Genomic DNA, 56,712 nt, shown 5'->3' on the forward strand with positions numbered 1-56,712 from the left:
ATGTTCCCTGATAGCTCAGTCGGTAGAGCGACGGACTGTTAATCCGCAGGTCCCTGGTTCGAGTCCAGGTCGGGGAGCCAGCCAAATCAAAAACCCGCCTTCCGGCGGGTTTTTTGTTTAGCATGTGGCAGCGGCAATGGAGGAGACGGGATGATCAAGTCGGTAGTGGCGATTGCCAGTGGAGCGGTGCTGGGGGCCTTGCTGCGCTGGAGCTTTGCGGCGCAACTCAACCGTCTGTTCCCGGCCATTCCGCCGGGTACGGTGGTTGCCAACTGGCTGGGCGCGTATCTGGTGGGGCTGATCGCCGGGCTGTTCGTGGCCAATCCGCACTGGCTGCCGGAGTGGCGGCTGTTCATCTTCACCGGTTTTCTCGGCGCACTGACCACGTTTTCCACCTTCTCGCTGGAGGTGGTGTCCTTGCTGCAATTGCAGCGTTATGGCGCCGCACTGCTGGCGGTGTCGCTGCACCTGTTCGGCTCGCTGCTGCTGACCATTGCCGGCTTCGCCACCGCGCGCTGGCTAGGCTAGGGCGCTCTGCCATCGCAACCCTGTTGTCAGGGTGATCGGCCCTGACCCGCACCATGCTGGCGGCGATGGTACATAAAGAAAGCCCACCTCGGAAGGTGGGCTTTTTGTTTGCCGCTGGCGTGACTTACTTGGCGGCCAGCCAGTCCTTGGCACTGGCGATGGCCGCGCTCAGGTTTTCCGGCTGGGTGCCGCCGGCCTGGGCCATGTCCGGACGGCCGCCACCCTTGCCACCAACCTGCTGTGCCAGATGGTTGACCAGCTCGCCGGCCTTGAAGCGGCCGGTCAGGTCCTTGGTGACGCCGGCAATCAGCGCCACCTTGCCGTCGGACTTGCTGCCCAAGGCAATCACGGCAGAGCCGAGCTTGTCCTTCAGCTTGTCGAGCAGGTCGCGCAGCGCGGCGCTGTCGGCGCCGTCCAGCTCGGCGGCCAGCAGCTTGACGCCGTTCACCTCGATGGCCTGTTCCGCCAGGCTGTCACCGGCGGAGGCCGCCAGCTTGCCCTTGGCGGCGGCCAGCTCCTTCTCCAGTGCCTTCAGTTCGCTTTGCAGCGCGCCGATCTTGCTGAGCACCTCGTCGCTGGTCTGCGCCTTGAGGTTGGCCGCAGCGCTCTTCAGCAGGCTGTCCTGGGCCTGGACGTAGGCGACCGCGCCTTCGCCGGTCACCGCTTCGATACGGCGCACGCCGGCAGCGACGCCGCCTTCGGCCACGATCTTGAAGAAGCCGATATCACCGGTACGGTTGACGTGGGTGCCGCCGCACAGTTCGGCGGAGAAGTCGCCCATCTGCAGCACGCGCACTTCGTCACCGTATTTCTCGCCGAACAGCGCCATGGCGCCGGCACGGATGGCGTCGTCGTAGCCCATCAGGCTGGCCTTCACTTCGTGGTTGGCCGCCACCACGTGGTTGACCACGCGTTCGATTTCGGCGATTTCTTCGGCACTGAGTGGCTGGCCGTGGGCGAAGTCGAAACGGGTGCGTTCGGCGTTGACCAGCGAGCCTTTCTGCGCGACGTGGTTGCCCAGTACCTTGCGCAGCGCGGCGTGCAGCAGGTGCGTGGCCGAGTGGTTGCGCGCGGTAGCCAGGCGCTTGTGCAGGTCGATGGTGGCCTGCACGGTATCGCCGATATTGAGGCTGCCTTTGGCGAGGCGGCCGGTGTGGCCGAATACCGCCGACTTGATCTTCTGGGTGTCGTTGACGTCGAACAGGGCGCCCACGCCACCGGCGGCGGAGATCTCGCCGATGTCACCGACCTGGCCACCGCCCTCGGCGTAGAACGCGGTGTTGTCCAGCACCACGATGCCTTCATCGCCAGCGGCCAACGTTTGCACCGGCTCGGTACCCTTGTACAGCGCGATCACCTTGGCATCGACGCTGTGGTTGCTGTAGCCGTGGAAGCTGGTATCGGCGCCATCGTAGCTGACGCTGCCGGCGACCTTGAATGCGGATGCGGCGCGGGCACGGGTGCGCTGTTCTTCCATCGCGCGCTCGAAACCGGCCATGTCGACTTCGATATGGCGCTCGCGGCAGATGTCGGCGGTCAGGTCGACAGGGAAGCCGAAGGTGTCGTACAGCTTGAACACGGTGTCGCCGTCCATCGCGGTCTTGCCGCCTTGCAGCGCGGCATCGACCAGCGCCATGCCGGTTTCCAGCGTTTCGGCAAACTTGATTTCTTCCTGGCGCAGCGCGTCCTCGATCACTGCCTGTTTCTGGCGCAGCTCGGGGTAGGCGTCGCCCATCTCGGCCACCAGGTCGGCGACGATCTTGTGGAAGAACAGGCCTTTCTGGCCCAGCTTGTAGCCGTGGCGGATGGCGCGGCGTGCGATGCGGCGCAGCACGTAGCCGCGGCCGTCGCTGGACGGCAGGATGCCGTCGGCGATCATGAACGAGCAGGCACGGATGTGGTCGGCGATCACTTTCAGCGACGGCACGCTCTGGCTGTATTCGATGCCGGTTTCGCGCGCGGCGGCACGCACCAGGCATGCGAGGGCGTCGGTTTCGTAGTTGGATTTCACGTGCTGCAGCACGGTGGACAGGCGCTCCAGACCCATACCGGTATCCACCGACGGCTTTGGCAGCGGGTGCAGGGTGCCGCTCTCGTCACGGTTGAACTGCATGAACACGTTGTTCCAGATTTCCATGAAGCGGTCGCCGTCTTCGTCCGGGCTGCCCGGTGGGCCGCCGGCGACTTCTTCGCCGTGGTCATAGAAAATCTCGGTACAAGGGCCGCACGGGCCGGTGTCGCCCATGGTCCAGAAGTTGTCGGACGCGTACGGTGCACCCTTGTTGTCGCCGATGCGGATAATCTTGTCCGCCGGCAGGCCGACGGTTTTATGCCAGATGTCGTAGGCTTCGTCGTCGCTGGCGTAGACGGTCACCATCAGCTTGTCTTTCGGCAGTGCCAGCCATTGCTCGCCGGTGAGGAATTCCCAGGCGTAGGTGATGGCATCCTGCTTGAAGTAGTCGCCGAAGCTGAAGTTGCCCAGCATTTCGAAGAAGGTGTGGTGACGCGCGGTGTAGCCGACGTTTTCCAGGTCGTTGTGTTTGCCGCCGGCGCGCAGGCACTTCTGGCTGGTGGTGGCGCGGGTGTAGTCGCGCTTTTCGAAGCCGAGGAACAGGTCCTTGAACTGCACCATGCCGGCCACGGTGAACATCAGGGTCGGGTCGTTGCCGGGGATCAGGCTGCTGGAGGCAACCACCTGATGGTTTTTCGAGGCAAAGAAGTCGAGGAACTTCTGGCGGATTTCAGCTGTTTTCATGGTGATTGGTCAGTATCTTCAGTGAATTCGGGTTGCGGCCAACCTTGCGGTGGCGCGGTGCAAAAAGTGATGCCCGATTGTGGCAAGCGTGGCCGGTGCTGGCAAGTGCCGCTGCCGCTCATTCGTCGTCAATGTCACGGCTGGCGCCGCGCAGGATGCGCTGGATGATGTCCATGTCGAAGCCGCGGCTGGCGAGAAAGCGCATCTGCTTCAGCCGCTCCTGCTGGTCGGCCGGCGGCCGGCCGAACTTGCGCTGCCAGATGGCGCGCGCGGTGGCCAGATCGTCCTGCTGGGCCAGCGCGGTCTGGATGGTGTCGCGGTCGATGCCGCGTTCGCGCATTTCCTGCGCCAGGCGGCGGCTGCCGTACTTGTGGCCGCGGCTATTGGCAAACTGCTCGGCAAAGCGGCTGTCCGATTGCCAGTGGTTGGCCGCCAGCTGTTCCAGCAGCGCGTCGACCTCTTCTTCGCTGTCGGCAAACGGCGCGAGCCGCCGCTTCAGTTCCAGCCGCGAGTACTCGCGGCGGGACAGAAGATCGACGGCTCGCGCCTTCAGGCTTTTTTCAGTGCCGGCCATCAGGCATCAAAGGTGTCGTCGAGCAGCTCTTCTTCGTCTGCCGCGTCATCCTTGTTGGCGACTACCTGGACGCCGACGGTTTCGCGGATCTTGCGCTCGATTTCCTTGGCGATCTCCGGATTGTCCTTCAGCCACTGGCGGGTGTTGTCCTTGCCCTGGCCGATTTTCTGGCCGTTGTAGGCATACCAGGCGCCGGACTTGCTGATGAAGTCGTGCTCGACGCCCATGTCGATGATTTCGCCTTCGCGCGAGATGCCTTCGCCGTAGAAGATGTCGAACACCGCCTGCTTGAATGGTGGCGACACCTTGTTCTTCACTACCTTGACGCGGGTCTCGTTGCCGATGACCTCTTCGCCCTTCTTGATGCCGCCGATGCGGCGGATGTCCATGCGCACCGAGGCGTAGAACTTCAGCGCGTTACCGCCGGTGGTGGTTTCCGGGCTGCCGAACATCACGCCGATCTTCATGCGGATCTGGTTGATGAAGATCACCAGCGTGTTGGTGCGCTTGATGTTGCCGGTCAGCTTGCGCAGTGCCTGCGACATCAGGCGTGCCTGCAGGCCGACGTGGCTGTCGCCCATTTCGCCTTCGATTTCCGCCTTCGGCACCAGTGCCGCCACCGAGTCGACCACGATGATGTCGACGCCGCCGGAGCGCACCAGCATGTCGCAGATTTCCAGTGCCTGTTCGCCGGTATCCGGCTGCGAGATCAGCATCTCGTCGACCTTGACGCCCAGCTTTTGCGCGTAGGATGGGTCGAGCGCGTTTTCTGCGTCGATATAGGCGCAGGTGCCGCCCAGCTTCTGCGCCTCGGCGACCACTTGCAGACACAGCGTGGTCTTGCCGGACGATTCCGGACCGTAGATTTCCACCACGCGGCCACGCGGCAAGCCGCCAACGCCCAAGGCGAGGTCAAGGCCGAGCGAACCGGTGCTGATCACCTGCAGGTTTTCATGCACCTGGTTGTCGCTCATGCGCATGATCGAGCCTTTGCCGAACTGCTTTTCGATCTGGGCCAGTGCTGCGCTCAGGGCCTTGCTCTTGTCTTCGGAACGCTCCGCCATGCTTGCTCCATTCATTCAACGGTGTGGTGTAAGGGATTGGGTTTGATTATGTACGTTTTCATCCGGCGTGCCAAATAAAAGCGACAGGCAACGATGCGTGCGCGCCACAAGGGCAGGGACGCGCGGGATATCAAGCGCAGGATTATCGCACAAAACCCCCGGCGGCCAAGCTTGCTTCTGGCATAGCCGGCGGTGCAAGTAATGCTTTTGGCGGCAAGCCAAGCTGTGCCAGAATGGCTGCATGTTGAATGAACGTACGCAACGCCTGCTCAAGGTGCTGGTCGAGCGCTATATCGCCGACGGCCAGCCGGTCGCCTCGAAAACGTTGGCCGCAGTCTCCGGTCTGGAGCTGTCGCCGGCTTCCATCCGCAACATGCTGGCGGACCTGGAGGCGATGGGCCTGATTGCGTCGCCGCATACCTCGGCCGGACGGGTGCCGACGCAGCGCGGCTACCGCCTGTTCGTCGATCGCCTGATCACCATCCAGCCGCTGGCGGCGCCGATGGTGCAGGAGCTGCGCCACAACCTGCAGCCGGACAGCCCGCAGCGCGTGCTGCAGGCGGCGTCGCAGATGCTGTCGGAGCTGACCCAGTTTGCCGGCGTGGTGATGACGCCGCAGCGCCCGGACGGTGCCTTCCGCCAGATCGAGTTTTTGCGCCTGTCCGAGCGGCGGGTGCTGCTGATTCTGGTGACGCTGGAAGGCGATGTGCGCAACCACCTGTTCAACACCCCGCGCGATTACAGCGGCAGCGAGCTGATCGAGGCCGCCAATTTCCTCAACCAGCACTACGCCGGCCAGGCGCTGGCCGGAGTGGTCGACCGCATGGAGCAGGAGCTGACCTGCCTGCAGGGCGACATCTCCGGGCTGATGACGGAGGCGATCCGTTTCGGCCGCGAGAGCCTGAGCAGCGACGAGGTGATGGTGTCCGGCGAGGGCAAGCTGCTGTGCGCCAACGACTTCGGCGGCGACCTGCAGCGCCTGCGCGAGCTGTTCGATACCTTCCAGCGCAAGACCGAGCTGCTGCAGCTGCTGGAGCAGAGCCGGCAGGCGCCGGGCGTGAACCTGTTCATCGGCGACGAGTCTGGTGTGGTGACGCTGGACGACTGCAGCGTGGTGATCGCGCCGTACCGGATGGGCGGCCAGGTGGTCGGCACCCTCGGCGTGGTCGGTCCGACGCGCATGGCCTACGAGCGGGTGATCCCCATCGTCGACATCACCGCGCGGCTGGTCTCCAGCGCACTCAATTTCAACGACTAGAATTCAATCACCGGCCGCCTTGCGGCCAACCTTTTGACGGATCCGCCATGTCTTTTCTGCCCAAGATGCTGTTGTCCCTGCTGGTGCTGTGCGCCGCGCTGGCCCGTGCCGATGCCGCCTTTCTGGCGCGGCCGGACGTGCAGCGCTACATCGACGAACAGGTCGCCGCCGGTGCGCTGACGCGGCCGGAGCTGGAGGCAGTGTTCGCCAATGTCGAACTCAAGCCGAACATCATCAACATCATGGACCGGCCGTCCACCGCGCGGCCGTGGTACCAGTTCCGTCCCAACTTCTACAGCGAGCGGCTGATGGGCGAGGGCGTGGCGTTCTGGCAGGCCAACGAGGACGCGCTGCGCCGTGCCGAGCAGCAATACCATGTCGCGCCGGAAATGATCGTCGCCATCATCGGCATCGAGACCCGCTACGGCGGCAACACTGGCAGCTTCCGCCTCGCCGATGCGCTGTCCACGCTGGCCTTCGACTACCCGCGCCGCGCCGCGTTCTTCCGCGACGAGCTGACCGAGCTGCTGCTGCTGGCGCGCAGCGAGAACGTCAATGCCTTGTCACTGAAGGGCAGCTACGCCGGGGCGATGGGCCTGCCGCAGTTCATGCCGTCCAGCTTCCGCAAGTGGGCGGTGGATTTCGACGGTGACGGCCATCGCGACATCTGGAGCAACCGCGTTGACGCCATCGGCAGCGTCGGCAACTACTTCCAGCTGCACGGCTGGCTGGGCGGCGACGACGTGGTGGTGCCGGCCGAGGTGGCGCCGGGCGAGGCGCTGGACAAGCTGCTGGCCGACAAATTCAACCTGCACTACAGCGTGGCCGAGCTGCGCGCGATGGGCGTGTCGCCGCTGGCGCCGGTGCGTGACGACGCCAAGGCGGTGCTGTTCGCACTGGAAGTGGCGCCGGGCGAGACGCGCTACTGGCTGGGACTCAATAATTTCTACACCATCACCCGCTACAACAAGAGCACGCTGTACGCGATGGTGGCGCACGAGCTGGCGCAGGAAATCCGCAACCGCTACCTGGCGGCGCGTTTTGCCGCGACGCCTGCTCCCTGAATCGGGCGCAAACTGCTAGAATCGCCCGCCATGACCTATCAAGTTCTCGCCCGCAAATGGCGCCCCAAACGCTTCGCCGATCTGGTCGGCCAGGAGCACGTGGTGCGCGCGCTCAGCAATGCGCTGAAAGAATCGCGCCTGCACCACGCCTACCTGCTGACCGGTACCCGCGGTGTGGGCAAGACCACCATTGCCCGCATCCTGGCCAAGAGTCTGAACTGCGAAACCGGCACCACCGCCGAGCCGTGCGGCGTGTGCCAGGCCTGCACCCAGATTGACGCCGGCCGCTTTGTCGACCTGCTGGAGATCGACGCCGCGTCCAATACCGGCATCGACAACATCCGCGAAGTGCTGGAAAACGCGCAGTACACGCCGACCATGGGCCGCTTCAAGGTCTACATCATCGACGAAGTGCACATGCTGTCCAAGAGTGCCTTCAACGCGATGCTGAAGACGCTGGAAGAGCCGCCGGCGCACGTCAAGTTCATCCTCGCCACCACCGACCCGCAAAAAGTGCCGGTCACGGTGCTGTCGCGCTGCCTGCAGTTCAGCCTGCGCAACATGACGCCGCAGCAGGTGGCTGGCCATCTGGCGCACGTGCTGGATACCGAAGGCGTGAGCTTTGAGGCACCGGCGCTGGCGCTGCTCGGTCGTGCCGCCGCCGGTTCGATGCGCGATGCGCTGTCGCTGCTGGACCAGGCCATCGCCTACGGTGTCGGCGACGTGCGCGAAGACGGCGTGCGCGCGATGCTGGGCGCGGTCGACCAGCGCTACCTGTTTGCCCTGCTGGAGGCGCTGGCCGATGCCGATGGCGCGCGCCTGATGCAGGAAGTGGAAGCACTGGTGGCTCGCGGTATCGGTTTCGACAGCGCGCTGGCGGAGCTGGCGATGCTGCTGCACCAGCTGGCGCTGGCGCAGACGGTGCCGGACGCCATCGCCGCCGACGAGCCGGAGCGTGACGCGCTGTTTGCCCTTGCGCAGCGCCTGGGCGCCGAGGACGTACAGCTTTACTACCAGATCGCGCTGCATGGCCGTCGCGATCTGGCGCTGGCACCGGACGAACACGCCGGCTTCAGCATGACCATGCTGCGCATGCTGGCCTTCCATCCGGCACAGGGCGGTGCCGAGGTGGCGCCGCGTGCCGCCACACAGAACCGCCCGGCGCCGGGCGCGCCACAGCCTGCGGCCAACCTGGCGCCGGCAGCGGCGGCGCCATCGCCGGCGCGCGCGCTGCTGGCCAATATCGGCGGCAAGTCGGCGGTGACGCCGCCTGCCGCCGCCGAGCCGCTGCCGGCGGCAGAATCGGAGCCCGAGCCCGCCCCCGCGGCGGCGCTTGCCGTCGCGCCGCCAGCGGCTGACACCGCACCACCACCGCCGGCCGATCTGGCGCCGTGGCATGAGGCACCGGTGGCGCCGTCTGCGGCAGCGACCGCGCCGATGCTGGCGGAGGCCGACGAGGTTGACGCGACCGATACGGTCGACGACGAGATGGTCGAGCTGCCGGCAGTCGGCGACGCCGACGGCGAACTGGCCGAGTACGCGCTGCTGCAGGCGGAGGCCGACGCCACGCCGGCGGAGCCGGCGGTCATCGCCTTTGATGGCGACTGGTCGGCGCTGATCGGCCAGCTGGGCGCCAAAATGGGCGCCGCGCGCATGCTGGCGCAGAACGCCGCGCTGAAACTGTGGGACGGCGAGGTGTTCCACCTCGCGGTGCCGGAGGCGTTCCGCAATATGGCGGGGCGCGATTTTCAGGACAAACTGCGCACGGTGCTGGGTGAGCACTTGGGCCGTGCGGTACAGATCAGCGTGTCGATCGAGACGCTGGATGTGGAAACCCCGGCGATGCGGGATGCCCGCTTCAAGCGCGAGCAGCTGGCCGAGGCCAGGCTGATCATGCAAAACGATAAGGTGGTACAGCAACTCGTGCAGGAAATGGGCGCGACCTTGCTGGCCGAGACGATACAACCCGTTCAGGAGTAAGACGATGTTTGGTAAAGCCGGAATCGCGGGTCTGATGAAACAGGCCCAGCAAATGCAGGAAAACATGAAAAAGGCGCAGGAAGAACTGGCCAAGGTCGAGATCGAGGGCCAGTCCGGCGCCGGTCTGGTCAAGGTGGTGATGACCTGCAACCACGACGTGAAGCGCGTCAGCATCGACGACAGCCTGCTGGACGATGCCAAGGAAGACAAGGAAATGCTGGAAGACCTGATCGCCGCCGCCTTCAACGACGCCAGCCGCAAGGCCGACGCGCTGTCGCAGGAGCGCATGTCCGGCTTTACCGCCGGCATGAACCTGCCGGCCGGGATGAAGCTGCCGTTCTGAGTCATGCCCCGACAAAGGTTGGCCGCAAGCCGTGCGTGCTTGCGGCCAACCTTTTTTGTGATCAACAGGTTCTGTCATGAAAAATCCACCGTCCCTCGATCAACTGATCGCCGCGCTGAAGGTATTGCCCGGCGTCGGCCCCAAGTCGGCACAGCGCATGGCCTTTCATCTGCTGCAACGCGACAAGGCCGGCGCCGACAAGCTGGCGCGGGCACTGGATCGGGCGCTGCTCAATCTGCGCCACTGTGAGCGCTGCCACACCTTCAGCGAGACGCCGCTGTGCAATGTCTGCGCCGACGACAAGCGCCGCCAGGAGGTGCTGTGCGTGGTGGAGATGCCGGCCGACCTGCTGATGCTGGAGCAGACCCGCTGCTACGACGGTCTCTACTTCGTGCTGATGGGGCGGCTGTCGCCGATGGACGGAGTCGGTCCCAAGGACATCGACCTGGAGCGGCTGATCGCGCGCGCCTGTGACGGCGTGGTGGCCGAGGTGATCGTGGCCACCAACTTTACCGCCGAAGGCGAGGTCACCGCGCACCTGATCGCGGAAATGCTGAAGGCGCAGGGGCTGAAGGTGACGCGCATCGCGCGCGGCATGCCGGTCGGCGGCGAGCTGGAGTATGTCGATCCGGGCACGCTGGCGCAGGCGATGTACGAGCGGCGCACGCTGAGCTGAGCGCTTGCCAACCATGAAAAAGCCGCCCGATCCGGGCGGCTTTTTTGCGGCCAACCTTGGACCTGGCCGAGCAGCTGTGTAGCCCGGATAAGCGTAGCGCATCAGGGGAAGGTTTGAGTGAGTGAAAAAGCCGCACCTTGTGGTGCGGCTTTTTGTTGGCTTGCGTGGCCCCGGATGCGCCTGTGGCTTATTCGGGCTACGAGGTGGTGATGTCGTCAACCCAGCAGCTTGTGCAGGGTCTTCTCGTACACCTGCGACAGCGGCTCGATGTCGTCGACGCTGACGCACTCGTTCAGCTTGTGGATGCTGGCGTTGATGGGGCCGAATTCCACCAGCTCGCGTGCGATGCGCTTGATGAAGCGGCCGTCGGAGGTGCCGCCGGTGGTGTTCAGCTCCGGCTCCACCCCGGCAACCTCGTGGATCGCGCTGCTGATGGCGTCGGTCAGCGCGCCCGGCGCGGTCAGGAACGGGTTGCCGGACAGCAGCCAGTGCAACTCGTAGGCCAGACCGTGCTGGTCCAGGATCTGGTGCACGCGGTCCTTCAGCGTCTCCGCGGTGTGTTCGGTGGAGAAGCGGAAGTTGAACTTGATGTCGCAGCTGCCGGGGATGATGTTGGTGGCACCGGTGCCAGCATGGATGTTGGAAATCTGCCAGCTGGTCGGCGGGAAGTACTCGTTGCCGTGATCCCATACCTCGGCGGCCAGTGCCGCCAGCGCCGGTGCCGCCAGGTGCACCGGGTTCTTGGCCAGGTGCGGGTAGGCGATATGGCCCTGGATGCCGTGCACGATCAGGTGGCCGGACAGCGAGCCGCGGCGGCCGTTCTTGATGGTGTCGCCGAATTGCTGCGACGAGGTCGGCTCGCCGACGATGCAGTAGTCGATCACGTCGCCGCGTGCTTCCAGCGCATCGACCACGCGCACGGTGCCGTCGGTGGCGATGCCTTCCTCGTCGGAGGTGATCAGGAAGGCGAGGGTGCCCTTGTGTTGCGGGTTGCCCGTGACAAAGCGTTCGCTGGCGGTGATGAAGGCGGCCAGTGACGCCTTCATGTCGGCGGCGCCGCGTCCGAACAGGTGGCCGTTGCGGATCACCGGCTGGAACGGGTGGCTTTCCCACTGGTCGACCGGGCCGGTGGGCACCACGTCGGTGTGGCCGGCAAAGCACAGCAGCGGGGCGCCGTGGCCGCGATGGGCCCAGAAGTTGCTGACGTCACCGAACGGCATGCGCTCGATGGTGAAGCCGAGGTCTTCCAGGCGCGCGATCATCAGTTCCTGGCAGCCTTCGTCACGCGGGGTGATCGAGTCCAGGGCGATCAGGGTCCGGGTCAGTTCCAGGGTTGCGCTCATTTGCCGAATGCCTCCTGGTAGTCGGCTTCCTTGAAGCCGAGGTGCAGCTTGCCGTTGTGCTCCAGCACCGGGCGCTTGATCAGCGACGGCTTGCAGATCAGCAGGTCGATGGCGCTGGCCGGAATGGTCGCCAGTGCCTTTTCGGCCTCACTGAGCGCGCGCCAGGTGGTGCCCTTGCGGTTGATCACCTGCTCAAGGCCGAGGCTGTCTATCCATTGCGCCAGCTTGTCGGCGGCGATGCCCTGCTTCTTGAAGTCGTGAAAGGCGTAGTCAATGCCCTGCGCGCTGAGCCATTGGCGGGCTTTTTTGACGGTGTCGCAGTTGGGAATGCCGTAAAGGGTAATCATGGTGGGTGTAATCGTCGGCTGTGGTTCAGTGGGATAGGGTAAAGCCGGCAAAGCTTTCGCCGTCTTCCGGCTTGCTGTCTTCCGGCTTGCTGTTGTCGTGGTTGATCAGCCAGTACAGGTTGGTCGGCGAGTCGGCGTTGTGCAGCGCCTCTTCCAGCGAGATCAGGCCGTCCCTGTACAGGCGGAACAGCGACTGTTCGAAAGTCTGCGCGCCCTCGGTCATGCTGGCCTCGATGGCCTCCTTGATCTTGTCGATCTCGCCGTTGCGGATCAGGTCGGCAATGTGCGAGGTGTTGATCAGCACCTCCAGTGCCGGGCGGCGCTTGCCGTCGCTGGCGGGGATCAGCCGTTGCGAGATCACCGCCTTCAGCGCGGCCGACAGATCCATCAGCAGCGCGCTGCGGTTTTCCAGCGGGAAGAAGCTGATGATGCGGTTCAGCGCGTGGTAGCTGTTGTTGCCGTGCAGGGTGGAGATGCACAGGTGGCCGGATTGCGCGTAGTTGATGGCGTGGGTCAGTGTTTCGGCGTCGCGGATCTCGCCGATCATCAGCACGTCGGGCGCCTCGCGCATCGCACTTTTCAGCGCGTTCTGGTAGCTGTGGGTGTCGACGCCGATTTCGCGCTGGTTCACCAGCGAGCGCTTGTGTTCGAAGATGAATTCGATCGGGTCTTCCACGGTCAGGATGTGGCCGGTCTGCGTCTGGTTGCGCTGTTCGATCATCGCCGCCACCGTCGAGCTCTTGCCGGAACCGGTGGCGCCGACGACAAAGATCAGGCCGCGCTTGAGCGAGGTCAGCTCCTTCAGTGTTTCCGGCAGGTTGAGCTGGCCCAGCGACGGAATCTTCGGCGCGATGTAACGGATGACGATGCCGATGCTGCCGCGCTGGCGGAAGATGTTGACGCGGTAGTTACCCAGCTCGTCCACCGCGGTGCCGAAGTTCATCTCCAGCTCGCGTTCGAATTCGTCGATCTGCTCCGGGCTCATCAGGCTGTGGGCGAGGCGCTGCACGTTGTCCGCGCTCAGCGGCTTGTCGTTGACCGGCAGGGTGTGGCCGTCGATCTTGATCTGCGGCGGGGCGCCGCAGCTGAAAAACAGGTCGCTGGCCTTCTTGTCGGCCATCAGTTTCAGGAACGGGAGCATGAGCATGGTTGCGGGTTGCCTTGTGGTCGCCTCGGGTGGCGCTAGTCTAGCCCGAATGGTAGCCGGCTGTAGAGGGCCCTGCCATGAAAAAACCCGCCTGGCGGCGGGTTTGTCGGTGACGGGTGCGAGGGCGTCAGGCGCGCAGCGCGCGGCGCAGGATCTTGCCGACGTTGGTTTTCGGCAGCTCGTTGCGGAACTCGACCGCCTTGGGCACCTTGTAGCCGGTCAGGTTGGTCTTGCAGTGCTCGATGATGTCCTTCTCGTTGAGGCTCATGTCCTTGCGTACCACGAAGACCTTGACCACCTCGCCGGACTTGTCGTCGGGGACGCCGACGCAGGCCACTTCCAGTACCCCCGGGTGCATCGCCACCACGTCCTCGATCTCGTTCGGGTACACGTTGAAGCCGGATACCAGGATCATGTCCTTCTTGCGGTCGACCAGCTTCACGAAGCCGTCGTCGGTGATCACGGCGACATCGCCGGTGGCGAGGAAGCCCTGGCTGTCGATGACCTTGGCGGTCTCGTCCGGTCGGTTCCAGTAGCCTTTCATCACCTGCGGGCCGCGAATGCACAGCTCGCCGGCCTCGCCGCACGCCACCGGCTTGCCGTCGTTGTCACGCAGCTCGATCTCGGTGGACGGGACAGGTACGCCAATGGTGCCGTTGTATTCCTTCAGGTCCAGCGGGTTGATGCAGGCGGCAGGGCTGGTTTCGGTCAGGCCGTAGGCTTCGATCAGCGGCGTGCCGGTGACCTGTTTCCACTTTTCCGCCACCGCCTTCTGCACCGCCATGCCGCCGCCCAGCGCCAGGCGCCAGGTGGAAAAGTCGACGGTCTTGAAGTCCGGATGGTTGAGCAGTGCGTTGAACAGGGTGTTGACCCCGGTCATCGCGGTGACTTTGTACTTCTTCAGCTCCTTGATGAAGCCGGGGATGTCGCGCGGGTTGGTGATCAGCACGTTGAGGGCGCCCAGCTCGGTAAACACCATCAGGTTCGCGGTCAGCGAGAAGATGTGGTATAGCGGCAAGGCGGTGATGATGATTTCCTGGCCTTCGCGTACCACCGGTTTCACCCATTCGCCGGCCTGCAGCATGTTGGCGACGATGTTCTTGTGCAGCAGCATCGCACCCTTGGCGACGCCGGTAGTGCCACCGGTGTACTGCAGGAAGGCGATGTCGTCATGGCCGAGGGCGACCTTGCGCAGCGGCTGCTTGCTGCCCAGTGCCAGCGTGTCGTTGAAACGGGTGTGGCCCGGCAAGTGCCACGGCGGCACCATTTTCTTGATCTTGCGCACCACGAAATTGACGATCAGCGACTTGGGGAAGCCGAGCATGTCGCCGATGGCGGCAATCACCACGTTTTTCACCGGCGTGCGCGCAATCACGTCTTCCAGTACGCCGGCAAAGTTCTCCAGGATAACGATGGTGTCGACGCCGGCATCCTTGAGCTGGTGTTCCAGCTCGCGCGGGGTGTACAGCGGGTTGACGTTGACCACGGTGCAGCCGGCGCGCAGGATGCCGAACACCGCCACCGGATACTGCAGCAGGTTGGGCATCATGATGGCGACGCGGGCGCCCTTGGTTAGCTGCAGGGTATTTTGCAGATAGGAGGCAAAATTGGCCGACAGGGTGTCCAGCTCGCCGTAGCTCAAGATTTTGTCCATGCACGCCATGGCCGGGCGGTCGCGGAATTTGTTGACGCTGCGCTCAAAAACCTCGACGACCGACTGGAATTCGTTGATGTCGATCTCGTGGGCAACACCGGCTTGGTAGTTTTTTAGCCAGATTTTTTCCATAACGTGTGGCTTCTCCATCGTGCTGTTTATGCGATGCCGCAGCCGAGCCCCTCGGTGCGGTGTGTTGTATCTATCTTTATTTAGCATTATTCAAAGCTGCATTCCAAACGCTCGTTCGGAATCATTGCAAATGTACAGGATGTCACTGCAAGTGCAAAGCGCGGGCTCCGGCGTGCACTTGGTGCATTGGTTTTCATCTGTCGTGAAATCAGGTATAATCGCGCCATTTTAAGGGATGGGCGGTTCGCCCATTTTTCATTTCTGGAATCGAATGCCCATGGATGTACGTTTGCTGCTTGAGAATACGCTGCCCGGTCTGGGGTATGAACTGGTTGATTTTGAATTGACCCCCGGTGGTGGTTTTCGCGTATTCATCGACAAGCCGGGCGGCATTACGGTCGAGGATTGTGTCAGCACCAGTAATCACCTGACACGTCTGTTCATGGTTGAAAACATCGACTATGACCGACTGGAAGTGTCCTCGCCGGGTCTTGATCGCCCCTTGAAAAAGGAGGCGGATTATGTGCGCTTCCAGGGGAGCCTGGCCAAGGTAAGAACCCGTTTGCCGGTCGAGCAGCAGAAGCGTTTCATGGGCCGTATCGCGGGCATCCAGGACAGCGTCTTGCAGCTTCAGCTCGAAGATGGTCGCATTGTGGCCATTCCCCTGTCCAATATCGACAAAGCCAGGCTGGAGCCTGAGTTCTGATCGGGCAGGATGTTGGCCGCATATATAAGGTAAAGAAAAAATTCGGAGGGTTGGATGAGTCGTGAAATCTTGTTGCTGGTGGATGCACTGGCAAGTGAAAAGAACGTCAGCCGTGAAGTGGTATTCGGTGCGCTGGAACTGGCCCTGGCCTCGGCGACCAAGAAGAAGTTCAATGAAGATGAGCTGGATATTCGTGTCGAGATCGATCGCCATACCGGTCAGTACCATACTTTCCGTCGCTGGACCGTGGTCGATGCCGAAGCGCTGGAATTCGAAGATCGCGAACTGAGCCTGGAAGAAGCGCGCGAGCGTGATCCTGCCATCGAGCTGCATGGCGTGATCGAAGAACCGATGGAAGCGGTCGAGTTCGGCCGTATCGGTGCCCAGGCCGCCAAGCAGGTCATCCTGCAGAAAATCCGTGATGCCGAGCGCGAGCAGCTGCTGAACGAATTCCTGCAGCGCCGCGAGAGCATCGTGGTCGGTACCATCAAGCGTATCGAGCGCGGTAATGCCATCGTCGAGTGCGGTCGTCTGGAAGCGGTGCTGCCGCGTGACCAGATGATCCCCAAGGAAAACCTGCGTGTCGGTGACCGCGTCAAGGCCTACCTGATGCGTGTTGACCGCCAGGGCCGTGGCCCGCAGCTGATCCTGTCGCGTACTGCGCGCGAATTCCTGGTTCAGCTGTTCGAGCTGGAAGTGCCGGAAATCGAAGAAGGCACGCTGGAGATCAAGGAAGCTGCACGTGATCCTGGCCTGCGTGCCAAGATGGCGGTGAAATCCAACGACGCGCGTCTTGATCCGCAGGGTACCTGCATCGGCATGCGCGGTTCGCGCGTGCAGGCGGTGACCCAGGAACTGGCGGGCGAGCGCATCGATATCGTGCTGTGGTCGCCGGATCCTGCCCAGTTCGTCATCAACGCCTTGTCGCCTGCCGAAGTCAATCGCATCATGATTGACGAAGACAACCACAATATGGACGTGGTGGTGGAAGAAGAGCAGCTGGCACTGGCCATCGGTCGCAGCGGCCAGAACGTGAAGCTGGCTGCCGAATTGACCGGCTGGGGCCTGAACATCCTGACCGTGACCGAAGCGGAAGAAAAGCATCTGGAAGAAGATGCCAAGCTGCGCGAACACTTCATTCAGCATCTTGGTGTCGATGAAGACATGGCCAACCTGCTGGTGCAGGAAGGTTTTGCTACGCTGGAAGAAGTGGCGTATGTGCCAGTGGCGGAAATGCTGGAAATCGAAGGTTTCGACGATGCGCTGGTGAATGAACTGCGCAGCCGGGCCCGCGATGCCATCCTGACCCTGGCCATTGCCTCGGAAGAAAAAGTGGAAGAAGTGGCCGACGAGCTCAAGGATCTGGAAGGTATGGATGCCGAGCTCTTGCGCAAGCTGGCCGAAAACGGCGTGACTAACCGTGACGACCTGGCCGATCTCGCCGTTGACGATCTGGTCGACATGACCGGCATGGAGTCCGAGGCTGCCCGCGCCTTGATTATGAAGGCTCGTGAGCACTGGTTTGACCAGTAAGGCCCGGAACGATTGCTAGAGGAATTAGGAATACGCATGGTTTTGACAAATATTAAGCAGTTTGCCAGTGAGCTTGGCCTTTCTCCTGAAAGGCTCGTTGAGCAGTTGAACAAGGCCGGTGTCGCCAAGCGCGGCCTGGAAGAAACCCTGACCGAGGGTGACAAGAAGCGTTTGCTGGACTTCCTGAAAACCTCGCACGGTGCGCGCGACGGTAATCAGGTGACCTTGACCCGCAAACAGACTTCCGAAGTGCAGAGCGCAACGGGTAGCACGGTGAAGGTGGAAACCCGCAAGAAGCGCGTGTTCGTGCGTCCGGAAGACGAGGCACCGAAGGCGGTTGCTGCGCCAGTGGAAGCGGCGCCGGTAGCGGTTGCCGCACCAGTGGTGGAAGCCAAGCCCGAGCCAGTCGTGGTTGCCGAGCCAGCCAAAGTGGAAGCGGCGAAGCCGGTAGAAGCCAAGCCGGTTGCTGCCAAAGCGGAAAAGCCTGCCGAAAAAGCACCGGAAGCCAAGGTGGAGGCCAAGCCTGCCGCTGCGGAAACTCCGGCAGCGCCAGTGAAACAGCCGACGCTCAGCCGTCCGGCATCGATCCTGTCTGACGCCGAACTGGCCTCCCGCGCAGCGGAAGAGGCTCGTCAGGCCGAATTCCGTGCCCGTCAGCAAGCGCTGATGCGTGAAAAGCAGGAGCGTGAAGCCCGCCGTACCGCCGCCCGTCTGGAAGCCGCAGCGCCAGCGCCGGTCGCCAAGCCGGCACCGGTGGAAGCCAAGCCTGCCGCGCGTACTGAAGACATGCCACGTTCGGCCAAGCCAACCCAGCCGCGCATGCAGCCTGCTGCTGGTGGCCGTGACGGCGCCGCGCCGCGTCCCGACGGTGCCCGTCCGCAAGGCGGTCAGCGTCCTGCCGGTGCCGGTGGTCAGCGCCCGGGTCAGGGTGGCGCAGGCCGTCCTGCCGGTGCTGGTGCCCGTCCGGCACCCGGTGCCGCTCCGTCGCGTCCGGCTGCGCCTGGCGCACCTGCCGCCGCTCCGGCGCCAGCCGGTGATGCCCGTCGCGGTCCGGCGAAAAAAGGTGGTGCCGGTGGTCGTGACTGGAATGACGGCAAAAAAGGCAAAGGCCTGAAAACCCGCGGTGGCGATGCCAGCAATGACTGGAAGAGCCGCAAGGGTGGCAAGCACAAGAACAGCAACAACGCCCACGCCTTCCAGGCGCCAACCGAGCCTATCGTGCACGAAGTGCTGGTGCCGGAAACCATCACCGTTGGTGACCTCGCTCACAAGATGGCGGTGAAGGCTGCCGAAGTGATCAAGGTGCTGATGAAGATGGGCATGATGGTGACCATCAACCAGGTGCTGGACCAGGAAACCGCGCTGATCATCGTGGAAGAAATGGGCCACGTCGGCAAGGCCGCTCAGGCGGACGATCCGGAAGCGTACCTGGACAAGGATGAAGTGGCGGAAGCCGTCGAAGCGCTGCCGCGTCCGCCGGTGGTGACCGTGATGGGTCACGTTGACCACGGTAAGACCTCCTTGCTCGACTACATCCGTCGCGCCAAGGTTGCTTCCGGCGAAGCCGGTGGCATTACCCAGCACATCGGTGCCTACCACGTGGAAACTCCACGCGGCGTGGTGACCTTCCTCGATACCCCGGGTCACGAAGCGTTTACCGCAATGCGTGCCCGTGGTGCCAAGGCGACCGACATCGTGATTCTGGTGGTGGCTGCCGACGACGGTGTGATGCCACAGACCATTGAAGCGATTCACCATGCCAAAGCGGCCGGTGTGCCGATCGTGGTGGCGGTGAACAAGATCGACAAGCCTGAGGCCAACGTCGAGCGCCTGCGTCAGGAACTGGTTGCCCACGAAGTGGTGCCGGAAGACTGGGGTGGTGACACCATGTTTGTCGAAGTGTCGGCAAAAACCGGTCAGGGCATCGACTCGCTGCTGGAAAGCATCCTGTTGCAAGCCGAAGTGCTGGAACTGACCTCGCCGGTCAATGCGCCGGCCAAGGGCGTCATCGTCGAAGCGCGTCTGGACAAGGGCCGCGGCCCGGTATCCACGCTGCTGATTCAGTCCGGTACCCTGAAGAAGGGCGACGTGATTCTGGCTGGCACTGCCTTTGGTCGTGTTCGTGCCATGATCGACGAAAACGGCAAGCTGATCGACGAAGCCGGTCCATCGATTCCGGTGGAAATCCTGGGCCTGTCCGATGTGCCTTCCGCTGGCGAAGACGCGATGGTGCTGACCGACGAGCGCAAGGCGCGTGAAATTGCGCTGTTCCGTGCCGGCAAGTACCGTGACGTGCGCCTGGCCAAGCAGCAGGCCGCCAAGCTGGAAAACATGTTTGCCCAGATGGCGGAAGGCGAAGTGCAGAGCATGTCGCTGATCATCAAGGCCGACGTGCAGGGTTCTTACGAAGCGCTGGCGCACAGCCTGCAGAAACTGTCGACCGACGAAGTGCGTGTCAACATCCTGCACTCCGGCGTGGGTGGCATTTCCGAATCCGACATCAACCTGGCGATTGCGTCCAAGGCCATCGTGGTCGGCTTCAACGCCCGTGCCGATGCCGCTGCGCGCAAACTGGCGGAGAGCGAAGGCGTCGAGATCCGCTACTACAACATCATTTACGATGTGGTGGACGACGTGAAGGCTGCCATGTCTGGCATGCTGGCACCGGAGAAGAAGGAGCAGATCCTGGGTACCGTCGAGATCCGTCAGGTGATTTCGGTGTCCAAGGTGGGCAACATCGCCGGTTGTATGGTGACCGACGGCATCATCAAGCGTTCGGCCAGCGTGCGCCTCATCCGTCACAACGTGGTGGTGCATACCGGCGAACTCGACTCGCTCAAGCGCTTCAAGGACGACGTCAAGGAAGTGCGTCAGGGGTACGAGTGTGGCCTGATGCTGAAGAACTTCAACGACATCCAGGAAGGCGATCAGCTGGAAGCGTTCGAGATCGTGGAAGTCGCCCGTACTCTGTAAGTGTTAAGCTGCAGGCGAGCGTTGTCCCGGCCACTGGCTGGGCAGCGCTCGCCTTTGTCTTTCTGGAACAGGACACAAGACATGGCAAAAGCCAAAAAAGGTTTCTCCCGCTCGGATCGCATCGCCGAGCAAATCCAGCGCGAGCTGGCCGAGCTGATCCGCAAGGGTCTGAAGGACCCGCGCGTCGGCTGGGTCACCATCACCGCGGTGGAAGTGACCCGCGACTACTCCCACGCCAAGGTGTTTTACACGGTGATGGAAGAGGGCAAGCGCGAGATCACCCAGGAGGCGCTGGAGAGTGCCGCCGGTTATCTGCGCAACGGCATCGGCAAGGTGTTGCAGATTTTCACCACGCCGCAGCTGCACTTCATCTATGACGATTCCATCGAGCGTGGCGTGTACATGAGCCGCCTGATCGATGAGGTCAACGGCACGGCGGTGACGGTGGTCCAGGACGCGGACAGCGACGCGGACGAACCGGTGGCGGACGAAGCCGAAGGCGACGAGCCGATCGACGACGCGGATGACGAGGCTGGCGACAAGGCATGAGTGCACCACGTCGGGTGAAATTGCCGATCAACGGCGTGCTGCTGCTGGACAAGCCTTACGACGTCAGCTCCAACGGAGCCCTGCAAAAGGCGCGCTGGCTGTACAGCGCCGCCAAGGCCGGGCATACCGGCGTGCTCGATCCGCTGGCGACCGGCCTGCTACCGGTGTGCTTCGGCGAGGCGACCAAGTTTTCGTCCTATCTGCTGGATGCCGACAAGGGCTACCGTGCCACCGTCAAGTTCGGCCAGGTCACCACCACCGGTGACATCGAGGGCGAGGTGGTCATCGAGCGGCCGGTGACGTTTGACCGCGCGGCGCTGGAGCAAACGTTGGCCGCATTCCGCGGCGTGATTACCCAGGTGCCGCCGATGTATTCGGCGCTGAAATTCCAGGGGCGGCCGCTGTACGAGTATGCGCGCGAAGGCATCGAGATCGAGCGTGCCGGGCGCGAGGTCAGCATTCATCGCATCGAGCTGCTGTCGTTTGACGGTGTCGATACCGCGGTGATCGAGGTGCTGTGCAGCAAGGGCACCTATATCCGTACCCTGGCACAGGATGTGGGCGAGCGGCTCGGTTGCGGCGCGCACCTCACCGGCCTGCGCCGTACCACCACCGGCGGTTTCCGCCTGGAAGACGCGCATACGTTGGAAGCCATCGAGGCACTGCCGCGCGAGGCGCGCGACGGCTTGCTGCTGCCGGTCGATATCCTGGTGTCGCATTTCCCCGAACAAACGTTGGCCGCAGAAGACGCACGCCGTTTTTGTCACGGTCAGGCCGTGCGCGGTGCCCAAAACTGTGCGACAATACAGCGCTTTCGTGTTTACCAAGCGCAGACACGGGAGTTTCTCGGACTGGCGGATGCAAGCGAAGATGGCTTGCTTCAACCGGTACGGGTAATGGTTGCTCCGGCAACCGCCTTGTGAAGTGTGGATGGGTTTCGGCTCGCTACACTTGTCGGGTGGCAACACCCTAAACCGATATCGGAGTTTATTATTATGGCAATGACCGCCGCTCAAAAAGCACAGATCGTTAAAGACTACCAGCGCCAGGAAGGCGACACCGGTTCTACCGAAGTTCAGGTAGCGCTGCTGACCGCTCGTATCAACGATCTGACCCCGCACTTCAAAGCGAACACCAAGGATCATCACAGCCGTCGCGGCCTGCTGAAACTGGTTAGCTCCCGTCGTCGTCTGCTTGACTACCTCAAGCGCACTGACGTCGCTGGCTACCGCGCTCTGATCGCTCGTCTGGGTCTGCGTAAGTAATCGGTTTAAATTCGAAAAAGTCGCAGCCTGTCTGCGACTTTTTCGTTTCTGCAGTATCTTATTGAGTCAACGGGGGGAGCCTCTAGGAATCGGTATCGGTTACGGTGTTGATTGCTAGGGGTTCCCGTTGCAAGTTCTATTCCTTAAATCAAAGGAAACCTCACGTGTTTAATAAAGTTACCAAATCGTTCCAGTACGGTCGCCACACCGTGACCCTGGAAACCGGCGAAGTTGCCCGTCAGGCATCCGGTGCCGTTGTCGTTACTGTTGAAGATACCGTGGTACTGGTATCGGTTGTCGGCTCCAAGAACGTCAAGCCGGGCCAGGACTTCTTCCCGCTGACCGTGGACTACCTGGAGCGTACCTACGCTGCCGGCAAGATCCCGGGCGGCTTCTTCAAGCGTGAAGGCAAGCAGTCGGAAAAAGAAATCCTGACCTGCCGCCTGATCGACCGTCCGATCCGTCCGCTGTTCCCGGAAGGCTTCTACCACGACGTGCAGATCGTGGCTACCGTGATGTCGCTGAACCCGGAAGTGGATTCCGACATCCCGGCGATGATCGGTGCTTCCGCCGCTCTGGCGATCTCCGGCCTGCCGTTCAACGGCCCGATCGGCGCCGCCCGCGTTGGCTACGCCAACGGCGAGTACATCCTGAACCCGACCAAGACCGAGCTGGAAACTTCGGAAATGGATCTGGTCGTTGCCGGTACCCAGCGTGCGGTACTGATGGTGGAGTCCGAAGCCAAGGAACTGTCCGAAGCGATCATGCTCGGCGGCGTGGTATTCGGCCACGAGCAGCTGCAAGCAGCGATCAACGCCATCAACGAATTCGCTGACGAAGTGAACCCGGTGATGTGGGACTGGACCGCACCGGCCCAGAACGACGAGCTGATCGGCAAGATCCGCGACATCTCCGGTGAAATGATTGCCAACGCCTTCCGCATCCGCCAGAAAGGCGCCCGTTCCGAAGCACTGGGCGCCGCTTGGTCCGCCGTGAAGAGCGCACTGATCAACGAAGACACCGACACCCTGCTGGCCAACGAGATCAAGGGCATCTTCAAGTCGCTGGAAGCCGAAATCGTGCGTGGCCAGATCCTGGCCGGTGAACCGCGTATAGACGGTCGCGACACCCGCACCGTGCGTCCGATCGCCATCCGCACCGGCGTGCTGCCGCGTGTACACGGCTCCGCGCTGTTCACCCGTGGCGAAACCCAGGCCATCGTGACCACCACGCTGGGCACCAAGCGTGACGAGCAGATCATCGACGCGCTGGCCGGTGAGTACACCGACCGCTTCATGCTGCACTACAACTTCCCGCCGTACTCCACCGGTGAAGCCGGCCGCATGGGCCCGCCGAAGCGTCGTGAAATCGGTCACGGCCGTCTGGCCAAGCGCGCGCTGGCACAGGTGCTGCCATCGGAAGCCGACTTCGGCTACTCCATGCGTATCGTGTCGGAAATCACCGAATCCAACGGCTCCTCGTCGATGGCTTCGGTATGCGGCGGCTGCCTGTCGCTGCTGTCCGCCGGTGTGCCGCTGAAGGCGCACGTGGCCGGTATCGCCATGGGCCTGATCCTGGAAGGCAACCGCTTCGCGGTGCTGACCGACATCCTGGGTGACGAAGACCACCTCGGCGACATGGACTTCAAGGTTGCCGGTACCGCTGCCGGTATCACCGCGCTGCAGATGGACATCAAGATCCAGGGCATAACCAAGGACATCATGCAGATCGCGCTGGAGCAGGCCAAGGAAGGCCGTATCCACATCCTCGGTCACATGAAAGAGGCGATCGAAGGCCCGCAAGAGCTGTCGACCCACGCACCACGCCTGTACGTGATGAAGATCAACCCGGAGAAAATCCGTGAAGTGATCGGCAAGGGCGGCGAAACCATCCGCGCCATCACCAAGGACACCGGTTGCGAGATCAATATCGGCGAAGACGGCACCATCACCATCGCTTCGGTTTCGACCGAGAGCGCGGAAGCGGCCAAGAAGCGCATCGAAGAGATCACTGCCGAAGTGGAAGTGGGCAAGGTCTACGAAGGTCCGGTCGTGAAGATCCTCGACAACAACGTCGGCGCCATCGTCTCGATCATGCCGGGCAAGGATGGTCTGGTACACATTTCGCAGATCGCCCACGAGCGCATCAAGAACGTGGCCGACTACCTGCAGGAAGGCCAGATCGTGAAAGTGAAAGCGATCGAGATGGACGACCGCGGTCGCGTGCGTCTGTCGATCAAGGCGCTGCTGGACAATCCGGCTGCCGCTCCGGCCAGCGGTGACGCTGCCTTCGGCCTGAAAACCGGCGCCTAAGCCCGTACCCTGACGCCAGTATCAACCGCCTGTCCGGCTTGCCGGGCAGGCGGTTTTTTATTTGCGGCCAACCTTTACGGTTGGCTGAGGTGTCAGCTGGTGCCGGTCGCCGCCGAGCGGCGCTTGCCCGGCCGCGGCTGGTAGTCGGCGAGGCTCGGCACCTGCCACAGATACCAGGTCGCGACGCTGCGGTAGGGGCTGCAGGCGGCGGTGGCGGCCAGCAGCTCGCGCCGGCCGGGCAGCGCCGGCAGCGCTTTCAGGAAGCGGTAGCCCTCGCGCACGCCGAAGTCATCGACGGGCAGGATGTCCGGCCGTGCCAGGGTGTAGAGCAGCAGCATCTCCACCGTCCAGCGGCCGATGCCCGGCAGCGTCACCAGCCGCTCGATCAGCGCGTCGTCGGATAGCTGCGCCGCCTCCCGCCGCGACGGCACGCGGCCGTCCAGCGTGGCGGCGGCGATGGCGTGGATGGTGGCGACCTTGCGCCCGGAAAAGCCGCAGCCACGTAACTGCCCGGTGTCCAGCGCCAGCAGTTGCGCCGGCGTCGGGAACGCTGGCTGCGGCTGGCAGGCCAGCAGCCGCGCCAGCATGGCATCGCCGGCGCGCACATGCAGTTGCTGGTAGGCGACGGCGCGCACCAGCGCCTCATACGGCTCTCGCGCCGGCTTGGGCTGCAGCCGGCAGTGGCCGACCTCGGCCACCAGCTGCGCCCAGTCGGCGTCGATGGCGGCCAGATGCCGGCTGGCGGCGTGGTAGGAATCATGCGGCAGGGTGGTCATGGCTGGCAGGGTGGCGGATGGCAGACAGGGCACGCTAACCCTGCGCCGCGCCGGCCGCATCCTGTTTCTTGCGCCGGCCTGTTGCAATGGCGGCCGCTGTCGCAAAATAGGCGAATTCGGCAGCAAGCGGCGGGATGCCGGGCGCCGCCGCGTTGGCTACAGTAGGCTCATACGGTGGCTGACGAGTGCAAAAGGACATGACCATGACCGCGACAGCAAAACGCCGCGCCCAGGCGGCGGCAACGGAGGGCGACCCGCGCTGGGCGGCGGTGCTGGCACGCGATGCGCGCGCCGACGGCTGCTTCTATTACTCGGTGCAGAGCACCGGCGTCTACTGCCGGCCGTCGTGCGCGGCGCGGCAGGCGCGGCCGGAGAATGTGCGTTTTCACGCCAGTTGCGCCGATGCCGAACGTGCCGGCTTCCGCCCCTGCCAACGCTGCAAGCCTGACCAGCCGCCGCTGGCGCAGCAGCACGCGCAGAAGGTGACCGCCGCCTGCCGCCTGATCGACAGCGCGGACACGCTGCCGGATCTGGCAACGTTGGCCGCAGCGGTCGGCCTCAGCCGCTATCACTTCCACCGCCTGTTCAAGCAGCACACCGGTCTGACGCCGAAGGCCTACGCCGCCGCGCGCCGCGCCGAGCGGGTGCGCAACGGGCTGCAGCAGCACGATACGGTGACGGCGGCGATCTTCGACGCCGGTTTCAACGCCAACAGCCGCTTCTACGCGCAGGCCGACGCGGTGCTGGGCATGACGCCCGGCGACTACCGCGCCGGCGGTGCGCGCACGGTGATCCGCTTCGCCATCGGCCAGTGCACGCTGGGCGCGATCCTGGTGGCGCAGAGCGAGCGCGGCGTGTGCGCCATTTCGCTGGGCGACGCCGCCGAGGCGCTGCTGCACGAGCTGCAGGACCGCTTCCCGCGCGCCGAGCTGATCGGCGGCGACGCCGACTTCGAACGGCTGGTGGCGACAGTGGTCGGCTTTGTCGAGGCGCCGGCGCTGGGGCTGGACCTGCCGCTGGACGTGCGCGGCACCGCCTTTCAGCAGCGGGTGTGGCAGGCGCTGCGCGAGATTCCGCCCGGCGAGACCGCCAGCTATCTCGACATCGCCCGTCGCATCGGCGCGCCGCAGGCGGTGCGCGCGGTGGCCGGTGCCTGTGCGGCCAACGTGCTGGCGGTGGCGATTCCCTGCCATCGCGTGGTGCGCACCGACGGCAGCCTGTCCGGCTACCGCTGGGGCGTGGCGCGCAAGCAGGCGCTGCTGGCGCGCGAGGCCAAGCCGTGAGCGCGGTCAGCCGCGGCGCGGCGGCGGTCACGGTCGCCGCGGACAAACCAGGGCGCGGGCGATGACGGCCGACCTGTTTGCCGACCAGGCACCGGACTGGCAGGAGGGGCTCGGGGACGGCGCGCTGGTGCTGCGCGGCTTTGCACTGCCGTACGCGGCGGCGCTGCTGGCGACCCTGCCGGTGCTGCTGGCACAGGCGCCGTTGCGCCACATGCTTACCCCCGGCGGCCAGCCGATGTCGGTGGCGATGAGCAGTTGCGGCGACTACGGCTGGGTCAGCGATCGCCGCGGCTACCGCTACGCGGCGCAGGACCCGGCCAGCGGCCTGCCGTGGCCGCCGCTGCCGGCGGACTGGTTGCGCTTGGCCGCCAGCGCGGCGGCGGCAGCCGGTTTTGCCGGCTTTGCGCCGGATGCCTGCCTGATCAACTGCTACCAGCCGGGCGCGCGCATGGCGCTGCACCAGGACCGCGACGAACGCGACTTCAGCCAGCCCATCGTGTCGGTGTCGCTGGGGCTGCCGGTGGTGTTCCTGTTTGGTGGCCTGCAGCGCAGCGACCGCGCGCAACGGGTGCCGCTGGCGCACGGCGACGTGGTGGTGTGGGGCGGGCCGGCGCGGCTGCGCTACCACGGCGTGCTGCCGCTGCAGCCGGGCAGCCACCCGCTGCTGGGGGCGCAGCGCCTTAATCTCACCTTCCGCAAGGCGCGCTAGCGGCGGGCCTTGACCCGGCCGTGCCCGGTCGCGCGGCTGGTGCCGCCAACACCGCCCGGCATCCACTCATGCAATAACGCCGCGCCCCTTGATGCGGGGCGCGGCGTTGGTTTATATGGCCTGACCGGCGTGACCGCTATGGTCGCTCGGCACGTGAAAGCGCGACAAGGTTGGCCGCAGCTTGCGGCCAACCTTGTGCCTTACTCGATGGCGGCGATGGCGTTGGTCTGCTGTCGCAGCAGGAATTTCTGGATCTTGCCGGTCGAGGTACGCGCGATCGGGCCGAAGATGATGCGCTTGGGCACCTTGAAGCGGGCGAGGTGGGCGCGGCAGTGTTCGATCACCGCCGCCTCGTCGCCGCTGACGCCTTCGCGCAGCTCGATGAAGGCGCACGGCACCTCGCCCCATTTCGGATCCGGCAATGCCACCACCGCCGCCGCGATCACGTCCGGGAAGCGGCACAATACGTCTTCCACTTCCAGCGACGAGATGTTTTCGCCGCCGGAGATGATCACGTCCTTGGAGCGGTCCTTGATCTTGACGTAGCCGTCGGGCTGGATCACCGCCAGGTCGCCGGTGTGGAACCAGTTGCCGGCCAGCGCCTCGGCGGTGGCCGCCTCGTTCTTCAGGTAGCCCTTCATCACCAGGTTGCCGCGGAACATGATCTCGCCCATGGTCTCGCCGTCGTGCGGCACTTCCTGCATCGTCTCCGGATCCAGCACCGTCATGCCGTGCTGCATGGTGTAGCGCACGCCCTGGCGGCCGTTGCGTTCGGTGCGGCTGGACAGGTCCAGCGCCTGCCACGCCGGCTGCTTGGCGCAGACCGCGGCCGGGCCGTAGGTCTCGGTCAGGCCGTAGACGTGGGTGATGTTGAAGCCGAGCTTCTCCATGCCCTCGATCACCGCCGATGGCGGCGCCGCGCCGGCCACCAGGCAGTTGACCGGGTGCTCGATGCCCTGTTTGCACTCCGCCGGCGCGTTGATCAGCATGGTGTGCACGATGGGCGCGCCGCAGTAGTGGCTGACCTTGTGCTGCTTGATCAGCTCGAAAATCAGTCGCGGGTCGACACGGCGCAGGCAGACGTTGGTGCCGACGTTGGCCGCAACCGTCCACGGGAAGCACCAGCCGTTGCAGTGGAACATCGGCAGCGTCCACAGGTAGATGGCGTGGTGCGGCATGCCCCAGTCGACGATGTTGCTGATGGCGTTGAGGTAGGCACCGCGATGGTGGTAGACCACGCCCTTGGGGTTGCCGGTGGTGCCGGAGGTGTAGTTCAGCGCGATGGCGTCCCACTCGTCGGCCGGCAGCTGCCAGGCGAATTCCGGGTCGCCGCCGGCGAGGAAGTCCTCGTATTCCATCTGCCCCAGGCGCTCGCCGGGGCCGTCGTATTCCGCGTCGTCGACATCGATCACCAGCGGCGGCGTTTCCAGCAGCGCCAGCGCCGGCGCGATGGTGAAGCTGAACTCGCGGTCGGTGATCAGTACCCGCGCCTCGCCGTGCTGCAGCATGAAGGCAATCGCCTCCGGGTCCAGTCGGGTGTTGAGGGTGTTCAGCACCGCGCCGGACATCGGCACGCCGAAGTGACACTCCACCATCGCCGGGATATTGGGCAGCATCACCGCCACGGTGTCGCCGGCGGTGACGCCGTGGCGTTGCAGCGCCGAGGCCAGGCGCCGGCTGCGGGTGTAGGTGTCGCGCCAGTTGCGCTGCAGGCTGCCGTGGATCACGGCGATGTGTTCGGGGTAGACGCTGGCGGCGCGCTCGATGAAACCCAGCGGCGACAGCGCGGAAAAATTGGCGGCGGTCTTGCAAAGACCGCTCTGGTAGGGCTTGCTTGCTTGTGACATCCGGCTCTCCTGTGGTGCTGCTTTGTGTCGTGCCCTCCGGCCCGGCAGGGGCAGGGCGGCGCCGACTGTTATCCGGTCGATGGTTGCGGCAAAACCTTGCGCAACTTTGTGTCAAATGTAACGAATCGTTGCCACAGGGCATTTTGTGGTGCCACTGCTCTAAAATGGGGCTTTTACCCGCTATGCCAGTGTTTTCTGGCCAAGGAGCGTCGTGATGATGCAACACCCGCCGCCAGAGGCCGCGCCCGGCGCCATGCTGCTGTCCGGGCTGGACCTGCTGGACCAGGGCGTCACCGTGTTCGATGCCGGGCTGAAACTGGTGGCCTGCAACCAGCGCTTCCTGACGCTGCTGGATTTTCCGCCGCAGCTGGCGGCGGTGGGCACGCCGTTCGAAGCCTATATCCGTTATAACGCCTGCCGCGGCGAATACGGCCCCGGCGATGCGGAGTTGCAGGTGGCGGAGCGGGTGGTGCGCGCGCAGCGCTTCGAGCGCCATGACCTTGAGCGCCTGCGTCCGGACGGCTCGGTGCTGCGCGTGCGCGGCGAGCCGTTGCCGCAGGGCGGATTCATCGCGCTGTACACCGACCAGACCGAACAGCAGGCCTACGCGCGGCTGCTGCAGCAGCAGAAGCAGGATCTGGAAGGTCACGTCGGGCAGCGCACCGCCGAGCTGGAGCAGGCGCGGCACCAGCTGCGTGCCGCGCAGGCGGCCAACGTGCAGCTTGGTGCCGACTTGCAGCGCAGCGAACAGCGGCTGCGGCTGATCACCGACACCATCCCGGCGCTGATCGCCTATTTCGACCACGGCCAGATCTACCGTTACGCCAACAAGGGCTACGCCGACTGGTTCGGCCGCGACAGCGCGCAGATGAGCGGGCGCCACATCTCGCAGGCGCTGGGCAGCAAGTTCTACGCCGCGGTGCAGCGCTACGTCGAGGCGGCGCTGACCGGCAAGCAGCTCAGCTACGAATACTCGATGGAAAAGGACGACGGCAGCACCATCTTCGCGCGCAGCACGCTGGTGCCGGAGATCGCCGCCGACGGCGAGGTGCTGGGCTGCTTCGTGCTGTCCTTCGATATCACCGAACAGAAACAGACCCAGGCGGCGCTGGTGCAGGCGCAGAAGATGGAAGCCATCGGCCAGCTGTCCGGCGGCATGGCACACGACTTCAACAACATGCTGACCGTGGTGCTGGGCAACCTCGGCGAATTGCGCCGCCATCTGCAGCAGCAGCCGGCGTTGCTGGACTATCTCGACCCGGCGCTGCACGCCGCCGGGCGCGGCGTGGAGCTGGTGCGGCGGCTGCTGGGTTTTGCCCGCCAGCAGCCGCTGTTGGCGCAGCCGGTACGCATCGGCGAGCTGATCCGCGGCATGATGCAGCTGCTGCAGCGCTCGCTGCCGGAAAACATCGTGCTGGATTGCCAGCTGGCGGCGGAGCACGACTACGTGATGGCCGACGCCAACCAGCTGGAAAGCGCCATCCTCAACCTGGTGCTGAACGCGCGCGACGCGATGCCGGACGGCGGCAGGCTGCAGATTGCGGCCAACGTCGAGACGCTGGATGCGCGTGCCGCCGCCGAGTGGCAGCTGGCCGCCGGCGACTATATCCGCATCGACGTGACGGACAATGGCTGCGGCATGGCGCCGGCGCTGCAGCTGCGCGTGTTCGAACCGTTCTTTACCACCAAGCGCTTCGGCAGCGGCAGCGGCCTCGGGCTTGCGATGGTGTATGGCTTTGCGCGTCAGTCCGGTGGCCAGGTCAGCGTCAGCAGCCAGCCGGGGCGCGGCAGCGTGTTCAGCCTGCGCCTGCCGCGCACCACGCCGACGGCGCAGCCGCACGGCCAGCTCGATTTCAGCGGCAAGGCCGGTGGCCGTGAGCGGCCGCTGGTGCTGCTGGTGGAGGACGATCCGGAAGTGCGGCGCGTGGTGCAGCGGCAGCTGAGCGCGCTCGGCTACCCGGTGGTGGAGGCGGAAAACGGCGACGAGGCGGCGACGCTGCTGGCCAGCATCGCCGATATCGGCTTGCTGCTGAGTGATATCGTGATGCCGGGCCGGCTCGGCGGCCGCCAGCTGGCGGCGCTGGCGCGGCAGCAGCGGCCGGAGATCCGCATCCTGCTGATGAGCGGCTACGCCGCGCCGGCGGAGGTGGCGGATGACCATACCCGCGACATTCCGCTGTTGGCCAAACCCTTTACCGAGGCCCAGCTGGGCCGGATGCTCGATGAGGTGATGTTGTGTCCCAGAACGAACTGACGGTGGCGGTGCCGCCCGAAAAACTGATCTACGTGGTGGAGGACGACCTGGCGGTGGCGCGGCTGATCAGCGGCGTGCTGGCGGAGTACCAGTTCCGTCACGAAACCTTCCGCGCCGGCCAGGCCTTCCTGCAGCGGCTGCGTCAGCAGGCACCGGATTTGTGCATCGTCGATCTCGGCCTGCCGGACATGGACGGCATGGCGCTGGTGCGGGAGATCCGTGAGCGCCATCGCTGCGGCGTGATCATCCTCACCGGCCGCGGCCATGTTGGCGACCGGGTGATGGGACTGGAAAGCGGCGCTGATGATTACATCATGAAGCCGTTCGAGCCGCGCGAGCTGGTGGCGCGGGTGCGCAGCATCCTGCGCCGTTGCGAGGCGCCGGGCGAGATCGGTGACGCGGCGCGGCAGCGGGTGGCGCATTTTTCCGGCTGGCGTTTTGACGTGGCGCGGCTGTCGCTGTACGCGCCGGACGGCGGCGAGCGCCCGCTCAGCGCCGGCGAGGGGCTGATGCTGCTGCGCTTCCTGGAGCGCCCCAACCGTGTGTTGCCGCGCGAGCAGCTGCTGGGGCAGCACGACATCTCGCCGTTCGACCGCAGCATCGACGTGCGCATCTCGCGGCTGCGGCGCAAGCTGGAAGACGACTCCTACAATCCGCGCCTGATCAAGACCGTGTACGGCGCCGGCTACCTGTTCGTCAGCAGCGTGGTGTGGGAATAGCGCGTTCGCGCGTTGCCGAACAAGGCTGCGGCCAACCTTGTGGTCAAGGTTGGCCGCAGCGTTTTGATATTTGCCTTTACACCGGCAGTTCGCAGCCGCTGCGGGCGCTGTCCAGCCCCAGCTCGATCAGCTGCATCACCGCAATCGCGTCGTCCGCCGGCACCGGGTTGGCACCTTCGCCGCGGATCGCCGCCGCCACCGCACTGTAGTAGTGGCGGTAGTCGCCGTTCAGGGTCGGCACCACGTCGCCGTGCTCCTCGCCATCCTGCTGCCAGTAGTGCAGGCCGTGCAGCGTGTCCTCGCCCCAGCCGGCGCAGCCCGGCGCCTCGCCGCGTTTCAGCGCCGCTTCCTGGGTGTCCAGCCCGTATTTCACGTAGCTGCCCAGCGTGCCGTGCACCGCGAAGCGCGGTACGCCGCCGCTGATCAGGCTGCTGGCCGACAGCCGCACCCGCAGCCGGCCGTAGTGCAGCTGCACGTGGAAGTAGTCGGTGGCGACGGCCCCGCAGCGCTGCGCGGCGAAGTCGGCGTGGATGGTGCGCGGCCGGCCGAACAGCTGCAGCGTCTGGTCCAGCAGGTGCGGGCCGAGGTCGAACCACAGCCCGCCGCCGCCGCCGGCGGATTCGCGCCAGCGCGCCTGCACCTGCGGCCGGTAGCGCTCGAAGCGCGACTCGAACAGCGCGATGTCGCCCAGCGTGCCGTCCTGCAGCAGCTGGCGCACGGTGAGAAAGTCGGCATCCCAGCGCCGGTTGTGAAAGGCCGACAACAGGCAGCGGTGCACGCCGGCCATCACCTGCAGCTCCTGCGCCTCGGCCGCGGTCAGCGTGAACGGCTTGTCGACCACCACGTGCTTGCCGGCGGCCAGTGCCGCCGCGGCCAGCGGGAAGTGGCTGTCGTTGGGGCTGGCGATCACCACCAGGTCGATGTCCGGATCGGCCAGCACCAGCGCCACGTCACTGAGCACGCGGCTGCCGGGGTGCTCCTGCAGCAGCTGTTCGCCCTTGCTGCTGACGATGGTGTGCAGGCACAGCTGCGGGCAGGCGTGCAGCAGCGGGGCGTGGATGGTACGGCCGGCGTAGCCGTAGCCGATCAGGGCGACATTCAGGGGCATGCTCATGGTGGGTCTTCCGGTGGATCTCTGCTTTCAGCCTAGTCCAAGGGTGGCGGGCGGCTGGATTCATTGCGTGCTCGGTGGCGCTTTAATGGCCTGGCATGAGGGGGCGGGGGCAAGAAAAAGGCCCCGTGTCATGATACGGGGCCACTGGCCTTAGAGCCCGTTCAATGTCTGCTGCGACTGATCTCAATGGGGCGATACGGCGTTAAAAACGCCTTCGGAATGCTTGTTTATATCTGGATAAACGCCGCTTCCTCAGGCGCTTTCGCCTTGTCTCGCTCTAGCTCGCGAGACTTTGAACAGGCTCTTACTGGGCGGCAGAGGCGGCCGGCGGCGCGTCTTCCTCGGCGGCTTCCTCCCACGGCAGGGCAACACGGGTGCTGTTGACCAGCAGCGTGCCGTTCTTGAAGTCGATCTTGGTGGCCAGCTGGCCATTCTGCTGCGAGATCAGCTTCTGGCTTTCCCATTCGCTGAGCTGGGCGTCGAGCAGGCTTTTGGCCAGGTTGTCGATTTCGCCGAGGTCCGGTTGCTCTTCGGCGCTGGCATCGACGGTGAACAGGTTGCGCGCCTGCGCCACCACCATGTTTTCCAGCGTCTGGCGCGGCAGCTCGATGTTGAGCAGCGCGATGAAGCGCTTGATGAATTCCAGCGGCGTCTTCAGGTCGCTTTCCTGCAGCCCCTGCAGCGCGATCTGGCCGTCAAGCTTGGCCTCGCCGGTCGGCATGCGCAGCGAGAAGGTGTTGATCATGATCTTCGGATCGTTGATCAGCAGCGGCAGGCCCTGCTTGGTGATCGCCTCGATGTAGCGCTTGCGCAGCTGCGTCGGGTCCTTTTCCTCGAACGGGATGCGGGTGAAGGCCTGGTCCAGCTTCACCAGCGTCGGGCCGTGCAGGTGGTTGGCGGAGATGTCCAGCTTCAGCGGGCCGTACACGCTGTCGTTGTAGCTGAAGGTGTCGAAATCCAGCTTGCCGCGGGTGTTGATGAATTCTTCCTGCTCGCTGGTGACGATCTGATACTTCAGGTTTTTCAGTTCGACATTCGACGGGCGGAATTCGCCGCTCGGGTTGATGAACTCGCCGACGCGCACGCGGCTGACCAGGTGGATCAGCTCGTTGAGCTTGATGCTGTACGGAATGCTCTCGTTCCACTTCAGGCTGACATTGGCCACCGACAGCTCGCCGGTGCCGAGCTTGACGCCGGTATTGCCGGGGCGCACGTCGGACAGGTAGCGGATGTTGTCGAAGCTGAAGCGGCCCTTGGGGCCGGCTTCCAGTACGAAGCCGGGCGATACCGATTCGGCCTGGTATTCCTTGTAGCCGTCGGCGTAGTTCAGGCGCAGGTCGAAACCGCTCCAGGTCATCTTCACGCCGGCGAGGGTCTCCTCGTAGTCGAATTTCGGCACCGCCACGCTCAGTTCGCCACCGCCGGCAAGGCCAAGGCGGTTGACCACGGTGATCGGCTCGGCATCGCCAAAGAAGCGCCGCAGCGTCTTGCGCGTACCCTCGCTCATGTCGAAGGTGGTCTCGACGCGGGCGCGGCCGGGGCTGAAGTGGCCGCTGAGCAGGCCCGGCAGCGGGCCGTGCGCCACGTCATGGTGGTAGCGGATGGTGCCCTGGAACAGCGGGCGCACGTTTTCCGGCAGCAGGCCGATGTAGGGGCCGAGCAGTTCCTGGTTGAATTCCAGCTCGGTGGTTTCCTGCGACGAGAACCAGCCGCGCTGGTACTGGTGCGACTTGACCTTGAACACCGACATCGCCGCAATCATCTGGTGTTGCTCTGCCAGCGTCTCCTCGGCCTTGATGCCGGCCCAGTAGGAAAAAGCGCCATAGAAAGCAAAAGTGCCGGCGACAGCGGCGGCGGTGAGTTTGATAGCGTGCTTGTTGACGTTCACGATCCGGCCTGAGTGACGAAATGACTGCGTATCTTACAATAGCCGCGCCGGTGTGACGAATCGGTACGCTGGCGACTGTCGATTCTTTTGCCGTTTACGCCGGCGAATTGTGTAAAATGCCGCGTTATCTCTATTAAAACCAAGAGGTTTGACTACGAATGGAATGGCTTAACGGTCTGATCGACCTGCCCTGGTGGGGTTATATCGTGGTGGCATTGGTCCTGACCCACATCACCATCGCGTCGGTGACCATCTTCCTGCATCGTCATCAAGCGCACCGCGCACTGGATCTGCACCCGATTCCTAGCCACTTTTTCCGTTTCTGGCTGTGGCTGACGACCGGCCAGGTCACCAAGGAATGGGCGGCGATTCACCGCAAGCACCATGCGCGCTGCGAAACGGCGGAAGATCCGCACAGCCCGCAAGTGCTGGGCATCAAGAAAGTCATGTGGGAAGGCGCCGAACTGTACCGCGCCGCCTGCAAGGACCGCAGCATCATGGAAAAATTCGGCCACGGCACGCCTGACGACTGGCTGGAACACAATCTGTACACCAAGCACACCGGCAAGGGCATCCTGCTGATGCTGGCCATCGACGTGCTGCTGTTCGGCGCCGCCGGCCTGTCGATCTGGGCGGTGCAGATGGCGTGGATTCCGTTCTTCGCCGCCGGCGTGATCAACGGTATCGGTCACTTCTGGGGCTATCGCAACTTCGAGAACGAAGACGCCTCCACCAACGTGCTGCCGTGGGGCATCCTGATCGGTGGCGAAGAGCTGCACAACAACCACCACACCTTCGGTACCTCGGCCAAGCTGTCGTACAAGTGGTTCGAGTTCGACATCGGCTGGATGTACATCCGCATGCTGGAAATCTGCGGCCTCGCGAAGGTGCGCAAGGTGGCGCCGCGGCTGGTGGAAGAGCAGCGTACCCAGCAGCTGGATCTGGAGCACCTGCAGGCGATCATCGCCAACCGCTACGCGGTGGCGGCGCGCTATGCCCGCGAGCTGAAGGACGTGTACCGCGTCGAGGTGGAAAAGCTGCACCTGCCGGAACTGAAGGCGCCGCAGCTGGTGCGCAAGATGAAGGTCTGGCTGAAGCAGGATGCCAAGGACACCCCGGCGCAAGAACGCGAGCAGCTGGCGGTGGTACTGGAAAAGAGCCAGGTGCTGCATACCGTGTACTCGATGCGCCAGGAACTGTCGCGCCTGTGGGAGCGTTCGTCGCTGACCCGTGACGAGCTGCTGAAGGAACTGCAGGACTGGTGCGCCCGCGCCGAGGCCAGCGGTATCGAATCGCTGCAGCGCTTCTCGCTGAGCCTGCGTCGCGCCTCGGTGGCCTGATCACCGCTGTTGTCTGAATCCAGCGCCGGAGCGAGTCTCCGGCGTTTTGTTTGGTGCCGCTGGTCGGTACCCGTGCCCATCATCCATTTATTCGGGAGTCGCAATGAGTCTGTATCGCCACAAACCAGGCAAGCGCATGTCGGAAGCCGTGGTCGTCAACGGCCTGATCTACACCGTACAGGTACCGGAAAGCGGCGAGGGTGATGCCCGCGCGCAGACCGCCGAGACCCTGGGCCTGATCGACACCGTGCTGGCCGAGCTGGACAGCGACAAGAGCAAGATCGTGGAAGCCACCATCTTCCTGACCGACCTCGCCGATTTCGATGCCATGAACGAGGCATGGGACGCGTGGGTGGCGGAGGGCAATGCCCCGGTACGCTGCACGGTACAGGCGAAACTGGCCCACCCGGACTGGAAGATCGAGATCCGCATCGTCGCCAGCCGCTAAGCTTGGCGTGCGCCGGCCGTTTGGCCGCCGCGTCAAAAGGCCGCCAGCTCCCTCACCGGGGCTGGCGGCCTTTTGCATGCCATATGGCTGACCTTGTTCCGTATCCGCGCGCAAGGATGCGGGGCTTGAGTGGGGGCAAGGTTGGCCGCAACGCATTGCGGCCAACCTTGGTGGTGGGCTTATTCGCTCAGCGACTCCAGCTTCCACTCGCCGCCACTGCGCAGCGTCAGCGCGAACTGGTGGTGGATCAGCAGCGTGCTGCGGTGGCCGACGCTGACCAGCGTGGCGTGCGGCAGGCGGCTGCGCAGCAGGCGGTACAGCGCCTCTTCCAGGCCTTCGTCCATCGCCGAGGTGGCCTCGTCCAGGAAGATCACCTTCGGCGCCGCCAGCAGCAGGCGGCCGAAGCCCAGCCGCTGCTGCTCGCCCAGCGACAAGATGCGACCCCAGTCGGCCTCTTCGTCCAGCTTGTCGATCAGGTGGCCCAGCTGCACCGAACGCAGCACTTCCGCCGCGCGCTCGTTGTTGGCCGAGGCCGGGTGCGGGTAGTGCAGCGCCGCGCGCAGGCTGCCCAGCGGCAGGTAGGGGCGCTGCGACAGGAACAGCACCTCGCTCTGCGGCGGGCGCTGGATGTGGCCGTCGCAGTGCGGCCACAGCCCGGCGATGGCGCGCAGCAGCGTGGTCTTGCCGCTGCCGGACGGGCCGCGGATCAGCAGCGCCTGGCCGGCGCTGAGGCTGAAGCTGAGCTGGGACAGCAGCGTCTGGCCGTCTGGGGTGCGCAGCGACAGCTGTCGCACGCTGAGGCCTTCGCTCTGCGGTGTCAGCTCCGGGGTCGGCAGCTGGTCGGCGCTGTGGATGGCGTCGATGAAGCCGGTCAGACGATCCAGCACAGCTTTGAAACCGGCGAACTCGTCGTAGGCGCTGCGGAAGAAGGACAGGTTGCTTTGCAGCTGGCCGAAGGCCTGCGAGGTCTGCACCATGTCGCCGAGCGTGATCTGCTTGGAGAAGAAGCGTGGCGCCTGCAGGATGAACGGGAAGATCACCCCGGTCTGGCTGACGATCAGGTTGAAGCCGGACAGCTTCAGCGTCCGGTGCACGATGTCCCAGGCGTTGCCGATCACCTGGCGGAAGCGCAGGCGCAGGGTGGTGCCCTCGACCTTCTCCCCGCGGTAAAAGGCGATGTTCTCGCCGTACTCGCGCAGCCGCACCAGCGCGTAACGGTAGTCGGCGCCGAATTTCTCGTTGAGGAAGTTGAGCCGGATCAGCGGCTTGCCGATGCGGAACGCCAGCACGGTGGCGACGATCACGTAGATGTAGACCATGAACACCAGCCCGCGCGGGATCTCGACGCCGAACAGCGCGAACACGCCGGACAGCCCCCACAGGATCAGCGTGAACTCGAAGGTGGACACCAGCGCGTCGATCACCCCCATCGCCAGCGACAGTGAGGAGCCGACAAAGCTGCTGATGTCCTGCTGGATACGCTGGTCCGGGTTATCCGCCGGCCGGGCCAGGTGCTGGCTGCGATAGTAGCCCTGCTTGTCCAGCCACTTGCCGAGGAAGTACTCGTTGAGCGACTCCCGCCAGTGAATGGCAAACACCTGGCGCAGGTAGTACTCCAGCAGCGAGCGGCCGACGTGCACTGCCGCCAGCACCCCGAAAATCAGCATCGAGGCCCAGAACAGCTTCACGTTCAGCTGTTGCAGCGCGCTGTACATATCGTTGTACCAGCGCGAGAACAGCACGTTGACGCGCACCCCGGCCAGCGTGATCAGCAGGATGGCACCCAGGCTCAGCAGCGGTTTCCAGCCGCTGATGCGCGGGGTGAAAAACGGTGCCGCCAGCCGCCAGAACTGGCGTCCCCACATGGTGGTGCGCGCCAGCGCGACCCCCAGCAACAGTGATACCAGCAGCGTGATGGCGGTGGCCTTGCCCAGCCAGATGGCGCTTTGCAGCAGTTCCTGACTCCAGTTCATCGGTTCTCCTTATGGCGCAGTAATGCAAAACCCGGTTCGATATGGCCGCCAGCATAGCGTTTTTTGCGCGGGCGGGGCAGCGGCAAACTCCGCTGCGGGGGGATTGACAGCTTTGCTACAATAGCGGTTCACCAATAACCAACTGCACAGGCTCATCCAGTCATGCTTAATCTTTACAACACACTGACCCGCCAAAAAGAAGCATTCAACCCGATCGAACCCGGCAAGGTAAAGATGTATGTGTGTGGCATGACTGTCTACGACCTGTGCCACATCGGCCATGCGCGCATGCTGACCGCGTTCGACGTGATCTACCGCTGGTTTGCCGCCTCCGGTTATGACGTCACCTACGTGCGCAACATCACCGACATCGACGACAAGATCATCAAGCGCGCCGCCGAGCGCGGCATCAGCGCCGAGGCGCTGGTGGAAGAAACCATCGCCGACATGCACGCCGACACCGGGGCGCTGGGCCTGTTGCGGCCAACCTTCGAGCCGCGCGCCACCCAGCACATCGGCGGTATGCAGGACATCATCAGCAAGCTGATCAGCCGCGGCAAGGCCTACCCGGCGGCCAACGGCGACGTCTACTACGCGGTGCGCGAGTTCGACGGCTACGGCAAGCTGTCCGGCAAGACGCTGGACAACCTGCGCGCCGGCGAGCGCGTCGAGGTCGATCCCAACAAGCGCGATGCGCACGATTTCGTGCTGTGGAAAGCGGCCAAGCCGGGCGAGCCGCAGTGGCAGAGCCCGTGGGGCGCCGGCCGTCCGGGCTGGCATATCGAGTGCTCGGCGATGAGCTGCCACCACCTGGGCGAGCATTTCGACATCCACGGCGGCGGCGAGGACCTGCAGTTCCCGCACCACGAGAACGAAATCGCGCAGAGCGAAGGCGCGCACGGCCAGCAGTACGTGAACTACTGGATGCACAACGGCTTCATCAACGTCGACGGCGAAAAGATGTCCAAGAGCCTGGGCAACTTCTTCACCATCCGCGACGTGCTCGGCCATTTCGACGGCGAGGTGATCCGCTTCTTCATCGTGCGCAGCCACTACCGCAGCCCGGTCAACTTCACCGACGGCATCCTCAACGACGCCAAGCAGGGCCTGACCCGTCTGTACACCGCCTTGCGCGGGCTGGAACTGCCGGCGACGAGCGGCATCGACTGGAACAATGCCTACGCGGCGCGCTTCAAGGCGGCGATGGATGACGACTTCGGCACCTCCGAGGCGATTTCCGTGCTGTTCGAGCTGGCCGGCGAAGTCAACAAGGGCCGCGACGTGCAGCAGGCGCGCCTGCTGAAAGATCTGGCCGGCGTGCTGGGCCTGTTGCAGCGTGATCCGGAAGCCTTCCTGCAGGGCGAAGCCGGCGACGGCCTGTCGGCGGCGCAGATCGAGGCGCTAATCCAGGCGCGCAAGGACGCACGCGCCGCCAAGGACTGGGCCGAGTCCGACCGCATCCGCGACCAGCTGACCGCGGCCGGCATCGTGCTGGAAGACAGCGCCGGCACCACCACCTGGCGCCGTGCCTGAGCACGGGCGGGCAGGGCTGGCCGCTGGCCAGCTTTTGCTTGCCAAACCCTTGCCAAACCATTACCAAGTGCGGATAATGCTGCGTTTTAGATGAAGCGCAGGCAAAACCCCTGCGCCCGATTGAAAAGGAAACCGAACATGCAAGCTGACATCCAGCCGAACTACAAAGAAGTTAACGTGACTTGCTCTTGCGGCAACACCTTTGCCACCAAGTCCACCATGGCCAAAGACGCCTTCCACATCGAAGTGTGCTCCGAGTGCCACCCGTTCTACACTGGCAAACAGAAGATCGTTGACACCGCTGGCCGTGTTGACCGCTTCAACCAGAAGTTCGGCAGCTTCTTCAAGCGCTAATCCGCTTGCAGCAGTCCGGAAAAAGGCAGCCACGGCTGCCTTTTTTGTTGTTCCGGTTTATCCTGAAGCCCATTGTCCGAGTACGGCTGTCCCATGCTGACCTATAGCGACTCCTCCCAGTCCCGCCTGCCTGCCGCCACCGAAAAGCCGTGGCTATTGTTGTTGCTGACCTTTGTCTGGCTGTGGCCGGGCATTGTGGGGCACACGCCGTGGAAGCCGGACGAACCCTACGTCACCGCCGTGGTGCAGCACATGCTGGCCGGTGGCCCGTGGTGGCTGCCGGCGATCGATGGCCAGGCGTATCTCGACAGTGCGCCGCTGTATTACTGGGTGGCGACGCTGTTCGCGCGGCTGCTGTCGCCGTGGCTGCTGCCGCTGCATGATGCGGCGCGGCTGGCGACGCCGCTGTTCATGGCGATCGGCCTCGCCTTTGCCGGCGGTGTTGGTCGCGAGCTGATCGGCCGCCGTCATGGCCGCAGCGTGGTGCTGATCCTGATCGGCTGCCTGGGGCTGATCGTCACCGGTCACGAGATGAACCCGGTGGTGGCCGGCTTTGCCGGTTTTGCCGCGGCGCTGTACGCGCTGGTGCTGACGCGGCGGGCGCCGGCGCTGGCCGGTGCCATCCTCGGCGCGGCGACGGTGGTGCTGTTTCTGGCCACCAGCCTGTTGCCGGTACTGCTGGTGTGGAGCGTGGCGCTGATGCTGCCGGCCTTCGTCAGCTGGCGCAACAAGGGTTACGCCATCACGCTGTTGATGGCGTTGCTGTTCGCCTTGCCGCTGGCGGCGCTGTGGCCGCTGGCGCTGTATCGCGGCGCGCCGGCGGTATTCCACGCCTGGTGGCAGTTCCACGCGCTGGGGCCGCTGGACGGCTTCGGTGGCCTTGGCCTGTTCCACGAGTTCGGCTACTACCCGAAGCTGATGCTGTGGTACGCCTGGCCGGCGTGGCCGCTGGCAGCGTGGACGCTGTGGAAGAACCGCCGCTACGAGTTGCCGCTGCTGCAGTTGCCGCTGCTGTTCTTCGCGGTGATCCTGCTGCTGCTGACCTTCTCCAATCGCAGCCATACCGAGGACGCGATGCCGCTGTTGCTGCCGCTGGCGGTGCTGGCGGCGGTGGAGCTGGACAGCCTGCGCCGTGGCGCCGCCGCCTTCCTCAACTGGTTCGGCCTGATGGCGTTCGGCCTGTTCTCGCTGCTGGTGTGGCTGGGCTGGGCGGCGATGAACTTCGGCTGGCCGGCCAAGCTGGCGGAGCGCGCCAGCTATTTCAGTCCCTACTACGTGCCGCAGGTGTCGTGGCTGGCGCTGCTGCTGGCGCTGGTCGCCACCGCGCTGTGGGGCTGGGCGGTGACGCGGCGCCATCTGCGCGGCCGCCAGGCGGTGACCAACTGGGCCGCCGGACTGGCGCTGCTGTGGGGGCTGCTGATGACGCTGTGGCTGCCCTTCCTCGATGCCGCCAAGAGCTACCAGCCGGTGGTGCAGGGCATGATGCGGGCGATGCCGGCCGGCGAGCACTGCGTGTCGGTATCGGCCAGCCAGCAGCTGGCGCGCATCAGCTGGGGCTATTACGCCGGCCTGCGCCTGCAGCCGGTGGCCGACGGGGCTGCGCCGGCCTGCAACCTGTTGCTGATGGTGCGCGATCGTCGTGTCGATACGCCGCCGCTGCCGGGCTGGCAGGTGCGCTGGAGCGGCAACCGTGCCCGCGACAAGCGCGAGCAGTTCGTGCTGTGGCAGCGCCTGCCGTAAGCGCTCGCCGCCAACAAAAACGCCACCTGACGGTGGCGTTTTGCATGCGGTTGCGGCCAACGTTGGCCGCAGGTGCTAGCTCTGCAGTTCGGGCAGATCGACAAACAGCTGCAGCGCCTCCGGGTTGGCCAGGGCGGTGAGGTTGGTCACCGGCAGACCGTGGATCACGTTCTTCACCGCCAGCTCGACGATCTTGCCGCTGATGGTCTTCGGAATGTCGGCAACGGCGATGATCTTGGCCGGCACGTGGCGCGGGCTGGCGCCGTTCTTGATCTTGTCGCGGATGGCGGCCTGCAGTGTCTTGTCCAGCTCGCAGCCGTCGCGCAGCTTGACGAACAGCACCACGCGCTCGTCGTCCAGCCAGCGCTGGCCGACGACGATGCTGTCCAGCACCGCGTCGAAGGTTTCCACCTGGCGGTAGATCTCGGCGGTACCGATGCGCACGCCGCCGGGATTGAGCACCGCGTCGGAGCGGCCGTAGATGATCATGCCGTCGTGCTCGGTCAGCTCGGCGTAGTCGCCGTGGCACCACACATTGTCGAAACGCTCGAAGTAGGCCTTGCGGTACTTTTCGCCGTCCGCGTCGCCCCAGAAGCCGACCGGCATCGACGGGAACGGTTTGGTGCACACCAGCTCGCCCTTTTCCCCCTGTACCGGCTGGCCGGCATCGTTCCAGATCTCCACCGCCATGCCCAGGCCGCGGCACTGCAGCTCGCCGCGGTAGACCGGCAGGCTGGCGCAACCCAGCGCGAAGCAGGACACGATGTCGGTGCCGCCGGAAATGGAGGCGAGGTTGATGTCGTCCTTGATCGCGTCGTAAACCCAGTCGAAGCTTTCCGCCACCAGCGGCGAGCCGGTGGAGAACACCGCGCGCAGGCAGCTGAGGTCGTAGTCGCGCTTCGGCTGCAGGTCGATCTTGCGCAGGCCGTCGATGTACTTGGCCGAGGTGCCGAACTGCGCGCAGCGATAGGCTTCGGCGTATTGCCACAGGATGTGGCCACCCTTGGCGAACGGCGAGCCGTCGAACAGCATCAGCGTGGCGCCGCTGGCGAGGCCGGATACCAGCCAGTTCCACATCATCCAGCCGCAGGTGGTGAAGTAGAACAGGCGGTCGCCGGCGTGCACGTCGGCGTGCAGCTGGTGCTCCTTCAGGTGTTGCAGCAGGGTGCCACCGTGGCCGTGCACGATGCATTTCGGCTTGCCGGTGGTGCCGCTGGAATAGAGGATGAACAGCGGGTGGTTGAAGCCGACGCGGCGGAACAGCAGCTCGCTGGCGACAAAACTGTCGACGAAGCGCTCGAGGGTGACGGCCTTGGGCACCGTTTCCGCGAAGGCGTCGGCGCGCTCCAGGTAGGGCACCACGATCACTTTTTCCACCGACGGCAGGCCGCTGGCGATGATCTGCATCTTCTCGCTGATGTCGACCTGCTTGCCGTTGTACCAGTAGCCGTCCGGGCAGAACAGCAGACGCGGCGCGGTCTGGCCGAAGCGGTCCAGCGCACCGTCGGTGCCGAAGTCCGGCGAACAGCTGGTCCACACCGCGCCGATGCTGCTGGCGGCCAGCATCGCGGCTACCGTCTCCGGCATGTTCGGCATGTAGCCGGCAACGCGGTCGCCTTCGACGATGCCGTGCGCCAGCATCGCCTGCTGCAGGCGCGACACCAGATCGGACAGCTCCCACCAGGTCAGCTCGCGTTTGACCTTGTCCTCGCCCCAGAACACCATCGCCAGCGTGTCATCGCGGCGGCGCAACAGGTTTTCCGCGTAGTTGAGCGCGGCCTGCGGGAAGAAACGCGCGGCGCGCATGCCGTCCTTGTCTTCCAGCGCCACGCTGCCCTTGTCTCCGATCACGCCGGCGTAATCCCACAGCTGGCTCCAGAAGCGTTCCGGGCGCGCGATGCTGGCGTGCCACAGGCTGGAATAGTCAGGATAGCGCTGGTTGTCCAGCGTTTCCGCCAGCCGGGTAAAGGCGGTCAGGTGGGTCGCGCTCAGGCGGGCCGGCGACGGCTGCCAGATCGGATGGTCTGCTGCGTGCATATCAAGTCTCTCCTCAGGAAGCGTGTGGGGTCGCTCAAGGGTGTCGTTCTTTATTATGAAAGCTGTTTGCCGGCCAGTTTACTGCACAGCCATGCCTGCGGTATAGGCCGCCGGCTGTGCAATCCGTGCCGCTACCTGGCGGCGTGTTGCGGCCAACCTTGTCCAAGGTTGGCCGCAAGCGCGGGCTCAGTCTTCGGAATAGCTGCCGTCGTGCATCCAGCGCGCGTGCTGCGGTGCTTTGCGCGTTTCTGCCCATTCGTTGAGCATGTCCCACTTCACCTCGTCCAGCATCTGCATCATCTTCGGCGTGCCGGTATTGCAGGCCAGCTCCAGGCGGTGGCCGTTGGGGTCGAAGAAGTAGATCGACTTGAAGATGGTGTGGTCGGTGGGGCCGATCACGTCGATGCCGGCGGCCTGCAGCCGCTGCTTGGTGGCGAGCAGTGTGTCCAGCGAGTCCACTTCCATCGCCAGGTGCTGCACCCAGTTGGGCGTGTTCGGGTCGCGGTCCATCGGCGGCCGTGTCGGCAGCTCGAAGAAGGCGAGGATGTTGCCCTGGCCGGCGTCGAGGAATACGTGCATGTACGGGTCCGGCGCCTTGGTGGACGGTACTTCGTTTTCGGCGATTGCCAGCACGAACTTCATGTCGAGGTGTTTCACGTACCACTCCACCGTTTCCTTGGCGTCCTTGCAGCGATAGGCGACATGGTGAATTTTCTTGATCAGCATGATGGTTCTCTCCGTGAGCGGTGGCCGTGGTGCGGCGCTGATTTCAGTCTGGCACTGATCGCGGTGGCGGCCAGTGGCGATGCTGGCAAGTTAACCATTAATTCGTTATTGGTCAATTTGTTCGATAATAACAAATATTATCGCCGTTGCTGGCGTGGCGAAAATGCTAGAATTGCCGCCGTTTCAACAACACTGACCATGCCAGCGGGCAAGACGGGGTAACGATGGAAAAAGACCGGCGCGGAATCCAATCAATCGAGGTGGGCGGCAGCCTACTGCAGACGCTGGTGCGTCACGGTGCGCCGATGATGCTGAAGGACCTGGCCGGCGAGGCCGGCATGCCGGCGGCGAAGGCGCATCCCTATCTGGTGAGTTTTGGCAAGCTGGGGCTGATTGAGCAGGATGCGGGCAGCGGCCTGTACAAGCTGGGGCCGTTTGCGTTGCAGATGGGGCTGGTGGCGCTGCACGAACTGGACGCGGTCAAGATCGCCACCGAACGGGCGGCGGCGCTGTCGCTGGACATCCAGCAGAACGTGGCGCTGGCGGTGTGGGGCAACCACGGCCCGACCGTGGTACGGATCCAGGAGTGCAATCGCGTGGTGCACATCAATATGCGGACCGGCACGGTGATGTCGCTGCTGGATTCGGCAACGGGCAAGGTGTTTGCCGCCTACCTGCCGCCGCGGCTGACCGAGGAGATGATCGCCAGCGAAATGGCGGCGCGGCAGGCCGGTATCGAGGAGCAGGCCGCGTTCCAGTCGGCGCTGCAGCGAGTGCGCGAGCGCGGCATGGCGCGGGCGGTGGGCTACCCCTTGCCCGGCATCAATGCCTTCAGCGTGCCGGTGTTCGATCACGCCGGCCAGCTGGCGCTGGTGATGACCACGCTGGGGCCGGCGGCGACCTTCGCCTCGGACTGGAACGGGGTGATCGCGCAGCGGCTGCGCAGCACGGCGGCCGACATCTCCGCACAGATTGGTTATCGCGGCTGAGTGGTGGCGCTGGTGTGCCGTTCACACAAAGCAAAACGGGCCGGCAAGATGCCGGCCCGTTGCCGTATTGCTTAGCCGCCGGAGCAGCCGCAACCGCCGCCGCCACCACAACCGCCTTGCTGGGCTGCCGGCGCCTGGGCCGGTGCCGGCTCGCTGTCGGCGACATGGATGGTGAAGTCGATGACGACCTGTTGCGGCGAGCGCTCCACGTAGTTGATCAGCACCTGGTCACCGTAGCGCTGCTCGATCTGGCCGAGCAGTGGCAGCGGGTCGTGGTCGTTGACGAAGCGCATGCGCTCGCCGTGGTTCAGCGATTCCAGCGCGCCAAAAATGGCGGCATGGCGGAAACGCTTGGCCACGCCGCGCGCATCAAAAGGGAAAACCGACAAATCAGAGGTGTGGGTGTGCATGGATGGACTCCTGTCTGTAACAGTGCCCAGCTTACGCACCCGCCGCGCCGCTTTCCTTGAGGCAAAATAAGCGCCGGCGCCGCAGTGCCAGGGTTCGGTATTCGGCGTTCAGTATTCGGCGTCGGCCAGCAGCGGTGCGGCGCGATCCCTGTCCGACAGCTGCAGGCCGTCGCGCAGCGGCCAGGCAATCGCCAGTTGCGGGTCATCCCAGCGCAGCGCGCGCTCGTGCTGAGGGCTCCAGTAGGCGGTGGCCTTGTACAGTACTTCGGCGTGTTCGCTCAGCGTGACAAAACCATGGGCGAAGCCTTCCGGTATCCACAGCTGGCGATGGTTGGCCGCCGACAGCAGGGTGCCGTAATGGCGGCCGAAGGTGGCGGAGCTGCGGCGCAGGTCGACGGCGACATCGAATACCTCGCCGGCCACACAGCGCACCAGCTTGCCCTGCGCCTGCGGCGGCAGCTGGTAGTGCAGGCCGCGCAGCACGCCACGGCTGGAGCGGGAGTGGTTGTCCTGTACGAACTCGACGTGGCGGCCGATGGCGGCATCGAATTGCTGCTGGTGGAAGCTCTCGTAGAAAAAGCCGCGTTCGTCACCATGGATGCGGGGTTCGATCAGCCACAGGCCGGGCAGGCAGGTTTCGCGGAACTGGCTCATTCAACACCCTTCTTGCAGCAATTGCAGCAGGTAGCGACCATAGCCGGTCTTGGCCAGCGGTGCGGCCAACCTTTGCAGCTGGCTGTCGTCGATGTAGCCCATGCGCCACGCCACTTCTTCCGGACAGGCCACCTTCAGGCCCTGGCGTTTTTCGAGGGTGGCGATGAACTGGCTGGCCTCCAGCAGCGAGTCATGGGTGCCGGTATCCAGCCAGGCGTAGCCGCGGCCCATGGTTTCCACCGTGAGCGTGCCGCGTGCGAGATAGGCGGCATTGACGTCGGTGATCTCCAGCTCGCCGCGCGGCGACGGCTTGATCGACTTGGCGATGTCGACCACCTGCGCGTCGTAGAAATACAGGCCGGTGACGGCGTAATGGGACTTGGGGCGCGCCGGTTTCTCTTCGATGCTGATGGCCTGGCCGGCGCCATCAAACTCGACCACGCCGTAGCGCTCCGGGTCATTGACGCGATAGGCGAACACGGTGGCGCCCTGTGCTTGCGCCGCGGTGCGCTGCAGCTGGCTGGCCAGCTCGGCGCCGTAGAAAATATTGTCGCCCAGCACCAGTGCCGACGGCGCACCGGCGAGGAAGGATTCACCGAGGATGAAGGCCTGCGCCAGGCCATCCGGGCTGGGCTGCACCGTGTACTGCAGCCGGATGCCCCACTGGCTACCGTCGCCCAGCAGTTGCCGGAAGCGGGGGGTGTCCTGCGGCGTGGAAATGATCAGGATGTCGCGGATGCCGGCCAGCAACAGCGTGGTCAGCGGGTAGTAGATCAGCGGCTTGTCGTAGACCGGCAGCAGTTGCTTGCTGACCGCCAGGGTGGCCGGGTACAGGCGGCTACTGGCGCCACCGGCGAGGATGATGCCTTTGCGGTTCATGGTTTTCTTGCGTTATCGAGGGTCTGGAACAACTGCGCCACGCCTTCCTGCCACGACGGCAGCTGCAGGCCGAAGGTGAGCTGCAGCTTGCTGCAGTCGAGCACGGAATTGGCCGGCCGTGTGGCCCGTTGCGGGTACTCGTCGCTGCTGACCGCGTGCAGGCCGTCCGGCGGCAGCATCAGCGTCCAGCCGGCATCGCGGGCCAGCGCGATGACGTGGGCGGCGTAGTCGTGCCAGCTGGTGCGGCCGCTGGCGGCAAGGTGGTAGGTGCCGTAGCTGGTGCTGTCAGGGTAGTTGGCGTAGTGCGGCAGCAACAGCGCGCACACGTCCGCCAGCAGGCTGGCCGGGGTCGGCGCGCCAAACTGGTCGTCGACCACCGTCAGGCGGTCGCGGGTGGCGGCCAGCCTGAGCATGGTTTTCAGGAAATTCTGGCCATAGACGCCGGCCACCCACGAGCTGCGCAGGATGTAGTGGCGGCAGCCGCTGTCGCGGATGGCTTGTTCGCCCAGCCATTTGCTGCGGCCATACACCGATTGTGGATTGGCGCTGTCGTCTTCCAGCCAGGCGCCGAACTTGCTGCCGTCGAACACGTAGTCGCTAGAGTAGTGCACCAGCAGCGCGTTGTGCTGTGCCGCCCACTGAGCCAGCTGCGCCGGTGCTGCAGCGTTGACGGCATGGGCCTGCGCGATCTCATCCTCGGCCTGATCGACCGCGGTATAGGCCGCGGCATTGACAATGATGTCGGGCTGCAAGGCGTCTAGCGTCGCGGCCAGGGTGTGCGGTGCCGCCAGATCGAATTGCTGGCGGCCGGGGCAGCTCAGCACCCCGTGCAGCGCCAGCGCGCGCCTGAGCTCGAAGCCGACCTGGCCGCTGCCGCCGGTGATCAGGATTTTTGCCGGGTAGCTCATGACTGGCCTCCGTATTGCCGGGTCAGCCAGTCGCGGTAGTGGCCGCTGCTGACGCCCTCGACCCAGTCCTGGTTGTCCAGATACCACTGGACGGTTTTGCGGATGCCGGAGTCGAAGGTCTCAGCCGGTTTCCAGCCCAGCTCGCGTTCCAGTTTGCGTGCGTCGATGGCGTAGCGGCGGTCGTGGCCGGGGCGGTCTTGCACATAGCTGATCTGTTCGGCGTAGCCTTTGCCGTCGGCGCGCGGGCGCAATTCGTCCAGCAGGCTGCAGATGGTGCGGACCACATCGAGGTTGGTCTTTTCATTCCAGCCGCCGACGTTGTAGCTTTCGCCCGGCGTACCGCCGTCCAGCACGCGGCGGATGGCGGCGCAGTGGTCTGTCACGTACAACCAGTCGCGGATCTGCTGGCCGTCGCCGTAAATCGGCAGCGGCTTGCCGGGCAGGGCATTGAGGATGACCAGCGGGATCAGCTTTTCCGGGAACTGGTAGGGGCCGTAGTTGTTGCTGCAATGGGTGGTCAGTACCGGCAGGCCGTAGCTGTGGTGCCAGGCCCGTACCAGATGGTCGGACGCCGCCTTGCTGGCAGAGTACGGGCTGTTCGGCTCGTAGCGGTGATCTTCGGCGAACGGTGCGTCCTCTGCGGCCAAGGTGCCGTAGACTTCGTCGGTGGAAACATGCAGGAAGCGGAAGGCGCTTTTGTCTGCGGCAGGCAGGTCGTTCCAGTAGGCACGTACCGACTCCAGCAGCTTGAAGGTGCCGACGACATTGGTGTCGATGAAGTCGCCCGGACCGTGGATGGAGCGGTCGACGTGGCTTTCTGCAGCAAAGTTGAGCACCGCGCGTGGCTGGTGCTCGGCCAGCAGGCGGCCCAGCAGCGCGCGGTCGCCGATATCGCCGTGCACGAAGCGGTGCCGCTCATCGCCTTGCAGGCTGGCCAGCGTCTGCAGGTTGCCGGCGTAGCTCAGCTTGTCCAGGTTGACGACCGGCTCGTCACTGCTGGCCAGCCAGTCCAGCACGAAATTGCCGCCGATAAAGCCGGCACCACCGGTTACCAGAATGGTCATGTTGCTCTTTGCTTGCGGAAGTCGGTCGGGAAGGTCGCAGTGCGGTGGCGCGCCGCCACGGCACTGCTTGTTGCCGGATTGTACTTGCCTTGGCGGCGTAACACGAGCCGCCGCTATAACGCCGGCGGCAGCAAAGCACAACGGCCAGCCGGCGACCGTTGGTCGCCGGCTGGCCGCGTAAACGGCAAGGACTCAGCTGCGCAGGCCGCGCGCCTTGGCATACTTGGAGCCCGGCTCGCGCACCAGTGCCTCGGCAATGAACCAGGCGGTATCGGCCAGCTGCTCCAGATCCACCCCGGTGTGATAACCCAGCCCGTGCAGCAGGTAGACCACGTCTTCGGTGGCCACGTTGCCGGAGGCGCCCTTGGCATACGGGCAGCCGCCCAGCCCGGCGACCGAGCTGTCGAAGGTGCGCACGCCGGCCTGTAGCGCGGTGTGGATATTGGCGATGGCCATGCCGTAGGTGTCGTGGAAATGGCCGGCCAGCTTGGTCACCGGCACGACCTCGGTCACCGCGTCCAGCATCGCGGTCACCTTGTTGGGGGTGCCCACGCCGATGGTGTCGCCCAGCGAGATTTCGTAGCAGCCCATGTTGTATAGCGCGCGCGCCACCTCGGCCACCTTGTACGGGGCGATGTCGCCTTCATACGGGCAGCCCAGTACGCAGGACACATAGCCGCGTACCTTGATGTTTGCCGCCTGTGCCCGCTTCATCACCGATTCGAAGCGCAGCAGGCTCTCGGCGATGCTGGCGTTGATGTTCTTGTGGCTGAACGCTTCGCTCGCGGCGCCGAACACCGCGATCTCGCGCACGCCGGCTTCCAGCGCCGCATCCAGCCCTTTGTCGTTGGGCACCAGCACCGGGTAGTCGATGCCGGCGTTCAGGTCCAGCGCCTGCAGCACCTGCAGGCTGTCGGCCATCTGCGGCACCCACTTGGGCGACACGAAGGCGCCGGCCTCGATAGTGCGCAAGCCGGCTGCGGCCAACCTTTCAATCAGCTCCAGCTTGGTGGCCAGTGCGACGGTGTGCTTTTCGTTCTGCAGCCCGTCGCGCGGGCCGACTTCGACGATCTTTACGTGGGTCATATAGAGCCTCTTTCTTTGCCACGGAATCCACAGAAAAGCACCCGTCAGCCTGTGATATCTGACCATGAGCGCGGGGCATTTTGGCCTGCCGGATGCTTGGCGGGCCGCTTTTCTTCCCGTGCTTTCCGTGGAGTCTGTGGCAAATAAACAATCAGTCCGCCTCGAAATCCACCAGTTCATCGCCGTCGCTGACCTGCTCGCCGGCGGCAAAGTAGAACGCCAGCACCTTGCCGTCGGCCGGCGCGGTAATGGTGTGTTCCATCTTCATCGCTTCCAGAATCAGCAACGGTTCACCCTTGGCCACGCGGGTGCCGGCTTCGGCCAGCAGCGCCACCACGCGGCCCGGCATCGGCGCCTTCATGTGGGTTTCGCCGTGCACGCCTGCTTCTTCATAGGCGTAAGGATCGAGGTAGTCGACCGCCACGCGCTCGCCGTCGGCAAACAGCACGCGCTGCGCGCCGTGGCGTACCAGTGTGGCGCTGATCTGCTTGCCGCCCAGGTTGGCCGTAAGCTGCTTGCCCTGCAGGTTGGCGCGCAGCGGGATGTCGCTGCCGTTGACGCTGACCAGCTGCTGCTCCTGCTGCTGGCGCAGCAGTACCTCGATGCGGCTGTCGCCGTGGGCAAAGCCGAGGCGACGCTCCAGTGTGCTGTTCAGGCGCCAGCCTTGCAGCGCGCCGAAGGCATGGTTGTCGTCGCTGGCTGCGGCCAACGTTTCGCCCACCGCCAGCAGCGCCAGCTGTTCGCTGTTCGGTGCGGCGGGGGCGGGCAGCAGGCTGTCGTGGTAACGGGCGATCAGGCCGGTATCCACGTCGCCGCTGGCAAACGCCGGGTTGGCGGCAATGCGGCGCAGGAAGCGGATATTGGTGGTGACGCCCACCACCTGGTAGGCGGCCAGCGCCGCGTCCAGCTGCTGCAGCGCCGCCTCACGCGTTTCGCCCCACACGATCAGCTTGGCGATCATCGGGTCGTAGAACGGCGAAATGGTGTCGCCCTCCAGCACACCGGTATCGACGCGCACATGGGCGTTCTCCGCCGGCGGTTGCAGGTGCACCAGCGTGCCGGTGGCCGGCAGGAAGCCCTTGTCCGGGTCTTCGGCGTAGATGCGCGCCTCGATGCTGTGGCCGTGGATGGCCAGCTGCTGCTGTTGCAGCGGCAGCGGCTGGCCGCTGGCCACTTTCAGCTGCCAGGCCACCAGGTCCTGGCCGGTGATCATCTCGGTGACCGGATGCTCCACCTGCAGGCGGGTGTTCATTTCCATGAAGTAGAACTGCCCCGACTCCACGTCCATGATGAATTCCACGGTGCCGGCGCCGACATAGCCGACGGCGCGCGCAGCAGCTACCGCCGCTTCGCCCATCGCCTGCCGTGTTGCCGCCGGCAGGTGCGGCGCCGGGGCTTCTTCCAGCACTTTCTGGTGGCGGCGCTGCACCGAGCAGTCGCGCTCGAACAGGTAGACACAGCCGCCCAGACTGTCGGCAAACACCTGGATCTCCACGTGGCGCGGGCGGGTCAGGTATTTCTCCACCAGCACCTTGTCGTCGCCGAAGCTGGCGCGCGCCTCGCGCTGGCAGCTGGCCAGCGCGGCGATAAAGTCGTCACTGCGCTCCACGATGCGCATGCCCTTGCCACCACCGCCGGCGCTAGCCTTGATCAGCACCGGGTAGCCCATCTTGTCTGCTTCGGCTTTCAGGAATTGCTCATCCTGATTGTCGCCGTGGTAGCCCGGCACCAGTGGCACGTTGGCTTTTTCCATCAGCGCCTTGGCGGCGGATTTGCTGCCCATGGCGGCGATGGCGGAAGCCGGCGGGCCGATGAAGGCGATGCCGGCGGCTTCGCAGGCGGCGGCGAAGTCTTCGTTTTCCGACAGGAAGCCGTAGCCCGGATGCACCGCCTGCGCGCCGCTTTGTTTGGCAAGGTCGAGGATCAGCCCGGCCTTGAGGTAGGACTCGGCGGCCGGCGCCGGCCCCAGACGGTAGGCTTCATCCGCAAGTTTGACGAAGCGGGCGCTGGCATCGGCATCGGAATATACCGCCACGGTACGGATGCCCATGGCGCGGGCGGTCTTGATCACGCGGCAGGCGATTTCGCCACGGTTGGCGATGAGGATCTTAGTGAACATGGTGGTCTCCCGTGGCGAACTCGCCGCGGCACTGAGGTGCCGTCTGGCAATTTTGCTGCGCAGCTGCGCAGCCTTGCGGCTGCTGGTCGCCACGGTTGGCGATGAGGATCTTGGTGAACATATGGGAGCTTTCCCTTTTCTTGTCTGTTCGCTGCAGAGAGGACTAAGCGGCGGAATCCACCCGTTCAAATTTGCCGGTGGGACGCAGTGTTTTGCCTACCCGGGCTTGCTTGCGGCCAAGGTCAAAGGTTGGCCGCAAGGGCGGGGTGGTCAGTCCTTGATCCACTGTGGTGGGCGCTTGTCGAAGAAGGCGGCCAGGCCTTCGCGCGCCTCGTCGGTGACGCGGGTGGCGGCGATGGTGTGCGCGGTGTCGTCCAGCAGCGTGTCGTCCAGCGGCGAGCCCTGGCGCAGGTCGGCCAGCAACTCCTTGGCGGCGGTCAGCGCGTGCGGGCCGCCACGGACCAGCTCGGCGGCCACTTCGGCGACGCGCGTATCCAGTGCCTCGGCCGGCACCACCTCGTGCACCAGGCCGATGCGCTCGGCGGTGGCGGCGTCGATGCGTTCGGCAGTCAGGAAGTAGCGTCGTGCCTGGCGCTGGCCGATGGCATCGGCGACATAGGGGCCGATGGTGGCCGGGATCAGGCCGAGGCGCACTTCGGTCAGCGCGAACTTGGCGGCGTCGGTGGCGATGGCGATGTCGCACACCGCGGTCAGACCGGTGCCACCGGCCATCGCCGCGCCGTGGATGCGCGCGATCACCGGCTTCTTGCTGCGGTAGATGCCCTTGAGCATCGCCGCCAGCTTGCGCGCGTCGTCGAGGTTCTGCGCCTCGCCGTAACCGGCGGCGCGGCGCATCCAGTCCAGATCGGCGCCGGCGGAGAAGCTCTTGCCGCGTCCGGCCAGCACGATCACGCGCACGCCGGCATCCTCGTTCAGGATGCGGAAGGCGGCGGTGAGATCGGCGATCAGGTGCTCGTTCATCGCATTGTGCAGCTCCGGGCGGTTCATCCACACGGTGGCGACCTGACCGGCGCGTTCGATTTCCAAGGTGCTGTAAGTCATTGGAAAACCCTTTCTTTTATTTGCCACAGAAGCCACGGAAGAACACAGAAGTCATGCCAGCCTGGCCGGGTGTCTCTACGCTGTGGCGGCCGTCAAGGCGGGCGCCGTTGTCCGTGTTTTCTGTGGATTCCGTGGCTAAAGAAAATTACATGCGGAACACGCCAAAGCGTGTCTTCTCCACCGGTGCCGACAGGGTCGCTTCCAGCGCGAGGCTCAACACCTCGCGCGTTTGCGCCGGGTCGATCACGCCGTCGTCCCACAGCCTCGCGCTGGCGTAGTAGGGGTGGCCCTGCTGCTCGTACTGTTCGCGCACCGGCGCTTTCAGCGCTTCTTCCTGCTCTGGCGTGAAGGCGTCGCCCAGCTGTTCCTTCTTCACCTGTGCCAGCACGCCGGCGGCCTGTTCGCCGCCCATTACCGAGATGCGGCTGTTCGGCCACATCCACAGGAAGCGCGGCGAGTAGGCGCGGCCGCACATGCCGTAGTTGCCGGCGCCGAAGCTGCCGCCGATCAGCACCGTGAACTTGGGCACGCTGGCACAGGCCACCGCGGTCACCAGCTTGGCGCCGTCCTTGGCGATGCCGCCGTTTTCATACTTCTTGCCGACCATGAAGCCGGTGATGTTCTGCAGGAACACCAGCGGGATGCCACGCTGGCAGCACAGCTCGACGAAGTGCGCGCCCTTGAGCGCGGACTCGGAGAACAGGATGCCGTTGTTGGCGATGATGCCGACGCGGTAGCCGTTGAGGCGGGCAAAGCCGGTGACCAGCGTGGTGCCGTAGTTCTGCTTGAATTCGTCGAAATCGGAGTTGTCGACCAGGCGCGCGATGATCTCGCGCACGTCGAACGGCTTTTTCGCGTCGGCCGGGATCACGCCGTAGATTTCCTCGGCGCCGTAGCGTGGCGGGCGCGGGTCGATGCGGTCGAGCGTGCCCTGTTTCTGCCAGTTGAGATCGGACACGATGCGGCGGGCGATGGCCAGCGCGTGGGCGTCGTTCTGCGCCAGGTGGTCGGCGACGCCGCTGATGCGGGTATGCACGTCGCCGCCGCCCAGCTCTTCCGCCGTCACCACTTCGCCGGTCGCCGCCTTCACCAGCGGCGGGCCGCCGAGGAAGATGGTGCCCTGGTCCTTGACGATCACCGTCTCGTCGCTCATCGCCGGCACGTAGGCGCCACCTGCGGTGCAGCTGCCCATCACCACCGCGATCTGCGGGATGCCGTCGGCAGACAGCTTGGCCTGGTTGTAGAAGATGCGGCCGAAGTGGTCGCGATCGGGGAACACCTCGTCCTGCAGCGGCAGGAAGGCGCCGCCGGAATCCACCAGGTAGACGCAGGGCAGGCGGTTTTCGCGAGCGATTTCCTGCGCGCGTAGGTGCTTCTTCACCGTCATTGGGTAGTAGGTGCCGCCCTTGACGGTGGCGTCGTTGGCGATGACCAGACACTCGATGCCGGAAATGCGGCCCACCCCGGTGATGACGCTGGCGCCGGGGGCGTCGTCGCCATACATGCCGTAGGCGGCCAGCTGCGACAGCTCCAGGAACGGCGAGCTGGGGTCGAGCAGCAGGTTGATGCGCTCGCGCGGCAACAGCTTGCCGCGGGCGACGTGCTTGTCGCGCGCCTTGTCGCCGCCGCCCAGCGCGGCCTTGGCGACTTTTTCTTTCAGGTCGGCCACCAGCGCGCGCATCTTGTCGGCATTGGCCTGGAAGTCGGCGGCGCGGGGGGAGAGCTTGGATTCGATGATGGGCATGGTTGCGCCTCTATCGGTACGGAACAAGGTGCGGCAAGGTTGGCCGCACCGCTTGGGCTTGGCGGGCCGGGCTTAGCGGGTCTCGGCCATCAGTTCGCGGCCGATCAGCCAGCGGCGGATTTCGCTGGTGCCGGCGCCGATCTCGTACAGCTTGGCGTCGCGCAGCAGGCGGCCGGTCGGGTATTCGTTGATGTAGCCGTTGCCACCCAGACACTGGATGGCGTCCAGTGCCATCTGCGTCGCCGCTTCGGCGGCGTAGAGGATGGCGCCGGCGGCGTCCTTGCGCGTCTGGCGCCCGGATTCGCCACGGTCCAGCGCCTGGCCGACGGCGTAGACGTAGGCGCGGCTGGCGGACAGCTTCACGTACATGTCGGCCAGCTTGCCCTGCATCAGCTGGAAGTCGCCGATGGCCTGACCGAACTGCTTGCGGTCGTTCAGGTAGGGCACGGTCACGTCCATGCACGCCTGCATGATGCCCAGCGGGCCGGCGGACAGCACCGCGCGTTCGAAGTCCAGGCCGCTCATCAGCACCTTGACGCCATTGCCTTCGCCGCCCAGCACGTTTTCTTCCGGCACGAAGCAGTCGTCAAAGAAGATTGGGTAGGTGTTGGAGCCGCGCATGCCCAGCTTGTCCAGCTTGCTGCCATGGCTGAAGCCGGCAAAGCCCTTCTCGATGATGAAGGCGGTGATGCCCTTGGCGCCGGCACTGACGTCGGTCTTGGCGTACACCACCAGGGTGTCGGCGTCGCCGCCGTTGGTGATCCACATCTTGCTGCCGTTGAGCTTGTAACCGCCGTCGACCTTGTCGGCACGCAGTTTCATGCTCACCACGTCGGAGCCGGCGTTCGGCTCG

Annotated in this window: 49 protein-coding genes, 1 tRNA gene and 2 pseudogenes (1 of these 52 only partly in view); 27 read left to right on the plus strand and 25 right to left on the minus strand. The window is 64.8% G+C overall.

All coding sequences use genetic code 11. From position 1 onward, the window contains the following. The first annotated feature begins 4 nt into the window (after nt 1-4). Together NOM55_RS09135 and crcB are read left to right on the plus strand one after the other, a co-directional pair. Nucleotides 5-80 (plus strand) — tRNA-Asn (locus tag NOM55_RS09135). A 70-nt stretch (nt 81-150) separates the two neighbouring features. Further along, nucleotides 151-528, plus strand: coding sequence for a fluoride efflux transporter CrcB (crcB, locus tag NOM55_RS09140; protein ID WP_255908331.1), 378 nt, complete (start codon nt 151-153; stop codon nt 526-528). A 124-nt stretch (nt 529-652) separates the two neighbouring features. Here crcB and alaS read toward each other — a convergent pair whose 3' ends face one another. From alaS to recA, 3 genes are all read right to left on the minus strand, one after another. Beyond that, the gene (gene alaS, locus NOM55_RS09145) at nt 653-3,283 is read right to left on the minus strand and encodes an alanine--tRNA ligase (protein ID WP_255908332.1); all 2,631 of its coding nucleotides are present in this window, start codon (nt 3,281-3,283) and stop codon (nt 653-655) included. Between the two features lie 118 nt (nt 3,284-3,401). Next, nucleotides 3,402-3,857 carry a recombination regulator RecX gene (gene recX, locus NOM55_RS09150; RefSeq protein ID WP_255908333.1) on the minus strand — a complete coding sequence of 152 codons (456 nt, stop codon included), beginning with the start codon at nt 3,855-3,857 and terminating at the stop codon, nt 3,402-3,404. Further along, nucleotides 3,857-4,921, minus strand: a complete 1,065-nt coding sequence (gene recA / locus NOM55_RS09155; RefSeq protein ID WP_047967069.1) for a recombinase RecA — start codon at nt 4,919-4,921, stop codon at nt 3,857-3,859. The genes recX and recA overlap by 1 nt, the downstream gene beginning before the upstream one ends. Nucleotides 4,922-5,162: 241 nt before the next feature. Between recA and hrcA the strand changes: the two genes are divergently transcribed. From hrcA to recR, 5 genes are all read left to right on the plus strand, one after another. Further along, entirely contained in the window at nt 5,163-6,179 is a 1,017-nt protein-coding gene (hrcA, locus tag NOM55_RS09160; protein WP_047967068.1) for a heat-inducible transcriptional repressor HrcA, read from the plus strand. A gap of 47 nt (nt 6,180-6,226) precedes the next feature. Continuing rightward, nucleotides 6,227-7,243, plus strand: coding sequence for a lytic murein transglycosylase B (gene mltB / locus NOM55_RS09165; protein WP_255908334.1), 1,017 nt, complete (start codon nt 6,227-6,229; stop codon nt 7,241-7,243). A gap of 30 nt (nt 7,244-7,273) precedes the next feature. Continuing rightward, entirely contained in the window at nt 7,274-9,223 is a 1,950-nt protein-coding gene (gene dnaX, locus NOM55_RS09170) for a DNA polymerase III subunit gamma/tau (protein ID WP_255908335.1), read from the plus strand. 4 nt (nt 9,224-9,227) lie between these two features. After that, a complete protein-coding gene (locus NOM55_RS09175; RefSeq protein WP_047967065.1) occupies nt 9,228-9,566 on the plus strand; it encodes a YbaB/EbfC family nucleoid-associated protein in 339 nt (112 codons plus the stop codon). A 76-nt stretch (nt 9,567-9,642) separates the two neighbouring features. Continuing rightward, nucleotides 9,643-10,242, plus strand: a complete 600-nt coding sequence (gene recR / locus NOM55_RS09180; RefSeq protein WP_047967064.1) for a recombination mediator RecR — start codon at nt 9,643-9,645, stop codon at nt 10,240-10,242. A gap of 215 nt (nt 10,243-10,457) precedes the next feature. Here recR and dapE read toward each other — a convergent pair whose 3' ends face one another. The 4 genes from dapE to NOM55_RS09200 form a co-directional block, all read right to left on the minus strand. Further along, nucleotides 10,458-11,585, minus strand: coding sequence for a succinyl-diaminopimelate desuccinylase (gene dapE, locus NOM55_RS09185; RefSeq protein ID WP_255908336.1), 1,128 nt, complete (start codon nt 11,583-11,585; stop codon nt 10,458-10,460). Continuing rightward, nucleotides 11,582-11,932, minus strand: coding sequence for an ArsC family reductase (locus tag NOM55_RS09190; protein WP_255908337.1), 351 nt, complete (start codon nt 11,930-11,932; stop codon nt 11,582-11,584). Before NOM55_RS09190 ends, dapE begins: the two co-directional genes overlap by 4 nt. A 25-nt stretch (nt 11,933-11,957) precedes the next feature. Continuing rightward, complete coding sequence (locus NOM55_RS09195) at nt 11,958-13,079, minus strand: PilT/PilU family type 4a pilus ATPase (protein WP_255908338.1); 1,122 nt, start codon at nt 13,077-13,079, stop codon at nt 11,958-11,960. Nucleotides 13,080-13,206: 127 nt separating this feature from the next. Next, nucleotides 13,207-14,865, minus strand: a complete 1,659-nt coding sequence (locus tag NOM55_RS09200) for a long-chain-fatty-acid--CoA ligase (RefSeq protein ID WP_255908339.1) — start codon at nt 14,863-14,865, stop codon at nt 13,207-13,209. A 277-nt stretch (nt 14,866-15,142) separates the two neighbouring features. On the opposite strand from NOM55_RS09200, the gene rimP reads away from it, so the two are divergent. The 7 genes from rimP to pnp all read left to right on the plus strand — a co-directional run bounded on the left by rimP (nt 15,143) and on the right by pnp (nt 24,203). Further along, on the plus strand, nt 15,143-15,571 hold the full coding sequence (gene rimP / locus NOM55_RS09205) for a ribosome maturation factor RimP (RefSeq protein WP_047967078.1): 429 nt from the start codon (nt 15,143-15,145) through the stop codon (nt 15,569-15,571). A gap of 54 nt (nt 15,572-15,625) precedes the next feature. Then, the gene (nusA, locus tag NOM55_RS09210) at nt 15,626-17,104 is read left to right on the plus strand and encodes a transcription termination factor NusA (RefSeq protein WP_047967059.1); all 1,479 of its coding nucleotides are present in this window, start codon (nt 15,626-15,628) and stop codon (nt 17,102-17,104) included. A 36-nt stretch (nt 17,105-17,140) separates the two neighbouring features. After that, on the plus strand, nt 17,141-20,077 hold the full coding sequence (infB, locus tag NOM55_RS09215) for a translation initiation factor IF-2 (protein WP_255908340.1): 2,937 nt from the start codon (nt 17,141-17,143) through the stop codon (nt 20,075-20,077). Between the two features lie 81 nt (nt 20,078-20,158). Next, nucleotides 20,159-20,626, plus strand: coding sequence for a 30S ribosome-binding factor RbfA (rbfA, locus tag NOM55_RS09220; RefSeq protein WP_255908341.1), 468 nt, complete (start codon nt 20,159-20,161; stop codon nt 20,624-20,626). Beyond that, nucleotides 20,623-21,549 (plus strand): tRNA pseudouridine(55) synthase TruB, encoded by a 927-nt coding sequence (gene truB, locus NOM55_RS09225; RefSeq protein WP_255908342.1) that lies wholly within the window; start codon nt 20,623-20,625, stop codon nt 21,547-21,549. The genes rbfA and truB overlap by 4 nt, the downstream gene beginning before the upstream one ends. A 72-nt stretch (nt 21,550-21,621) precedes the next feature. Then, nucleotides 21,622-21,891 (plus strand): 30S ribosomal protein S15, encoded by a 270-nt coding sequence (gene rpsO, locus NOM55_RS09230; protein WP_047967077.1) that lies wholly within the window; start codon nt 21,622-21,624, stop codon nt 21,889-21,891. A 164-nt stretch (nt 21,892-22,055) separates the two neighbouring features. Then, on the plus strand, nt 22,056-24,203 hold the full coding sequence (gene pnp, locus NOM55_RS09235) for a polyribonucleotide nucleotidyltransferase (protein ID WP_255908343.1): 2,148 nt from the start codon (nt 22,056-22,058) through the stop codon (nt 24,201-24,203). 92 nt (nt 24,204-24,295) lie between these two features. On the opposite strand, the gene NOM55_RS09240 is transcribed toward pnp, so the two are convergent. Continuing rightward, nucleotides 24,296-25,012 (minus strand): DNA-3-methyladenine glycosylase, encoded by a 717-nt coding sequence (locus tag NOM55_RS09240; protein ID WP_255908344.1) that lies wholly within the window; start codon nt 25,010-25,012, stop codon nt 24,296-24,298. A gap of 170 nt (nt 25,013-25,182) precedes the next feature. Between NOM55_RS09240 and ada the strand changes: the two genes are divergently transcribed. Continuing rightward, the gene (ada, locus tag NOM55_RS09245) at nt 25,183-26,262 is read left to right on the plus strand and encodes a bifunctional DNA-binding transcriptional regulator/O6-methylguanine-DNA methyltransferase Ada (protein ID WP_255908345.1); all 1,080 of its coding nucleotides are present in this window, start codon (nt 25,183-25,185) and stop codon (nt 26,260-26,262) included. A gap of 61 nt (nt 26,263-26,323) precedes the next feature. Next, nucleotides 26,324-26,971, plus strand: coding sequence for a DNA oxidative demethylase AlkB (gene alkB, locus NOM55_RS09250; RefSeq protein ID WP_255908346.1), 648 nt, complete (start codon nt 26,324-26,326; stop codon nt 26,969-26,971). A 200-nt stretch (nt 26,972-27,171) separates the two neighbouring features. Here the strand turns inward: alkB and NOM55_RS09255 are convergent, their stop codons facing one another. Beyond that, on the minus strand, nt 27,172-28,818 hold the full coding sequence (locus NOM55_RS09255) for an acyl-CoA synthetase (RefSeq protein WP_255908347.1): 1,647 nt from the start codon (nt 28,816-28,818) through the stop codon (nt 27,172-27,174). 253 nt (nt 28,819-29,071) lie between these two features. Between NOM55_RS09255 and NOM55_RS17435 the strand changes: the two are divergent. The 4 genes and pseudogenes from NOM55_RS17435 to NOM55_RS09265 form a co-directional block, all read left to right on the plus strand. Then, nucleotides 29,072-29,869 (plus strand): annotated as a pseudogene (locus NOM55_RS17435) (PAS-domain containing protein); the annotation flags it as partial. Nucleotides 29,870-30,334: 465 nt separating this feature from the next. After that, a pseudogene (locus tag NOM55_RS17440) lies at nt 30,335-30,577 on the plus strand (ATP-binding protein); the annotation flags it as partial. 168 nt (nt 30,578-30,745) lie between these two features. Next, nucleotides 30,746-31,072, plus strand: a complete 327-nt coding sequence (locus NOM55_RS17445) for a response regulator (protein WP_370687873.1) — start codon at nt 30,746-30,748, stop codon at nt 31,070-31,072. Beyond that, nucleotides 31,054-31,791, plus strand: coding sequence for a response regulator transcription factor (locus NOM55_RS09265; RefSeq protein ID WP_255908349.1), 738 nt, complete (start codon nt 31,054-31,056; stop codon nt 31,789-31,791). Before NOM55_RS17445 ends, NOM55_RS09265 begins: the two co-directional genes overlap by 19 nt. A gap of 76 nt (nt 31,792-31,867) precedes the next feature. On the opposite strand, the gene NOM55_RS09270 is transcribed toward NOM55_RS09265, so the two are convergent. Further along, on the minus strand, nt 31,868-32,905 hold the full coding sequence (locus NOM55_RS09270) for an oxidoreductase (RefSeq protein ID WP_255908350.1): 1,038 nt from the start codon (nt 32,903-32,905) through the stop codon (nt 31,868-31,870). Nucleotides 32,906-33,209: 304 nt separating this feature from the next. Next, on the minus strand, nt 33,210-34,793 hold the full coding sequence (locus tag NOM55_RS09275; RefSeq protein ID WP_255908351.1) for a YdgA family protein: 1,584 nt from the start codon (nt 34,791-34,793) through the stop codon (nt 33,210-33,212). A gap of 158 nt (nt 34,794-34,951) precedes the next feature. Here NOM55_RS09275 and NOM55_RS09280 point away from each other — a divergent pair, with 158 nt between their 5' ends. Then, entirely contained in the window at nt 34,952-36,133 is a 1,182-nt protein-coding gene (locus tag NOM55_RS09280; RefSeq protein WP_255908352.1) for a fatty acid desaturase, read from the plus strand. A 103-nt stretch (nt 36,134-36,236) separates the two neighbouring features. Further along, nucleotides 36,237-36,581: a RidA family protein gene (locus NOM55_RS09285; protein WP_047967047.1), complete on the plus strand. Its 345-nt coding sequence runs from the start codon at nt 36,237-36,239 to the stop codon at nt 36,579-36,581. Nucleotides 36,582-36,760: 179 nt separating this feature from the next. Here NOM55_RS09285 and NOM55_RS09290 read toward each other — a convergent pair whose 3' ends face one another. Further along, nucleotides 36,761-38,554, minus strand: a complete 1,794-nt coding sequence (locus NOM55_RS09290) for an ABC transporter ATP-binding protein/permease (protein ID WP_255908353.1) — start codon at nt 38,552-38,554, stop codon at nt 36,761-36,763. Nucleotides 38,555-38,716: 162 nt separating this feature from the next. Here NOM55_RS09290 and cysS point away from each other — a divergent pair, with 162 nt between their 5' ends. The 3 genes from cysS to NOM55_RS09305 all read left to right on the plus strand — a co-directional run bounded on the left by cysS (nt 38,717) and on the right by NOM55_RS09305 (nt 42,181). Continuing rightward, nucleotides 38,717-40,087, plus strand: coding sequence for a cysteine--tRNA ligase (gene cysS, locus NOM55_RS09295; protein WP_255908354.1), 1,371 nt, complete (start codon nt 38,717-38,719; stop codon nt 40,085-40,087). A gap of 138 nt (nt 40,088-40,225) precedes the next feature. Continuing rightward, nucleotides 40,226-40,441, plus strand: a complete 216-nt coding sequence (rpmE, locus tag NOM55_RS09300) for a 50S ribosomal protein L31 (protein WP_047967044.1) — start codon at nt 40,226-40,228, stop codon at nt 40,439-40,441. A 93-nt stretch (nt 40,442-40,534) separates the two neighbouring features. Further along, nucleotides 40,535-42,181, plus strand: coding sequence for a glycosyltransferase family 39 protein (locus NOM55_RS09305; RefSeq protein ID WP_255908355.1), 1,647 nt, complete (start codon nt 40,535-40,537; stop codon nt 42,179-42,181). A gap of 75 nt (nt 42,182-42,256) precedes the next feature. Here the strand turns inward: NOM55_RS09305 and NOM55_RS09310 are convergent, their stop codons facing one another. Then, a complete protein-coding gene (locus NOM55_RS09310) occupies nt 42,257-44,218 on the minus strand; it encodes an acetoacetate--CoA ligase (protein WP_255908356.1) in 1,962 nt (653 codons plus the stop codon). A gap of 186 nt (nt 44,219-44,404) precedes the next feature. After that, the gene (locus NOM55_RS09315; RefSeq protein ID WP_255908357.1) at nt 44,405-44,944 is read right to left on the minus strand and encodes a VOC family protein; all 540 of its coding nucleotides are present in this window, start codon (nt 44,942-44,944) and stop codon (nt 44,405-44,407) included. Here NOM55_RS09315 and NOM55_RS09320 point away from each other — a divergent pair. Together NOM55_RS09320 and NOM55_RS09325 are read left to right on the plus strand one after the other, a co-directional pair. Continuing rightward, a complete protein-coding gene (locus NOM55_RS09320) occupies nt 44,921-45,166 on the plus strand; it encodes a hypothetical protein (RefSeq protein WP_147424505.1) in 246 nt (81 codons plus the stop codon). The genes NOM55_RS09315 and NOM55_RS09320 overlap by 24 nt on opposite strands. A gap of 2 nt (nt 45,167-45,168) precedes the next feature. Then, nucleotides 45,169-45,933 carry an IclR family transcriptional regulator gene (locus NOM55_RS09325; protein ID WP_047967040.1) on the plus strand — a complete coding sequence of 255 codons (765 nt, stop codon included), beginning with the start codon at nt 45,169-45,171 and terminating at the stop codon, nt 45,931-45,933. A 71-nt stretch (nt 45,934-46,004) separates the two neighbouring features. Here NOM55_RS09325 and NOM55_RS09330 read toward each other — a convergent pair whose 3' ends face one another. The 11 genes from NOM55_RS09330 to NOM55_RS09380 all read right to left on the minus strand — a co-directional run. Continuing rightward, entirely contained in the window at nt 46,005-46,343 is a 339-nt protein-coding gene (locus tag NOM55_RS09330) for a DUF2249 domain-containing protein (RefSeq protein ID WP_255908358.1), read from the minus strand. 108 nt (nt 46,344-46,451) lie between these two features. Beyond that, nucleotides 46,452-46,997, minus strand: coding sequence for a dTDP-4-dehydrorhamnose 3,5-epimerase (gene rfbC, locus NOM55_RS09335; RefSeq protein WP_255908360.1), 546 nt, complete (start codon nt 46,995-46,997; stop codon nt 46,452-46,454). Beyond that, nucleotides 46,998-47,876, minus strand: a complete 879-nt coding sequence (gene rfbA / locus NOM55_RS09340) for a glucose-1-phosphate thymidylyltransferase RfbA (protein ID WP_255908361.1) — start codon at nt 47,874-47,876, stop codon at nt 46,998-47,000. It abuts the gene before it with no gap. Then, a complete protein-coding gene (gene rfbD, locus NOM55_RS09345; protein WP_255908362.1) occupies nt 47,873-48,784 on the minus strand; it encodes a dTDP-4-dehydrorhamnose reductase in 912 nt (303 codons plus the stop codon). Before rfbD ends, rfbA begins: the two co-directional genes overlap by 4 nt. After that, a complete protein-coding gene (gene rfbB / locus NOM55_RS09350; protein ID WP_255908363.1) occupies nt 48,781-49,848 on the minus strand; it encodes a dTDP-glucose 4,6-dehydratase in 1,068 nt (355 codons plus the stop codon). The genes rfbD and rfbB overlap by 4 nt, the downstream gene beginning before the upstream one ends. Before the next feature lie 192 nt (nt 49,849-50,040). Further along, a complete protein-coding gene (locus tag NOM55_RS09355) occupies nt 50,041-50,934 on the minus strand; it encodes a hydroxymethylglutaryl-CoA lyase (RefSeq protein ID WP_255908364.1) in 894 nt (297 codons plus the stop codon). 151 nt (nt 50,935-51,085) lie between these two features. Beyond that, entirely contained in the window at nt 51,086-53,053 is a 1,968-nt protein-coding gene (locus NOM55_RS09360) for an acetyl/propionyl/methylcrotonyl-CoA carboxylase subunit alpha (RefSeq protein WP_255908366.1), read from the minus strand. Continuing rightward, complete coding sequence (locus tag NOM55_RS09365; RefSeq protein ID WP_255908367.1) at nt 53,043-53,174, minus strand: hypothetical protein; 132 nt, start codon at nt 53,172-53,174, stop codon at nt 53,043-53,045. Before NOM55_RS09365 ends, NOM55_RS09360 begins: the two co-directional genes overlap by 11 nt. A 149-nt stretch (nt 53,175-53,323) precedes the next feature. After that, the gene (locus tag NOM55_RS09370) at nt 53,324-54,115 is read right to left on the minus strand and encodes an enoyl-CoA hydratase/isomerase family protein (protein ID WP_255908368.1); all 792 of its coding nucleotides are present in this window, start codon (nt 54,113-54,115) and stop codon (nt 53,324-53,326) included. Between the two features lie 145 nt (nt 54,116-54,260). Next, on the minus strand, nt 54,261-55,859 hold the full coding sequence (locus NOM55_RS09375) for a carboxyl transferase domain-containing protein (protein ID WP_255908369.1): 1,599 nt from the start codon (nt 55,857-55,859) through the stop codon (nt 54,261-54,263). A gap of 72 nt (nt 55,860-55,931) precedes the next feature. Then, nucleotides 55,932-56,712 carry the 3' portion of an isovaleryl-CoA dehydrogenase gene (locus NOM55_RS09380; protein ID WP_255908370.1) on the minus strand. It continues 389 nt past the right edge of the window, so 781 of the gene's 1,170 nt are visible here — the last part of the coding sequence; its start codon lies beyond the right edge, outside the window; its stop codon occupies nt 55,932-55,934.

The sequence above is a fragment of the Vogesella sp. AC12 genome (assembly GCF_024437575.1).
Classification (GTDB): domain Bacteria; phylum Pseudomonadota; class Gammaproteobacteria; order Burkholderiales; family Chromobacteriaceae; genus Vogesella; species Vogesella indigofera.

Excerpts from the sequence above, each read along its gene's own strand:
- NOM55_RS09175 (WP_047967065.1), top strand. The coding sequence starts at position 9,228 with ATGTTTGGTAAAGCCGGAATCGCGGGTCTGATGAAACAGGCCCAGCAA.
- NOM55_RS09320 (WP_147424505.1), top strand. The coding sequence starts at position 44,921 with ATGGTGAATTTTCTTGATCAGCATGATGGTTCTCTCCGTGAGCGGTGG.
- recX (WP_255908333.1), bottom strand. The coding sequence starts at position 3,857 with ATGGCCGGCACTGAAAAAAGCCTGAAGGCGCGAGCCGTCGATCTTCTG.
- NOM55_RS09365 (WP_255908367.1), bottom strand. The coding sequence starts at position 53,174 with ATGTTCACCAAGATCCTCATCGCCAACCGTGGCGACCAGCAGCCGCAA.
- NOM55_RS09255 (WP_255908347.1), bottom strand. The coding sequence starts at position 28,818 with ATGTCACAAGCAAGCAAGCCCTACCAGAGCGGTCTTTGCAAGACCGCC.
- rimP (WP_047967078.1), top strand. The coding sequence starts at position 15,143 with ATGGATGTACGTTTGCTGCTTGAGAATACGCTGCCCGGTCTGGGGTAT.
- NOM55_RS09375 (WP_255908369.1), bottom strand. The coding sequence starts at position 55,859 with ATGCCCATCATCGAATCCAAGCTCTCCCCCCGCGCCGCCGACTTCCAG.
- alaS (WP_255908332.1), bottom strand. The coding sequence starts at position 3,283 with ATGAAAACAGCTGAAATCCGCCAGAAGTTCCTCGACTTCTTTGCCTCG.
- hrcA (WP_047967068.1), top strand. The coding sequence starts at position 5,163 with ATGTTGAATGAACGTACGCAACGCCTGCTCAAGGTGCTGGTCGAGCGC.
- NOM55_RS09315 (WP_255908357.1), bottom strand. The coding sequence starts at position 44,944 with ATGCTGATCAAGAAAATTCACCATGTCGCCTATCGCTGCAAGGACGCC.
- NOM55_RS09190 (WP_255908337.1), bottom strand. The coding sequence starts at position 11,932 with ATGATTACCCTTTACGGCATTCCCAACTGCGACACCGTCAAAAAAGCC.
- alkB (WP_255908346.1), top strand. The coding sequence starts at position 26,324 with ATGACGGCCGACCTGTTTGCCGACCAGGCACCGGACTGGCAGGAGGGG.
- dnaX (WP_255908335.1), top strand. The coding sequence starts at position 7,274 with ATGACCTATCAAGTTCTCGCCCGCAAATGGCGCCCCAAACGCTTCGCC.
- rfbB (WP_255908363.1), bottom strand. The coding sequence starts at position 49,848 with ATGACCATTCTGGTAACCGGTGGTGCCGGCTTTATCGGCGGCAATTTC.
- mltB (WP_255908334.1), top strand. The coding sequence starts at position 6,227 with ATGTCTTTTCTGCCCAAGATGCTGTTGTCCCTGCTGGTGCTGTGCGCC.
- NOM55_RS09285 (WP_047967047.1), top strand. The coding sequence starts at position 36,237 with ATGAGTCTGTATCGCCACAAACCAGGCAAGCGCATGTCGGAAGCCGTG.
- NOM55_RS09370 (WP_255908368.1), bottom strand. The coding sequence starts at position 54,115 with ATGACTTACAGCACCTTGGAAATCGAACGCGCCGGTCAGGTCGCCACC.
- truB (WP_255908342.1), top strand. The coding sequence starts at position 20,623 with ATGAGTGCACCACGTCGGGTGAAATTGCCGATCAACGGCGTGCTGCTG.
- recA (WP_047967069.1), bottom strand. The coding sequence starts at position 4,921 with ATGGCGGAGCGTTCCGAAGACAAGAGCAAGGCCCTGAGCGCAGCACTG.
- rpsO (WP_047967077.1), top strand. The coding sequence starts at position 21,622 with ATGGCAATGACCGCCGCTCAAAAAGCACAGATCGTTAAAGACTACCAG.
- dapE (WP_255908336.1), bottom strand. The coding sequence starts at position 11,585 with ATGAGCGCAACCCTGGAACTGACCCGGACCCTGATCGCCCTGGACTCG.
- NOM55_RS09310 (WP_255908356.1), bottom strand. The coding sequence starts at position 44,218 with ATGCACGCAGCAGACCATCCGATCTGGCAGCCGTCGCCGGCCCGCCTG.
- rfbC (WP_255908360.1), bottom strand. The coding sequence starts at position 46,997 with ATGAGCCAGTTCCGCGAAACCTGCCTGCCCGGCCTGTGGCTGATCGAA.
- rfbD (WP_255908362.1), bottom strand. The coding sequence starts at position 48,784 with ATGAGCTACCCGGCAAAAATCCTGATCACCGGCGGCAGCGGCCAGGTC.
- infB (WP_255908340.1), top strand. The coding sequence starts at position 17,141 with ATGGTTTTGACAAATATTAAGCAGTTTGCCAGTGAGCTTGGCCTTTCT.
- rpmE (WP_047967044.1), top strand. The coding sequence starts at position 40,226 with ATGCAAGCTGACATCCAGCCGAACTACAAAGAAGTTAACGTGACTTGC.
- NOM55_RS09305 (WP_255908355.1), top strand. The coding sequence starts at position 40,535 with ATGCTGACCTATAGCGACTCCTCCCAGTCCCGCCTGCCTGCCGCCACC.
- NOM55_RS09330 (WP_255908358.1), bottom strand. The coding sequence starts at position 46,343 with ATGCACACCCACACCTCTGATTTGTCGGTTTTCCCTTTTGATGCGCGC.
- NOM55_RS09270 (WP_255908350.1), bottom strand. The coding sequence starts at position 32,905 with ATGAGCATGCCCCTGAATGTCGCCCTGATCGGCTACGGCTACGCCGGC.
- NOM55_RS09200 (WP_255908339.1), bottom strand. The coding sequence starts at position 14,865 with ATGGAAAAAATCTGGCTAAAAAACTACCAAGCCGGTGTTGCCCACGAG.
- NOM55_RS09195 (WP_255908338.1), bottom strand. The coding sequence starts at position 13,079 with ATGCTCATGCTCCCGTTCCTGAAACTGATGGCCGACAAGAAGGCCAGC.
- nusA (WP_047967059.1), top strand. The coding sequence starts at position 15,626 with ATGAGTCGTGAAATCTTGTTGCTGGTGGATGCACTGGCAAGTGAAAAG.
- ada (WP_255908345.1), top strand. The coding sequence starts at position 25,183 with ATGACCGCGACAGCAAAACGCCGCGCCCAGGCGGCGGCAACGGAGGGC.
- cysS (WP_255908354.1), top strand. The coding sequence starts at position 38,717 with ATGCTTAATCTTTACAACACACTGACCCGCCAAAAAGAAGCATTCAAC.
- NOM55_RS09325 (WP_047967040.1), top strand. The coding sequence starts at position 45,169 with ATGGAAAAAGACCGGCGCGGAATCCAATCAATCGAGGTGGGCGGCAGC.
- recR (WP_047967064.1), top strand. The coding sequence starts at position 9,643 with ATGAAAAATCCACCGTCCCTCGATCAACTGATCGCCGCGCTGAAGGTA.
- rbfA (WP_255908341.1), top strand. The coding sequence starts at position 20,159 with ATGGCAAAAGCCAAAAAAGGTTTCTCCCGCTCGGATCGCATCGCCGAG.
- crcB (WP_255908331.1), top strand. The coding sequence starts at position 151 with ATGATCAAGTCGGTAGTGGCGATTGCCAGTGGAGCGGTGCTGGGGGCC.
- rfbA (WP_255908361.1), bottom strand. The coding sequence starts at position 47,876 with ATGAACCGCAAAGGCATCATCCTCGCCGGTGGCGCCAGTAGCCGCCTG.
- NOM55_RS09290 (WP_255908353.1), bottom strand. The coding sequence starts at position 38,554 with ATGAACTGGAGTCAGGAACTGCTGCAAAGCGCCATCTGGCTGGGCAAG.
- NOM55_RS09360 (WP_255908366.1), bottom strand. The coding sequence starts at position 53,053 with ATGTTCACTAAGATCCTCATCGCCAACCGTGGCGAAATCGCCTGCCGC.
- NOM55_RS09355 (WP_255908364.1), bottom strand. The coding sequence starts at position 50,934 with ATGACCCACGTAAAGATCGTCGAAGTCGGCCCGCGCGACGGGCTGCAG.
- NOM55_RS09280 (WP_255908352.1), top strand. The coding sequence starts at position 34,952 with ATGGAATGGCTTAACGGTCTGATCGACCTGCCCTGGTGGGGTTATATC.